52 protein-coding genes and 1 pseudogene (2 of these 53 cut by a window edge) are annotated in these 56107 nt (G+C 64.1%); 23 read left to right on the top strand and 30 right to left on the bottom strand.

Annotated features, from left to right (window positions below):
• From AC0L3S_RS05015 to AC0L3S_RS04965, 11 genes are all read right to left on the bottom strand, one after another.
• On the bottom strand, window positions 1–1061 hold the 5' portion of the coding sequence (locus AC0L3S_RS05015; RefSeq protein ID WP_473278297.1) for a polyamine ABC transporter substrate-binding protein. 46 nt of this gene lie to the left of the window's left edge; the window shows 1061 of its 1107 coding nt (coding positions 1–1061); the start codon lies at window positions 1059–1061; its stop codon lies beyond the left edge, outside the window.
• A 4-nt stretch (window positions 1062–1065) separates the two neighbouring features.
• Entirely contained in the window at window positions 1066–2244 is a 1179-nt protein-coding gene (locus tag AC0L3S_RS05010; protein WP_473257695.1) for an aminotransferase, read from the bottom strand.
• A gap of 8 nt (window positions 2245–2252) precedes the next feature.
• Window positions 2253–2579, bottom strand: a complete 327-nt coding sequence (locus AC0L3S_RS05005) for a rhodanese-like domain-containing protein (protein WP_473257697.1) — start codon at window positions 2577–2579, stop codon at window positions 2253–2255.
• Window positions 2580–2750: 171 nt separating this feature from the next.
• Window positions 2751–4679 (bottom strand): potassium transporter Kup, encoded by a 1929-nt coding sequence (locus AC0L3S_RS05000; RefSeq protein WP_473278296.1) that lies wholly within the window; start codon window positions 4677–4679, stop codon window positions 2751–2753.
• 140 nt (window positions 4680–4819) lie between these two features.
• Window positions 4820–6718 carry a potassium transporter Kup gene (locus AC0L3S_RS04995; RefSeq protein WP_007608836.1) on the bottom strand — a complete coding sequence of 633 codons (1899 nt, stop codon included), beginning with the start codon at window positions 6716–6718 and terminating at the stop codon, window positions 4820–4822.
• Window positions 6719–6991: 273 nt separating this feature from the next.
• A complete protein-coding gene (locus tag AC0L3S_RS04990; RefSeq protein ID WP_007592497.1) occupies window positions 6992–7822 on the bottom strand; it encodes an OmpA/MotB family protein in 831 nt (276 codons plus the stop codon).
• 23 nt (window positions 7823–7845) lie between these two features.
• On the bottom strand, window positions 7846–8619 hold the full coding sequence (locus tag AC0L3S_RS04985) for a motility protein A (RefSeq protein WP_007592499.1): 774 nt from the start codon (window positions 8617–8619) through the stop codon (window positions 7846–7848).
• Window positions 8620–8973: 354 nt separating this feature from the next.
• Window positions 8974–9693: an RraA family protein gene (locus tag AC0L3S_RS04980; protein ID WP_473257703.1), complete on the bottom strand. Its 720-nt coding sequence runs from the start codon at window positions 9691–9693 to the stop codon at window positions 8974–8976.
• A gap of 151 nt (window positions 9694–9844) precedes the next feature.
• Window positions 9845–10726, bottom strand: a complete 882-nt coding sequence (locus tag AC0L3S_RS04975; RefSeq protein ID WP_473257705.1) for a CDP-alcohol phosphatidyltransferase family protein — start codon at window positions 10724–10726, stop codon at window positions 9845–9847.
• Window positions 10727–10812: 86 nt separating this feature from the next.
• A complete protein-coding gene (locus tag AC0L3S_RS04970; protein WP_473278372.1) occupies window positions 10813–11517 on the bottom strand; it encodes a phosphatidylserine decarboxylase in 705 nt (234 codons plus the stop codon).
• Window positions 11518–11594: 77 nt separating this feature from the next.
• On the bottom strand, window positions 11595–13550 hold the full coding sequence (locus AC0L3S_RS04965) for an ABCB family ABC transporter ATP-binding protein/permease (RefSeq protein ID WP_473278295.1): 1956 nt from the start codon (window positions 13548–13550) through the stop codon (window positions 11595–11597).
• A 202-nt stretch (window positions 13551–13752) separates the two neighbouring features.
• Between AC0L3S_RS04965 and AC0L3S_RS04960 the strand changes: the two genes are divergently transcribed.
• Window positions 13753–14358 (top strand): LOG family protein, encoded by a 606-nt coding sequence (locus AC0L3S_RS04960; protein ID WP_018459347.1) that lies wholly within the window; start codon window positions 13753–13755, stop codon window positions 14356–14358.
• Here AC0L3S_RS04960 and AC0L3S_RS04955 read toward each other — a convergent pair.
• From AC0L3S_RS04955 to cysS, 4 genes are all read right to left on the bottom strand, one after another.
• The gene (locus AC0L3S_RS04955) at window positions 14355–14732 is read right to left on the bottom strand and encodes a VOC family protein (RefSeq protein WP_473278294.1); all 378 of its coding nucleotides are present in this window, start codon (window positions 14730–14732) and stop codon (window positions 14355–14357) included. The genes AC0L3S_RS04960 and AC0L3S_RS04955 overlap by 4 nt on opposite strands.
• A gap of 140 nt (window positions 14733–14872) precedes the next feature.
• On the bottom strand, window positions 14873–16471 hold the full coding sequence (gene cimA, locus AC0L3S_RS04950; RefSeq protein ID WP_473257715.1) for a citramalate synthase: 1599 nt from the start codon (window positions 16469–16471) through the stop codon (window positions 14873–14875).
• A complete protein-coding gene (locus AC0L3S_RS04945) occupies window positions 16468–16977 on the bottom strand; it encodes a GNAT family N-acetyltransferase (protein WP_473257718.1) in 510 nt (169 codons plus the stop codon). The genes cimA and AC0L3S_RS04945 overlap by 4 nt, the downstream gene beginning before the upstream one ends.
• Before the next feature lie 115 nt (window positions 16978–17092).
• Window positions 17093–18475, bottom strand: coding sequence for a cysteine--tRNA ligase (gene cysS / locus AC0L3S_RS04940; protein WP_473278293.1), 1383 nt, complete (start codon window positions 18473–18475; stop codon window positions 17093–17095).
• 293 nt (window positions 18476–18768) lie between these two features.
• Between cysS and AC0L3S_RS04935 the strand changes: the two genes are divergently transcribed.
• Both AC0L3S_RS04935 and AC0L3S_RS04930 read left to right on the top strand, forming a co-directional pair.
• Window positions 18769–19074: a hypothetical protein gene (locus AC0L3S_RS04935; RefSeq protein ID WP_473278292.1), complete on the top strand. Its 306-nt coding sequence runs from the start codon at window positions 18769–18771 to the stop codon at window positions 19072–19074.
• 130 nt (window positions 19075–19204) lie between these two features.
• Window positions 19205–20395 carry a DUF2865 domain-containing protein gene (locus AC0L3S_RS04930; protein ID WP_473278291.1) on the top strand — a complete coding sequence of 397 codons (1191 nt, stop codon included), beginning with the start codon at window positions 19205–19207 and terminating at the stop codon, window positions 20393–20395.
• Between the two features lie 167 nt (window positions 20396–20562).
• Here the strand turns inward: AC0L3S_RS04930 and AC0L3S_RS04925 are convergent, their stop codons facing one another.
• The 3 genes from AC0L3S_RS04925 to AC0L3S_RS04915 form a co-directional block, all read right to left on the bottom strand.
• Window positions 20563–22320 (bottom strand): NAD+ synthase, encoded by a 1758-nt coding sequence (locus tag AC0L3S_RS04925; protein WP_473278290.1) that lies wholly within the window; start codon window positions 22318–22320, stop codon window positions 20563–20565.
• 92 nt (window positions 22321–22412) lie between these two features.
• Window positions 22413–22766, bottom strand: a complete 354-nt coding sequence (locus AC0L3S_RS04920) for a diacylglycerol kinase (RefSeq protein WP_473257728.1) — start codon at window positions 22764–22766, stop codon at window positions 22413–22415.
• Between the two features lie 4 nt (window positions 22767–22770).
• Window positions 22771–24159 carry a class II 3-deoxy-7-phosphoheptulonate synthase gene (locus AC0L3S_RS04915; protein WP_354204316.1) on the bottom strand — a complete coding sequence of 463 codons (1389 nt, stop codon included), beginning with the start codon at window positions 24157–24159 and terminating at the stop codon, window positions 22771–22773.
• Window positions 24160–24340: 181 nt separating this feature from the next.
• On the opposite strand from AC0L3S_RS04915, the gene AC0L3S_RS04910 reads away from it, so the two are divergent.
• The 3 genes from AC0L3S_RS04910 to AC0L3S_RS04900 all read left to right on the top strand — a co-directional run bounded on the left by AC0L3S_RS04910 (window position 24341) and on the right by AC0L3S_RS04900 (window position 27841).
• Window positions 24341–25237, top strand: a complete 897-nt coding sequence (locus AC0L3S_RS04910) for an alpha/beta hydrolase family protein (protein WP_473278289.1) — start codon at window positions 24341–24343, stop codon at window positions 25235–25237.
• 136 nt (window positions 25238–25373) lie between these two features.
• Window positions 25374–27182: an adenylate/guanylate cyclase domain-containing protein gene (locus AC0L3S_RS04905; RefSeq protein ID WP_473278288.1), complete on the top strand. Its 1809-nt coding sequence runs from the start codon at window positions 25374–25376 to the stop codon at window positions 27180–27182.
• A gap of 230 nt (window positions 27183–27412) precedes the next feature.
• Window positions 27413–27841: an SgcJ/EcaC family oxidoreductase gene (locus AC0L3S_RS04900; RefSeq protein WP_473278287.1), complete on the top strand. Its 429-nt coding sequence runs from the start codon at window positions 27413–27415 to the stop codon at window positions 27839–27841.
• 115 nt (window positions 27842–27956) lie between these two features.
• Here AC0L3S_RS04900 and AC0L3S_RS04895 read toward each other — a convergent pair whose 3' ends face one another.
• Window positions 27957–28220, bottom strand: coding sequence for a hypothetical protein (locus AC0L3S_RS04895; RefSeq protein WP_473257734.1), 264 nt, complete (start codon window positions 28218–28220; stop codon window positions 27957–27959).
• A gap of 186 nt (window positions 28221–28406) precedes the next feature.
• Window positions 28407–29891 (bottom strand): aldehyde dehydrogenase family protein, encoded by a 1485-nt coding sequence (locus AC0L3S_RS04890; RefSeq protein ID WP_473278286.1) that lies wholly within the window; start codon window positions 29889–29891, stop codon window positions 28407–28409.
• A gap of 112 nt (window positions 29892–30003) precedes the next feature.
• On the opposite strand from AC0L3S_RS04890, the gene AC0L3S_RS04885 reads away from it, so the two are divergent.
• Window positions 30004–31086 carry a substrate-binding domain-containing protein gene (locus tag AC0L3S_RS04885; RefSeq protein WP_473278285.1) on the top strand — a complete coding sequence of 361 codons (1083 nt, stop codon included), beginning with the start codon at window positions 30004–30006 and terminating at the stop codon, window positions 31084–31086.
• A gap of 33 nt (window positions 31087–31119) precedes the next feature.
• Here the strand turns inward: AC0L3S_RS04885 and AC0L3S_RS04880 are convergent, their stop codons facing one another.
• On the bottom strand, window positions 31120–31695 hold the full coding sequence (locus tag AC0L3S_RS04880) for a hypothetical protein (RefSeq protein ID WP_473278284.1): 576 nt from the start codon (window positions 31693–31695) through the stop codon (window positions 31120–31122).
• Window positions 31696–31852: 157 nt separating this feature from the next.
• On the opposite strand from AC0L3S_RS04880, the gene AC0L3S_RS04875 reads away from it, so the two are divergent.
• Window positions 31853–32791 carry a LysR family transcriptional regulator gene (locus AC0L3S_RS04875; RefSeq protein WP_473278283.1) on the top strand — a complete coding sequence of 313 codons (939 nt, stop codon included), beginning with the start codon at window positions 31853–31855 and terminating at the stop codon, window positions 32789–32791.
• 95 nt (window positions 32792–32886) lie between these two features.
• Window positions 32887–33834, top strand: a complete 948-nt coding sequence (locus tag AC0L3S_RS04870; protein ID WP_473278282.1) for a helix-turn-helix domain-containing protein — start codon at window positions 32887–32889, stop codon at window positions 33832–33834.
• A gap of 39 nt (window positions 33835–33873) precedes the next feature.
• Here the strand turns inward: AC0L3S_RS04870 and AC0L3S_RS04865 are convergent, their stop codons facing one another.
• The 4 genes and pseudogenes from AC0L3S_RS04865 to AC0L3S_RS04850 form a co-directional block, all read right to left on the bottom strand.
• On the bottom strand, window positions 33874–34458 hold the full coding sequence (locus AC0L3S_RS04865) for a TIGR00645 family protein (RefSeq protein ID WP_473257748.1): 585 nt from the start codon (window positions 34456–34458) through the stop codon (window positions 33874–33876).
• A 33-nt stretch (window positions 34459–34491) separates the two neighbouring features.
• Window positions 34492–35127, bottom strand: coding sequence for a TerC family protein (locus tag AC0L3S_RS04860; RefSeq protein ID WP_473278281.1), 636 nt, complete (start codon window positions 35125–35127; stop codon window positions 34492–34494).
• Window positions 35124–35486 carry a hypothetical protein gene (locus AC0L3S_RS04855; RefSeq protein WP_007608791.1) on the bottom strand — a complete coding sequence of 121 codons (363 nt, stop codon included), beginning with the start codon at window positions 35484–35486 and terminating at the stop codon, window positions 35124–35126. The genes AC0L3S_RS04860 and AC0L3S_RS04855 overlap by 4 nt, the downstream gene beginning before the upstream one ends.
• A 2-nt stretch (window positions 35487–35488) precedes the next feature.
• Window positions 35489–35961: pseudogene (locus tag AC0L3S_RS04850) on the bottom strand (TerB family tellurite resistance protein).
• A 550-nt stretch (window positions 35962–36511) separates the two neighbouring features.
• On the opposite strand from AC0L3S_RS04850, the gene AC0L3S_RS04845 reads away from it, so the two are divergent.
• From AC0L3S_RS04845 to AC0L3S_RS04810, 8 genes are all read left to right on the top strand, one after another.
• The gene (locus AC0L3S_RS04845) at window positions 36512–38269 is read left to right on the top strand and encodes an MOSC domain-containing protein (protein WP_473278280.1); all 1758 of its coding nucleotides are present in this window, start codon (window positions 36512–36514) and stop codon (window positions 38267–38269) included.
• A gap of 15 nt (window positions 38270–38284) precedes the next feature.
• Window positions 38285–38881, top strand: a complete 597-nt coding sequence (locus AC0L3S_RS04840) for a redoxin domain-containing protein (protein WP_473278279.1) — start codon at window positions 38285–38287, stop codon at window positions 38879–38881.
• A 50-nt stretch (window positions 38882–38931) separates the two neighbouring features.
• On the top strand, window positions 38932–40398 hold the full coding sequence (gene pdxR / locus AC0L3S_RS04835; protein WP_473278278.1) for a MocR-like pyridoxine biosynthesis transcription factor PdxR: 1467 nt from the start codon (window positions 38932–38934) through the stop codon (window positions 40396–40398).
• A 74-nt stretch (window positions 40399–40472) separates the two neighbouring features.
• On the top strand, window positions 40473–41099 hold the full coding sequence (locus tag AC0L3S_RS04830; RefSeq protein ID WP_473278277.1) for an FMN-binding negative transcriptional regulator: 627 nt from the start codon (window positions 40473–40475) through the stop codon (window positions 41097–41099).
• A gap of 92 nt (window positions 41100–41191) precedes the next feature.
• A complete protein-coding gene (locus AC0L3S_RS04825) occupies window positions 41192–42019 on the top strand; it encodes a class II glutamine amidotransferase (RefSeq protein WP_473257775.1) in 828 nt (275 codons plus the stop codon).
• Between the two features lie 21 nt (window positions 42020–42040).
• A complete protein-coding gene (locus AC0L3S_RS04820; protein WP_473278276.1) occupies window positions 42041–43264 on the top strand; it encodes a carboxylate-amine ligase in 1224 nt (407 codons plus the stop codon).
• A gap of 63 nt (window positions 43265–43327) precedes the next feature.
• Complete coding sequence (locus tag AC0L3S_RS04815) at window positions 43328–43513, top strand: hypothetical protein (RefSeq protein ID WP_473278275.1); 186 nt, start codon at window positions 43328–43330, stop codon at window positions 43511–43513.
• A gap of 328 nt (window positions 43514–43841) precedes the next feature.
• Window positions 43842–44981: a hypothetical protein gene (locus AC0L3S_RS04810; RefSeq protein ID WP_473278274.1), complete on the top strand. Its 1140-nt coding sequence runs from the start codon at window positions 43842–43844 to the stop codon at window positions 44979–44981.
• 6 nt (window positions 44982–44987) lie between these two features.
• On the opposite strand, the gene gor is transcribed toward AC0L3S_RS04810, so the two are convergent.
• From gor to rpiA, 3 genes are read right to left on the bottom strand one after another with little or no spacing between them, the layout of a single operon-like run.
• Window positions 44988–46376, bottom strand: coding sequence for a glutathione-disulfide reductase (gene gor / locus AC0L3S_RS04805; RefSeq protein WP_473278273.1), 1389 nt, complete (start codon window positions 46374–46376; stop codon window positions 44988–44990).
• Window positions 46377–46431: 55 nt separating this feature from the next.
• On the bottom strand, window positions 46432–46950 hold the full coding sequence (locus AC0L3S_RS04800) for a DUF2059 domain-containing protein (RefSeq protein WP_473257789.1): 519 nt from the start codon (window positions 46948–46950) through the stop codon (window positions 46432–46434).
• 2 nt (window positions 46951–46952) lie between these two features.
• Window positions 46953–47666, bottom strand: coding sequence for a ribose-5-phosphate isomerase RpiA (rpiA, locus tag AC0L3S_RS04795; protein ID WP_473257792.1), 714 nt, complete (start codon window positions 47664–47666; stop codon window positions 46953–46955).
• Window positions 47667–47838: 172 nt separating this feature from the next.
• Between rpiA and AC0L3S_RS04790 the strand changes: the two genes are divergently transcribed.
• The 5 genes from AC0L3S_RS04790 to AC0L3S_RS04770 all read left to right on the top strand — a co-directional run bounded on the left by AC0L3S_RS04790 (window position 47839) and on the right by AC0L3S_RS04770 (window position 52743).
• A complete protein-coding gene (locus AC0L3S_RS04790) occupies window positions 47839–48528 on the top strand; it encodes an HAD-IA family hydrolase (RefSeq protein ID WP_473278272.1) in 690 nt (229 codons plus the stop codon).
• Window positions 48529–48665: 137 nt separating this feature from the next.
• Window positions 48666–49166, top strand: a complete 501-nt coding sequence (locus tag AC0L3S_RS04785) for a hypothetical protein (RefSeq protein ID WP_473278271.1) — start codon at window positions 48666–48668, stop codon at window positions 49164–49166.
• A gap of 108 nt (window positions 49167–49274) precedes the next feature.
• Window positions 49275–50309 carry a GTP 3',8-cyclase MoaA gene (gene moaA, locus AC0L3S_RS04780; RefSeq protein WP_473257800.1) on the top strand — a complete coding sequence of 345 codons (1035 nt, stop codon included), beginning with the start codon at window positions 49275–49277 and terminating at the stop codon, window positions 50307–50309.
• Between the two features lie 169 nt (window positions 50310–50478).
• A complete protein-coding gene (locus AC0L3S_RS04775; protein WP_473257803.1) occupies window positions 50479–51060 on the top strand; it encodes a TRAP transporter small permease subunit in 582 nt (193 codons plus the stop codon).
• Window positions 51061–51087: 27 nt separating this feature from the next.
• Complete coding sequence (locus tag AC0L3S_RS04770; RefSeq protein WP_473257806.1) at window positions 51088–52743, top strand: TRAP transporter large permease; 1656 nt, start codon at window positions 51088–51090, stop codon at window positions 52741–52743.
• A 79-nt stretch (window positions 52744–52822) separates the two neighbouring features.
• Here the strand turns inward: AC0L3S_RS04770 and AC0L3S_RS04765 are convergent, their stop codons facing one another.
• On the bottom strand, window positions 52823–53911 hold the full coding sequence (locus tag AC0L3S_RS04765; RefSeq protein ID WP_473278270.1) for a TRAP transporter substrate-binding protein: 1089 nt from the start codon (window positions 53909–53911) through the stop codon (window positions 52823–52825).
• A gap of 278 nt (window positions 53912–54189) precedes the next feature.
• Between AC0L3S_RS04765 and AC0L3S_RS04760 the strand changes: the two genes are divergently transcribed.
• The gene (locus AC0L3S_RS04760; protein ID WP_473278269.1) at window positions 54190–55491 is read left to right on the top strand and encodes a M20/M25/M40 family metallo-hydrolase; all 1302 of its coding nucleotides are present in this window, start codon (window positions 54190–54192) and stop codon (window positions 55489–55491) included.
• A 70-nt stretch (window positions 55492–55561) separates the two neighbouring features.
• Here AC0L3S_RS04760 and AC0L3S_RS04755 read toward each other — a convergent pair whose 3' ends face one another.
• Window positions 55562–56107 carry the end of a sensor histidine kinase gene (locus AC0L3S_RS04755; RefSeq protein ID WP_473278268.1) on the bottom strand. The gene runs 864 nt beyond the window's last position, so only the last 546 of its 1410 coding nucleotides appear in the window; the start codon falls outside the window, past its right edge; its stop codon occupies window positions 55562–55564.

Below are 56107 nucleotides of genomic sequence, written 5' to 3'. Positions count from 1 at the left end.
TGGGTCGCCGGCTCGCGCGCCGTGATGACGAACAGGTTTGCGAGCGTTGCCTCGTCCGGATAGATATTCTTGTCGTTCAGGATCTTCGGATCGACCAGCTTCTGGCTGGCGAAATTGCCGTTGGCGTAGGACAGGAAGTCCGTATTCCTGGCGGCCACGTCCGGACGGTAGAGATAGTTGATCAGCTCGTAGGCTTCCCTAACGTTCCTGGCGTCCGCGGGGATTGCGAGATTGTCGAAGAACATCTGCGCGCCCTCCTTCGGGATGGCGAAGCCGATCTCGATGCCGCTTTTGGCTTCGGAAGCGCGGGCGCGGGCCTGCATGATGTCGCCGGACCAGCCGACCACGAAGCAGATCTCGCCGGTCGCGAGCGCGCTTAGATATTCGGACGAATGAAACTTGCGCACGGAGGGCCGCACCTTGGCGACGACGTCGGCGGCCTTCTCGAGGTCGGCCTGCTTGGTCGAGTTCGGATCGAGCCCGAGATAATTCAACGCCGCCGGAAAGATGTCGTCGGCGGAATCCAGCATGTGGACGCCGCAGTCCTTGAATTTCGCGAGGTTCTCCGGCTTGAACACGATGTCCCAGCTCTCGATCTTCGCATCTGCTCCGAGAATCTGCTTCAGCTTGGCGACGTTGTAGCCGATGCCCGTCGTGCCCCACATGTAATTGGCGGCGTAGACATTGCCGGGGTCGTAGATCGCGAGACGTTCGGTCACCACCGGCCAGGCATTGGCCAGGTTCGGCAGCTTCGACTTGTCGAGCTTCTGGAAGATGTTGGCCTTGATCTGGCGCTGGAGGAAATAGGCGGTGGGCACCACGACGTCATAGCCGGACTTGCCGGCCATCAGGCGCGTCTCTAGCGTCTCGTTGGCGTCAAAGGTGTCGTAGACCACCTTGATGCCGGTCTCCCTGGTGAAGGCCTCGAGGACGTCGGGCGCCACGTAGTTCGACCAATTGTAGAAGTTGACGACCCGCTCCTCGGCCCCGGCGGGGGCGGAGAGCAACGTCAGCGCGGCGGCGATCGCGAGGCCAAAACCAAAGCGGCTGACGTTGATCATCTCCCTACCTCTTGCGCCCGCGCACCGCGTCCGACAGCCGCTCCAGCGCGGTGTCGAGCGTCTCGTCCTTCTTGGCAAAGCAGAAGCGCACCACCGAGGTCACCGGGTCCTGCTCGTAGAAGGCCGACACCGGAATTGCCGCGACCTTGTAGTCCTTCACGATCCGCCAGCAGAATTCGGTGTCGCTCTCGTTCAGCCCGAGCGGGGACAGGTCGACGGTGAGGAAGTAGGTGCCCTGTGACTTCAGCACCGGGAAGCCGAGGCTCTCCAGCCCCTTGGCGAGGCGGTCCCTGCTCCGCGCCAGGTCCTTGCGCATCGACAGGAAGTAATCGTCGGGCTTGCCGAGGCCATACGCGACGGCGGCCTGGAGGTTCGGCGCGGTGGTGAAGGTCAGGAACTGGTGCACCTTGGCGGCAACGCGCAGCAACGGCGGCGCGGCGCAGACGAAGCCGATCTTCCAGCCGGTCAACGAGAAGATCTTGCCGGCAGAGCCGACCTTGATCGTGCGGTCCCGCATGCCGGGGATGGTGATCAGCGGGATGTGCTTGTGCTCGTCGAAAGTGACGTGCTCCCAGACCTCGTCGCAGATCGCGATGACGTCGAACTCCTGGCAGTAGCGCGCCAGCAGCTCGAGGTCCTCGCGCGGAAACACCACCGCAGACGGATTCAGGGGATTGTTGAAGAGCACCGCCTTGGTCTTTGAATTGAAGACGCTTTTCAGCATGTCCTCATTCAGCCGCCAGTGCGGCGGCTCGAGCCGGACCAGGCGCGGAATGCCGCCGGCCTGCCGGATGATCGGCAGATAGGAATCGTAAACCGGCTGGAAGCACACCACCTCGTCGCCGGGCTGGACAACGGCGAGGATGGCCGAGGTCAGGGCCTCGGTGCCGCCGGAGGTCACCATCACCTCGCTCATCGGATCGAGCTCGAGGCCATGCCAGTGGCCGTAATGGGTCGCGATCGCTTGGCGTAGTTCCGGCAGGCCCATCATTGACGGGTACTGATTGTAGCCGTTCAGTGAGGCCTCGGCCGCAGCGCGGCGGATGTCCTCAGGCCCGGGATCGTCGGGAAAGCCCTGCCCGAGATTGATGGCGGCATTGTCGCGCGCGGCCTGCGACATTGCCTCGAAGATGGTGACGGGAAGGTCCGCGAAGACCTTGTTGAGGGACGAGCTCTTGGACATCGGCGGGGTCAGCCGCCGACCTTGCTGGGAAGACCCGCCGCCTTCCAGCCGAGCATGCCGCCCGCCAGATGCTTGTCGTAAGGCAGGCCCACGGCCTGCGCCGCCAGCGAGGCCGTCACCGAACGCTTGCCCGAGCGGCAGGCGAACACGACCTCCTTACCCTCGGGATCGGGGATCGCTTTGGGATCGAAGGTCGAGAGCGGCACGACCACACCGTAGGGATAGGCCTCGGCCTCGACCTCGTTCGGCTCGCGCACGTCGACGAGGAGATAGCGCCCTTCCGCGACACCCTTGGAGACCTCGTCCGGGGTCAGATCCTGTACTTGATTTGCCACATCATCCTCCAACGTCGCGGGCCGCTGCCGGGGCGATCCCGGCGGGCGGCAACCTCGCCTCTCGGCCGGTGAAAATCAAGCGCTACAAAGGCTTGAGCTGCCTTGCGCAAGTTAAAGCTAAATCGCAGCGACTTGAAGCGCGACCTTCAGATGGAGGATCAGATCGTCACTTCAGATGGTGACCTGGGTGCCGACCTCGACGACGCGGCCGGAGGGGATCTGGAAATAGTCGGTGGCGTCGTTGGCGGAACGGCTGAGCGAGATGAACAGCCGGTCCTGCCAGCGTGGCATGCCGGAATGGGCGGCCGGTTTCAGCGCCCTCCGCGACAGGAAGAACGAGGTGGACATGATGTCGAACTGCCAGCCGAGCTTGCGGGCGATCGCCAGTGCCTTCGGCACGTTGGGCGATTCCATGAAGCCGAACTTCAGCGTCACCTTGGAGAAGGTCGGCGAGATCTGCTCCAGCTTCACCCGCTCGGCCGGATCGATGCGCGGGGTCTGTGCGGTCTCGATGGTCAGAATGACGTTCTTCTCGTGCAGCACCTTGTAGTGCTTCAGACTATGCATCAGCGCGGTCGGCGCGCTGAGGGGGTCGCTGGTCAGGAACACAGCGGTGCCGGGCACGCGTTGCGGCGGCCGCTTCTCCAGCATCGCCACGAGGTCGGCAAGCGGGAATTCGAGCTTGCGCGACTTCTCGAAGAGCAGCCGGCTGCCGCGCCGCCACGTGTACATCAGGATGATCATGAGCGCGCCGAGTGCCAGCGGCACCCAACCGCCCTCGAACACCTTGAGCAGATTGGCGGCGAGGAAGGTGAGGTCGAGGAACAGGAACGGCGCGATCAGGGCGGCAGCCGTGAACGGCGACCACCGCCAGACCTTCCAGATCACCACGAAGCCCATCAACGCCGTGACCACCATGGTCCCGGTAACGGAGATGCCGTAGGCCGAGGCCAGCGCGCTGGAGGAGCGGAACAAAAGCACCAGCAGGACCACCGCGACCAGCAGGAGCTGGTTGATGCGCGGGATGAAGATCTGGCCCGAATGGGCTTCAGACGTATGGCGAATTTCAAAGCGCGGCAACAGGCCGAGCTGGATCGCCTGACGCGTCAGCGAATAGGCACCGGTGATGACCGCCTGGCTCGCGATAACCGTTGCGGCGGTCGCCAGCACGACCATGCAGCCGCGGAAAAAACCTTGCGGAAAGAGCTGGAAGAACGGGCTCACGATCGCGCCGGGGTCGCCGAGCACGAGGGCACCCTGCCCCAGATAGTTCAATGCCAGCGACGGCACCACGATGAACAGCCAGGCGGTCTGGATCGGCCGCTTGCCGAAATGGCCGAGGTCGGCATAGAGCGCCTCGGCACCGGTGACCGCCAGGAACACAGCGCCGAGCGTCACGAAGCCGATGATGCCGTGGTGGATCATGAAGGACACGGCGTAGAGCGGATTCAGCGCGAACAGCACCTGCGGCTGCTGGATGATCGGATGGATCGCCGCGATCGCGATCACCGCGAACCAGACGCACATGATCGGGCCGAAGAAGGCGGCGACGCGCGCGGTGCCGCGGGACTGCACGGCAAACAGACCGACCAGGATGATCACGGTCAGCGGTACGATGTAGGGCTCGAAGTGCAGCGTGATGTCCTTCATGCCTTCGATCGCCGACAGCACCGAGAGCGCCGGCGTGATCACGGCGTCGCCGTAGAACAGGGCGCCGGAAATGATGCCGAGCATGACGATGGTTGTTCCGCGGGTGCCGACTGCGCGCTGGGCCAGCGCCATCAGCGCCAGCGTGCCGCCCTCGCCGTTGTTGTCCGCGCGGAGCAGGATCACGACGTATTTGAGCGTCACCACGACGATGAGCGCCCACAGGATCAGGGAGAGCACGCCGAGCACCGCCGCCGGCGTCGGCAACCCCTCCGCGCCAGAAGCCGCCATCACCGCCTCGCGGAACGCGTAGAGCGGACTGGTGCCGATGTCACCGTAGACGACGCCAATGCTGCCGAGCGTCAGCGCACCGAAGCCGGCGGTGGTGTGGGCATCGCCATGCCCATTGGCCGCCGCCGTTTCCGGGGCGGAAATCGCTACGTCACTTGTCATGGGAGAGCCTGATGGCCTCTAAAAATGCTTCGCTGCACAACGGCGAGGAGCGCGCGGCTTATAGGCCTGCGCTGCCGGCATAGCCTAGCCCGATTTCGGGCCTTAGACATGCAATTTTGCATGCCTCTGCCGATCGCCGTTTAGATGGTGACTTGGGTTCCGACTTCAACCACGCGTCCGGTGGGAATCTGGAAATAGTCGGTAGCGTCGTTGGCGGACCGGCTCAGCGCGATGAACAAATGGTCCTGCCAAAGCGGCATGCCGGACTGCGCCGACGCCTTCAGCGAACGCCGCGACACGAAGAACGAGGTCGACATGATGTCGAACTGCCAGCCCTGCTTGCGCGCGATCGCGAGCGCCTTGGGCACGTTCGGCTGCTCCATGTAGCCGAAGCGCAGGCGGACCTTGAAGAACTTGTCGCTGATCTTCTCCATCCGGAAACGCTCCGACAGGTCGACCCGCGGCGTGTGCGCGGTCTCGATGGTCAGGACCACGTTGTGCTCGTGCAGCACCTTATTGTGCTTGAGATTGTGCAGTAGCGCGGTCGGCACGAAGGAGGGATCGCTGGTCAGGAACACCGCGGTGCCCTTGACGATGTGCGGCGGCCGCTTCTCCAGGCTCCGGATCAGATCGTCCAGCGGCACCTCGATACGTCGCGTTTTCTGGATCAGGATCCCGGACCCTCGCCGCCAGGTCCAGATTGTCCCGGCCATGATCACGCCGAACAGCAGCGGCACCCAGGCGCCTTCCAGCAGCTTCAGAAGGTTCGCGCTGAAGAAGCTGATGTCGACCACGACGAAGGGCAGGATCACGGCTGCGGCCGTCGCGGCGCGCCAGTTCCACAATTTCCAGATCACGATGAAGCCCATGATGCCGTCGGCAACCATGGTGGTGGAAACCGCAATGCCGTAGGCCGAAGCCAGATTGCTGGGGGTGTGGAACAACAGCACCAGCAGCATCACACCGATCAGGAGCAGCCGGTTGACACGCGGCAGATAGATCTGGCCGGCATGAGTTTCCGAGGTGAAGCGCACCTCGAAGCGCGGCAGGAGACCGAGCTGCACAGCCTGATAGACCAGAGAATAGGCCCCTGTGATCACCGCCTGGCTCGCGATCACGGTCGCGGCGGTCGCAAGCCCGACCAGTGGCAGCACGAAATGCTCGGGCACCATGCGATAGAAAGAGTGCTCGATCGCGCTGGGATCTGACAGCACCAGCGCGCCCTGCCCGAAATAGTTGATCAGGAGCGAGGGCAGCACGAAGAACATCCAGGCCGACTGGATCGGCTTGCGGCCGAAATGGCCCAGATCTGCGTAGAGCGCCTCACCGCCGGTCACCGCGAGGAACACCGCGCCCAGCGTCACCAGGCCGATGGTGCCGTGCGACAGCAGGAATTGCAGCGCGTAATAGGGATTGATCGCTGCCAGCACCGACGGATCGTCGGCGATGTGAATGGCGCCCAGCACGGCAAGAACGGTGAACCAGACGACCATCACCGGCCCGAAGGCCGAGGCGACCAGCGCCGTCCCCTTGCTCTGGACCGCGAACAGCAGCGCCAGGATGAGAACGGTCAGGGGAACGACATAGTGCTCGAAGGCGGGGGTCGCGAGCTTCAGACCCTCGACCGCCGACAGCACCGAGATCGCCGGCGTGATCATGGAATCGCCGATGAACATGGAGGCGCCGACGACGCCGAGCGCCATCAGGAACCAGCTCCGCCGCCCGAGCGCGCGCTGGCCGAGCGCCATGAGGGAAAGCGTGCCGCCCTCCCCGTTGTTGTCGGCGCGCAGCAGCAGCAGCACGTATTTGGCGGTGACGACGATCAGCAGCGCCCAGAGGATCAGCGAGAGCACGCCGAGCACCATGACCCGCGAGACCGGCTGGCCATGGGCCGCGCCCCTGACCGCCTCGTGGAATGCGTAGAGCGGCGACGTGCCGATGTCGCCGAAGACAACGCCGATGCTCCCGAGCGTCAGGCCCCAGAAACCCGAGGTGACCGGCCCGTCCGGAGCTTCGGTCGATGTGATGCTCGCCGTCATATGAAACTGGAACGCTTCTGCCCGAGAATTGATCCGGCGCCTTTTGACGGTTCCGGCGCGCCTGTCAATTGGCACATCACCATAGCAGGCGCCGGGGCGGATGCTGTGACGGCGCAGCAACGGTCGTTGCCCACGCGACGACATGCCTCAGGTGAGATGGTGGTACAAGAGCCCTGAGCCTTTCCGTTCCCTAATGAAGGGGAATTGGCTCAATATCCTTGTTTTGTCGCGCTTTCTCCGCGCGAAACAGGGTCCGCTTCCCTCCAATGCGCCCTACGGCTTCAGATTCGGCGGCAGCGGCGGATCTTCGCGCATCAGGGTGATGGTCACCCGCCGGTTGGCCGCGAGCGAGGGATCGTCCGGAAACAGCGGCTGGGTATCCGCCTTGCCGGCGACGGCAAAGACATGGGCGGCCGGCAGGCCCTCGCGTTCGAGAATCTGACGCACGGCATTGGCGCGGTCGGCCGACAGGTCGAAGGCGCCGTAGTCGCTGCGGGTCGGCACGAACCCAGCCGCGGTGTGGCCGGCGATGGAGACGCGCAGCGGCGTCGCCTTGAGCGGGACAGCGAGCTTCTCGATCAGGCGCCGGGTGCGGTCATAGGGCACTTTGGAGCCGTCGGCGAACATCGAGCGGCCGTCCTGGTCCACGATCTCGAGGTTGAGGCCCTGCTTGGTCTCCTCAAACATGATGTGCTTGGACATCTCGGTCAGTTCCGGCATGTCCTGCAGCGCCTGGCGCAGCGACGCCGCCGCCAGTGCAAAATTGCGGTCGACCTTGATCTTCGCGCCCGACGTGCGGTCACGATCCTCCTGGTCCGGCGTCGGCGTGTTGGAGGAATCCTCCGGCTGAATGTGATCGACGTTCTTCAGCCGTGGGCGGGTCGGCAGGCCGTCAGACTCGACAATGCCGGAATAGCGCGCTTCGGTCTGAACACCGAAGGCGTCGCGCATGGAGCCTGCGACGACCTTCAGCTTGTTGGCATCCTGGGTCGAGAACGCGACAAGCATCACGAAGAAGCTCATCATCAGGCCCATCAGGTCGGCGAAGGTCACGAACCAGCCGTGACCGCCTCCGTGTGAATCGCCGCGCTTCTTCTTGGCCATGTCTCAAATCCCGACGCGCGGCCTCAGGCCGGCACCGGCTCGCCTTCGGCGTGGCGGTGCTTCTCGGGCAGATAGGCCAGCAGCATTTCGCGGACCAGCGTCGGGCTCTTGGAGTCGCGGATCATCAGGATGCCGTCGATGATCAATGTGCGGTTGGTCTCTTCGTCCAGGAGCTTGCCATGCAGCTTGTCGGCGATCGGGATACAGAACAGGTTGGCGACCAGCGCGCCGTAGAGAGTCGCGAGCAGCGCGGTCGCCATGAACGGGCCGAGCTTTGACGGGTCGGTCATGTTTGCGAACATCTGCACCATGCCGATCAGCGTGCCGACCATGCCGAAGGCCGGCGCGCAGTCGCCGATCGCGCGGTAGATCTTGCTGCCTTCGTCCAGATGCATCAGGAAATTGTCGCGGTCGCGCTCGAGATTGTCGCGAATGAAATCGAGGTCGTAGCCGTCGGCGACGTAGCGGATGCCTTTGGCGAGGAACGGCTCGTCGGTCTCGACCTTTTCCAAACCCACCGGCCCCTGCTTGCGGGCGATCTCGGCGATGCGGGCGAGCTCGTCGACCAGATCGTGCGCCGACAGACGGCTCATCGTGAAGGCAAACTTGGCGCCGAGCGGCAGGCCGTGGATCAGCGTCGAGAGCGGAAAGCGGATCATGGTCGCAGCGGTCGAGCCGCCGAAGATGATGATCATCGCATGCTCGGAAATGAACATGTGGAGATCGCCGCCCAGCAGCATCATCGTCGCGATGACGACAATGCCCGCCACGAGCCCGATGCTCGTCATGATATCCATGGGAGACTCCAACGCGAACGCAACAACGGCCGTCCTGGCCGATGGCGCGGCCCAACCCCGAACCGCATCGGAACCCTAGTGAGCCGCGATTAAAGACGCGTAAAGGTTAAGTCGAGCCGGCGCGCCGGGCGGCCGCAGCGCGCTGAAAGGCGCCGGCTTTTGCCGACCGCCGACACTGATTTCAACAATTTGCTAACCATACGGCGGCGCGCACCGATCACTCAAGGCCGCGCGCGCGAAGTCTTCGGATGCGCTGCCGCGGTGCTCGGTGAGCCGGATCAGGCCGCCCTATTCCTGACGGAACAGAGCAGCCTGCGAGCAGCGTCGCAGCCGTAGATCGTTCCGGTCCGGCCGTTAGTGGATCTCCGCAGAGCGCTTCAGCGCAGCCTTCAACTTCTCCAGCGAGAAGTCCGGGCTGCGGGCGATCTCGAGGATCGGCGTCTCGCGGCGGCCGCAGAGCTCGGCAGCCTCAGGCAGCTTTGCGGCAATATCGTGCGGAATCACGATGGCGCCGTGCAGATCGGCGTGGATCAAATCGTCCGACTTCACGGTCATGCCGGCGACGCGCACCTCGCCGCCAAAGCTCTCGGCATGCACCCATGCATGCGACGGGCCGATCGAGCCGGCCAGCGCCTGGAAACCCGGTGCCCATTGCGGGATGTCGCGGATCGAACCGTCGGTGATGACGCCGAGGCAGCCGAGCGCCTTGTGCACGTTGCTCTGCACCTCGCCCCAGAACGCTCCGTAGCCGACGTCGGGACCGTCGATGTCCTGGATCACCGAGATGCGCGGACCGTGGCCTGTACCGACATATTCGTAATAGTCGATGCGGCGCTTGGACTGCTCTTCCGGCGGTAGCGAATTTTTCAGCACCGAGCGGATCGCGACGGTGCGGGCATAGCCGACGATCGGCGGCAGATCGGGAAATGGGCAGACCAGCGGCTTGGTGGTGTAGCCGATCAGCCGGCGCTCGGGCGCCACGATCTCCATGGCATTGCAGATCGTCGGCGTGTCGTAGCGGCCCAGCGCTTCGAGGACGGAAGCAGGCAGCGGCCCGGTCGCGTTATTCGTCACGGCGTTCTCTCCCAGATTGGCGGCCGCTGTTGCTCGGTGCCGCCGTCATCAGGCGATATAGCCGAGATCGGGCCTCAACCCAACTCAGGGCGCCTCATGGCAGATATCCAAGTCTCGCTGCTCGGGGTTTTGCCGCTCAGGGCCTTGCCGTTCAGTGCAGCCGGTCGGGCCGGTCATCGTCCCGCGGCGGCTCCGACAGGTTTGTCAGCGTCGGTGCCGACGGCGGCGACGAGACCTCGCCTCCCGCCGGCGCCGTGGCTTCCATCGTGCGCGCCTGGTCGCGATAGGATTTGTAGCCGAGCGGCAATGCGAGCAGATACAGCACCGTGCCGATCGACAGCACGTGCCAGGGATAGGCGATCAGCAGCGCGATGAAGACGATCACCGCGACGAACGCAGGCAGCACCAGTTCGGGCGGCACGCGCATGCGCTTGGTCTTGCCTGAGAACACCGGCAGGCGCGACACCATCAGGAAGGCGATCAGCAGCGTATACGCAGCCGTCACCGCCGCAGGCAGCCGGCCGAGATCGAGGAACGCGACATAGATCGGCAGCAGCACCGTGATCGCGCCGGCCGGCGCCGGCACGCCGGTGAAGAAATTGGCGGCGAAGGCCGGCTTGTTGGGATCGTCCATCGTGGCATTGAAGCGCGCCAGGCGGAGGCCACCGGAGATCGCAAACACCATGGCGGCGATCCAGCCGGCATTGCCGAGCTCGTGCAGCTGCCAGAAATACAGCATCAGGCCGGGCGCCACGCCGAAATTGACGAAGTCGGCGAGGCTGTCGAGCTCGGCGCCGAACTTGGACTGCCCCTTGATCATGCGCGCGATGCGGCCGTCGATGCCGTCGAGCGCCGCCGCGAATACGATGGCGTAGACAGCGAGCGACATCCGCCCTTCGATCGAGAGCCGGATCGAGGTCAGGCCGGCGCAGATCGCCAGCAGCGTGATGACGTTGGGCACCAGCATGCGCACCGGGATCGGGCGGAACCGCCGGCGGCGCACGTCAGGATCTTTGAAGTCATAGGGCGTCATGGCTCGTCCTCACCTTGGGGCGAGATATAGCAAGCCGCGTTCCCCTCCGCCATTGCGGCGGAAGACCCCTCGGGCCGACTTATTGGTTAATTGGAGCGGTAGGCGCGGCTCGGGTCGTCTCCGGCGAGATCGGCCAGAATCGTCTCGCCGGCGATCGCGGTCTGCCCTTCCGAGACCAACGCCCTGGTGCCCAGCGGCAAATAGACGTCGAGCCGCGAGCCGAAGCGGATCAGACCGAAGCGCTCACCGGCGCCGATTGCCTGCCCCTCTTTGACGAAGCAGACGATGCGCTTGGCGACGAGCCCTGCGATCTGGACCACGCCGATCCGCGCCGTCGGCGTCGTGATCGCCAGCGAGTTGCGCTCATTGTCCTCGCTCGCCTTGTCCAGCTCGGCATTGATGAAGAGGCCGGGCCGGTAGGCGATACGGTCCACCCGGCCTGCGATCGGGCTGCGGTTCACATGGCAGTTGAACACGCTCATGAACACCGAGATGCGCGGCAGCGGCCGATCGCCGAGCCCGAGTTCGGCGGGCGGCAGCGCCATGGTGATCATCGAGACGCGGCCGTCGGCTGGCGACACCACGAGCCCCTCGCGCACCGGGGTCACGCGCACCGGATCGCGGAAGAACAGCGCGCACCACACGGTCAGGATGGTGCCGATCCACCCCAACGGCGACCAAAGCCAGAACAGGATCAGGCTTGCCAGCGCAAAGCCTCCGATGAAGGGATAACCCTCCTTGTGGATCGGCGGGATCTGACGCTGGATCGAATCGAGAATGGACATCGTTATCTGCCGCTCAGGGTTGATGGCGCAGGTCGTCCCGCGCGGTGGTGTTGTTTAGGCCAGAGTTGGGACCGGAGACAAGGTCACTCCGCCGCCGCAGGCGCCGTCAGGACATCGGCAACCGGCGGCGGCTCCCGGTTGGGCGCCTCGCCGGAATCGGCCATCCTGGCCAGTTTCTCGCGCGCCGCCTCGGCCTCGCGCTGCCTGTTCCACATGCTGGCGTAAAGGCCCCCCTCCGCGAGCAGTTTTGCGTGGGTGCCGCGCTCGGCGATGCGGCCCTGGTCCAGCACGATGATCTCGTCGGCGCCGACGATGGTCGAGAGCCGATGGGCGATCACCAGCGAAGTGCGGTTCTTCGCCACGCGCTCGAGCGCGCCCTGGATCTCGTGCTCGGTGTGGGTGTCCAGCGCGGAAGTCGCCTCGTCCAGCACCAGGATCGGCGGCGCCTTCAACACGGTGCGCGCGATCGCGACTCGTTGTTTTTCGCCACCGGACAGTTTCAGGCCACGCTCGCCGACCTGGGTCTCGTAGCCTTTCGGCGCCATGCGGATGAAACGATCGATCTGCGCCAGCTGCGCCGCCTGCTCGACCTCGGCATCGCTGGCGTCCCAACGGCCGTAGCGGATGTTGTAGCGGATGGTGTCGTTGAACAGCACGGTGTCCTGCGGCACCATACCGATGGACGCGCGCAAGCTCGCCTGCGTGACTTCGCGAATATCCTGGCCGTCGATCAGGATCTTGCCGCCGGAGATGTCGTAGAGCCGAAACAAAAGCCGCGAGATGGTCGACTTGCCCGCACCTGACGGGCCGACGATCGCGACCGTCTTGCCGGCCGGCACCTCGAAGCTGATGCCCTTGAGGATCGGGCGCGCAGGCTCATAGGCAAAGCGCACGTCCTCGAAACGCACATTGCCCGCGGAGACCACCAGCGGCTTCGCGCCCGGCGCGTCCTTGATCTCGGCCTCGCGCCCCAGCACGTTGAACATCTTCTCGATGTCGATGATCGCCTGCTTGATCTCGCGATAGACCATGCCCATGAAGTTCAAGGGCTGGTAGAGCTGGATCATCATGGCGTTGACCAGCACGAAATCGCCGACCGTATTGGTGCCGTTGCGCACGCCGATCGCGCACATCAGCATGGTCGCGGTCAGCCCCAGCGTGAAAATCACGGCCTGCCCGGTGTTGAGCACGGCAAGCGAAGTGTAAGCCTGGACGCTCGACTCCTCGTAACGCGCGACCGATCGGTCGTAGCGCTGCGACTCGCGGGTCTCGGCGCTGAAATATTTGACGGTCTCGTAGTTGAGCAGCGAGTCGATCGCCTTGGTGTTCGCCTCGGTGTCGGCATCGTTCATCTTGCGGCGGATGCCGATCCGCCACTCGGTCGCGATGTAGGTGTAGTACATGTAGACCGCGACAGTGACGAGGGTCGCGAGCACATAGCGCCAATCGAACTGCCACAGCAGCACCGCCATCAGCAGCGAGACTTCGACGATGGTCGGGATCAGCTGCAGGATCACCATGCGTACGATGACCTCGATGCCCTCGCGGCCGCGCTCGAGCACGCGCGTCAGGCCGCCGGTCTTGCGCTCCAGGTGGAAACGCAGCGACAGCTCGTGCATATGGATGAAGGTGATGGTGGCGAGCTTGCGCACCGCATGCATGGCAACGCGCGCGAAAATGCCGTCGCGCCATTGCGTCAGCACTGCCATCACGATGCGCATCACGCCGTAGCTGGCGGTCAGCAGCAGCGGCGAGGCGATCACCCAGAGGTGCCAATTGTCGGCCTGGACCGGCGCGGTGTTGGCGCCGGTCAGCGCGTCGGTCGCCCATTTGAAGCTGAAAGGAACCGTCAGCGTGATCAGCTTGGCGGCGAGCAGCAACACCATCGACCAGACCACGCGCATCTTCAGGTCGAAACGGTCGCCCGGCCAGATATAGGGCCACAGGTGTGCCAGCGTGCCCATCAGCGTGGCCCGCTCCAGCGGCCCCCCGGCGGGATCAGGAACGTTGGGGCCGGCGGGCGATTGAGCTTGGTCCATCAAGAAGCCTGAAAAGCCCGTCGGATGCGGGCTGTGTTGCCATTAAGGATTTTCGTTTGTCATATAGAGCCTTACAGATGCCCATGCACCCCGCCAGATGGCGAATCTTCGATTGTTCGTCGTCGTTTACCGGTAGATTTCCGGAAGTCCCGAATCACCGATTGGGCTTGACGCCTCTTCGCTGCAATGCATCATGGCTCCAATGAGCACGATCAAAACCGTCTGTGTCTATTGCGGCTCCGGCCCAGGAACCAATCCCCGTTTCACCGAAGGCGCCAAGGCGTTCGGCAAGGCGCTCGCCGAGAACAACATCCGCCTCGTCTATGGCGGCGGCTCGCTCGGCCTGATGGGCTCGGTTGCCACCTCCGTGCTCGACCACGGCGGCACCGTCACCGGCATCATCCCCGACTTCCTGCGGATGCGCGAAAACGCGCTGACGCGCGTGCAGGAGATGATCGTCACCCCCGACATGCACGAGCGCAAGCGCTTGATGTTCGAACGCTCCGACGCCTTCGTGGCGCTCCCGGGCGGCGTCGGCACGCTGGAAGAGCTGGTCGAGCAATTGACCTGGAAGCAGCTGGGACGTCACGCCAAGCCGGTGCTGCTTGCCAACATCGACAATTTCTGGGAGCCGCTGTTCTCGCTACTGTCGCACATGCGCCAGACCGAGTTCATCCGCGCCGGGCTTTCGGTCGACATCCTCAAGGCCGATCGGATCGAAGAGATTTTGCCGAAGCTGAAATCGGCTGCGGCGCAGATCGAAGACGCGGAAAAGCAGCTCGCCCCGGAAATGGCGCGCAAGCTTTAGTCCGCAGGAAACGTCACCGCCTCGATCCGGTTGCCATCGGGGTCGACGACGAAGGCTGCGTAATAACGCACGCGATCGTGCGGGCGGATAGCCGGCGCGCCGTCGGACGCGCCGCCGGCGGACAGCGCTGCCGCGTGAAATGCATCGACCTCGGCGGTCGTCCTGGCCCGCAGGCAGATATGCACGCCGCTCTCCGGCGGCACGCGCGGCATGCCCTCGCGCAGATTGATCCAGAATTCGGGATAGGCCTTGCCAAAGCCGATCGTCCGCGGTCGCGCGACGACGCGCGTGAGCCCGAGGGCCCCGAGCGTTGTTTCGTAAAATGTCGCCGAGCGTTCGAGATCGCTGACGCCGACGGAGATGTGATCGATCATGCCTTGGTCCCTCCTCACCCCCAGCTGTCATCGCCCGGCTTGACCGGGCGATCCAGTATTCCGAGACGCCAGAGAGCTACGGAGAAGCCACGGTGTACTGGATACCCCGCTTTCGCGGGGTATGACAGCCATTGTGGGTCCTAAGCCGGCGCGCCCGACTTCACCAGCTTGTAGATCACCGAATCCATCAATGCCTGAAACGAGGCGTCGATGATGTTGGGGGACACCCCGACCGTGGTCCAGCTGTCGCCGTTCTCGTCCTCGCTCTCGATCAGGACGCGCGTGACCGCGCCGGTGCCGCCGTTGAGGATACGCACGCGATAGTCGATCAGCGTCAGGCCTTCGATATATTTCTGGTACTTGCCGAGATCCTTGCGCAACGCGACGTCGAGCGCGTTGACGGGACCGTTGCCTTCGGCCGCCGAAATCAGATGCTCGCCGGCAACGTCGACCTTGACCACCGCCAGCGCCACGGTGACGCGCTCGCCATGCGAATTGTAGCGCTGCTCGACATTGACGTCGAACTGCTCCACCTCGAAATAATGCGGCACCTTGCCGAGCGTGCGCCGCGCCAGCAGCTCGAACGAGGCGTTGGCGGATTCATAGGCGTAGCCCTGGGCTTCGCGCTCCTTCAACTCCTCGACCAGCCGCGACAGCTTCGGATCGCTCTTCTCATAAGCGATGCCGGCGCGGTCGAGCTCGGCGATGACGTTGGAGCGGCCGGCCTGGTCGGACACCAGCACCTTGCGGTGATTGCCGACCAGCTCCGGCAAGACATGCTCGTAGGTCTGCGGATCCTTCAGCACGGCGGAGGCATGGATGCCGGTCTTGGTGACGAAGGCGCTCTCGCCGACATAGGCTGCATGCCGGTTCGGTACGCGGTTGAGCATGTCATCGAGCGTGCGCGACACCTTGACCAGCGTTGCGAGCTTCTCCGCCGTGACGCCGATCTCGAAGGCGTCGGCAAACTCGGCCTTCAGCTTCAAGGTCGGGATCAGCGAGCACAAATTGGCGTTGCCGCAGCGCTCGCCGAGGCCGTTCAGCGTGCCCTGGATCTGCCGCACCCCGGCGCGTACCGCGGCGAGCGAATTCGCCACCGCCTGCTCGGTATCGTTATGGGCGTGGATGCCGAGATGATCGCCGGGGATGTGCTTGGTCACCTCAGTGACGATGGCCTCCACCTCGTTCGGCATGGTGCCGCCGTTGGTGTCGCACAGCACCACCCAGCGCGCGCCGGCTTCATAGGCGGCTTTCGCGCAGGCGAGCGCGAAACTGGAATCCTCCTTGTAACCGTCGAAGAAATGTTCGCAATCGAGCATCACCTCGCGGCCGGCGGCCTTTGCTGCTGCGACGCTGTCGCGGATCGAGGCGAGGTTCTCCTCCTTCGTCGTCTCCAGCGCGACGCGCACTTGGTAAGCCGAAGCTTTTGCGACGAAGCAAATCGCGTCGGCTTTGGCTTCCAGCAGCCCGGCCACGCCCGGATCGTTGGAGACCGAGCGCCCCGCCCGCCGCGTCATGCCGAACGCAGTGAAGCGCGCATGCGAAAACTTCGGCTTGGTGCCGAAGAACTCGGTGTCGGTCGGATTGGCGCCGGGATAGCCGCCCTCGACATAGTCGATGCCGAGTTCATCGAGCATCGCCGCGATGATTTGCTTGTCGGTCAGCGTGAAGTCGACCCCATTGGTCTGCGCGCCGTCGCGCAGCGTGGTGTCGAACAGATAGAGACGCTCCTTGCTCATTGCAGCGCTCCCGACGCAGGGCCGCTGCCGAGCGTCTTTTGCATGGTGGTGTTGGCCAGCCACTCGTCGTTGACGGTGATGCTGTTGCGCTGCATGGCGACATAGCCGCGCTTGGCAAAAAAGCCCTGCGCGTTGTCGCTGGCATCGACCGTCAGCTTGTCGGCGCCGCGGCCGCCCGCAAGCTTTTCCAGCGCATCGACCAGCATGGTCGCCAGGCCCTGCCCGGCCACGGCCGGATGCACATAGAGCATGCGGACATGATCCTTGCCGCGGAGCGAGGCAAAGCCCACCGGTGATCCCTCCAGCGTTGCGATCAGCGTCAGGTCGGAGGCGAGCCCCTTGCCGAATTCTTCGTCCTCGGCTGCGGCCATCCAGGCCTGCTGCTGCGCTTCGCTATAGTCCTCGCCGGTCAGCTCTTCGATGCTGGCCGTGAAGATCGCGGCGAGAACCGGCACGTCCTCCGGCAGGAAGGGCCGCAAGCCAGGCTTTGGGAGTGCTTGTGCCATCGTCTTCACCACATCCCATAGAGTTTCAGCGCCAGCGCCACGGCGGCGCCGAGCAGCAGGATTTTCAGCGCGATGTAATAGAACCAGTGCCGCGGAAAAGGCGTGTCGGGCCGCTTCATCGTGCGACCTCCCACGTGGTCCCTTCTTTGGAATCCTTGATCGCGACGCCCATCGCGGCAAGCAGATCGCGGATACGATCGGAATCCGCAAAGTCCTTGCGCTCACGCGCCGCCGTCCGCTCCGAGATCAGGCGCTCGACTTCCTTGGCATCGACGCCGCTCGCCTGCTGCTTGCGTCCTTCCCACTGCGCGGCACTCTCGGAGAGAAAGCCGAGCAGACGCAACGAACCCGCGAGAGCACCAACGTCGCTGCCGCGCAGCCCATGCAGCGCCGCGATGGCGAGCGGCGTGTTGAGGTCGTCGAGCAGCGGCTCGACCACTGACGGGGCGGGCTGGCCGGATGCGACGTCAGCCGCGACCCGATACCAATCGTCGAGCGTCTTCGCGCTCTCCTCCAGCGACTTCATCGTCCAGTCGATCGGCGAGCGGTAATGCGTCTTGAGCATATTCAGGCGCAGCACTTCGCCCGGCCAGTCCGCCAGCAGCTCGTGGATCGTGACGAAGTTGCCGAGCGATTTCGACATCTTCTCACTTTCGACCTGCAGGAAGCCGTTATGCATCCAGTAGTTCGCCATGCGCTCCCGATGGAAGGCGCAGCAGGTCTGCGCGACCTCGTTCTCGTGATGCGGAAACACGAGATCGATGCCGCCGCCATGGATGTCGAAGTGCTCGCCGAGATGCCTCCAGGCCATGGCCGAGCACTCGATGTGCCAGCCCGGCCGCCCCTGCGCGGCGACGCCGGCCGGTGACGGCCATGACGGCTCGCCGGGCTTGGACGGCTTCCACAGCACGAAGTCGGTGTTACCCTTCTTGTAGGGCGCGACATCGACGCGGGCGCCGGCGACCATCTCGTCCAGCGAACGGTTGGACAGCGCGCCATAGCGCGGCAGCCCGGAATCGGCCGCGTTCATCGCCTGCGGCGAGAACAGCACGTGACCCTCGGCAACATAGGCAAAGCCGCCGGCAACCAGCCGCTCGATGATCTCGCGCATCTCGCGGATATGTTCGGTGGCGCGCGGCTCGACGCTCGGCCGCAGCGCACCGAGGGCGTCGACATCGGCGTGAAATTGTTTGCCAGTCTGCTCCGTGACTTTCCGGATCGCCTCGTTCAGCGGCAGGCCGGGGAAATCACGCGCGGCGCGGTCGTTGATCTTGTCGTCGACGTCGGTGATGTTGCGGACATATTTGACGTGCGCCTCACCATAGATATGGCGCAGCAGCCGAAACAGCACGTCGAACACGATCACGGGCCGGGCGTTGCCGATATGGGCGAAGTCATAGACCGTCGGTCCGCAGACATACATGCGGACGTTCTTCGCATCGAGCGGCACGAAGGTGCGCTTTTCCCGGCTCAGCGTATCGTAAAGGCGCAATTCCATATGGATACCCGTCGGCTGTTGGCCGGGCGTCCAGTGCTCTCAATGGTTTTGAGAAAAGACGGCTCCAGCCAGCGAATCGCTAGCTCGTAATCTCGCGGCAAATGGCGCAAATGACGAGGAGACCGTTCATGAGGGAACATATGGGCTATGAGGCGGCCCTGCGTCAAGAGAGCCGCGAAAATGCCGTTTTATCTCCGGAATGCGCAGCCGCCACGCACAGATGGTTCATCTCCTTAACCATTTGAGTCCATTCTGGAACTGGCAGTTCCTTTGTTTTTTGCCCCGGTGTTTTCATGCGATCATTGCTCGCGCTCATTTCCTGCGCCTCCATCCTTGCGGCTTCCAACGCTCTCGCCGAGACCCGCGTCTTCATCATCCCTAACCAGGCCGATGGCTACGGCGTCGATCAGTGTCTGGCCAAGAGCGACAAATGCGGCGCGCAGGTCGCCCGCACCTACTGCCAGTCACGCGATTTTGCCCAGGCTTCGGCCTATCGCCGGGTCGATCCCGACGAAATTACCGGCTCTGTCCCCAAATCCGGCGCAAACTGCTCCCATGGCCATTGCGATGAATATGTCGCAATCACCTGCCAGCGCTGAATTCGCTCGGAACTGGCGTACCTTAGGCCCAATCGCTGGCCTCTGAAACGACGTGACGATGCCGCAGGAAGCGGCTATGGGAGGGCGCGCTTCGGCCCCCCACATCACGCGTGGCCGTGACCTCGCTAGAATGGCGGATATGCCTGAATTTTTGTCTCTATCCCGTGCTCGCTCGATCCTTGCCTGCGCCGTGCTCTTGAGCACGGTCGCGCTCGCCAATGGTGCTTCCGCACAGGCCGGACCGCCGGGACCGCCGCCTCAACCCGGCCAGAACGGGCTCGGACCCAACCCGATGTGTGCGCGCCTGGAAGGCCAGCTCGCCGGTCTCGATCGTGGCGGCGGCGGTGATCCCGCGCGCGAAGACCAGATCCGCCGCTATCAGGAATCCCAGAGCAAGCAGCAGGCCGAGCTCGACCGCGTCACCATGCAGGCCAAGCGCATGGGTTGCGATTCCTCCGGCTTCTTCTCGTTGTTCAGCGGCCAGTCGGCGCAATGCGGTCCGGTCAACACCCAGATCCAACAGATGCGCGCCAATCTGGACCAGATCACCGGCAATCTCGAACGCCTGCGCGGCGGCGGTCCCGGCGGCTTCAGTCCCGAGCGTGACAACCAGCGCCGCTCGGTGCTGGCAGCGCTGGCCCAGAACAATTGCGGCCCGCAATATGCCAACGCCGCGCAGTCGCAAGGCGGCGGCAACTTCCTGAGCAATCTGTTCGGCGGCAACAACCCCAACAATCCGCAAGGCGTGCCGCCGTCCGATCTCGGCCCGCAATCAGGCACCTATCGCACCGTGTGCGTGCGCACCTGCGACGGCGCGTATTTCCCGGTTTCGTTTGCGACCGTGCCGGCGCGCTTCCCCGACGACGAGAAGACCTGCAAGGCGCTGTGCCCGGCCGCCGAAGCCGTGCTCTACACCCATCGCAATCCCGGCGAGGACATGAACTCCGCGGTCTCCACCAGCGGCCAGCCCTACACGGCACTGCCGACCGCGTTCAAATTCCGCAGCGAGTTCAATCCATCCTGCTCCTGCAAGGCGGCGGGCCAGACCTGGGCCGACGCGCTCAAATCCGCCGACGACAAGGCCTCGGCCGAGCAGCAGGGTGACATCATCGTCACCGAGGAGAGCGCCAAGAAGATGCAGCAGCGGCAGCTCACCAAGGGCACGCCTGCGAATGCCAAGAAGGGCGCAGCGCCGGCGCCGACGACGGCTGGCGCGCCGGCAGCAACGCCGCCGGCGGAAACCGGCACCACTGCGACCTCATCCGAGAACAAGCCGATCCGTTCGGTCGGCCCGAGCTTCCTGCCGCAACAGCAGAAGTAGGCGGCCACAAATTCAACTGTCATGCCCGCGAAGGCGGGCATCCAGTACTCCGCGGCGGCAGTTTGGGTTTCGACAACGTCCGCCGCGGCGTACTGGATCATCCGCCTTCGCGGATGATGACAGCGTCGTACGTGACGAACCGTCCATCCCACGACGTTCGGCCAGCCTCACCCCTCGAACGCGTCGATCGAGGCTTTGCTCCCACGCGACACCAGCGTCTCATCCGGGGCGGCGAGCTGCTCGCCTTTGTCGCGAAAGCGGTTGGTGATGGGATAGCGGCGGTCGCGGCCGAAATTCCTGGCCGTGACCTTGACGCCGGGCGCGGCCTGGCGGCGCTTGTATTCGGCGACGTTGAGGAGATGATCGATGCGGGTGACCATCTCGCGGTCGAAGCCAGCGGCGATGATCGTGTCGAGCGGCTCTTCGCGCTCGATGAGACGCTCCAGGATGGCATCGAGCACGTCGTAAGCCGGCAACGAATCCTGGTCGGTCTGGTTCTCGCGCAGCTCCGCGGTCGGCGGGCGCGTGATGATGTCGGGCGGGATCACCTCGCCCGCAGGCCCGAGCGCGCCATCCGGCTTCCAGCTGTTGCGCAAGCTTGCCAGCCGAAACACCTGCGTCTTGTAGATGTCCTTGATCGGATTGAAGCCGCCGTTCATGTCGCCGTAGAGCGTGGCATAGCCGACCGACATTTCCGACTTGTTGCCGGTTGTCACCACCATCAGGCCGGTCTTGTTGGAGATCGCCATCAGCAGCGTGCCGCGGGTGCGGGCCTGGAGATTTTCCTCGGTGACATCGGGCGGCAGATTCTTGAAGACGCCGGACAGGATGGTCTCGAATCCGGTCACCGCTTCGGCGATCGGCAGCACCTCGTAGCGGATGCCGAGATGGCCGGCGAGCTCGCCGGCGTCCGCAATCGAGCTTGCCGCAGTGTAGCGATAAGGCAGCATCACGCCGTGCACCTGATCCGCACCCAGCGCATCGACCGCGATCGCTGCGCAGAGGGCAGAGTCGATACCGCCGGAAATGCCGAGCAGCACACCGGGAAAGCCATTCTTGGCGACGTAGTCGCGCAAGCCCAGCACGCAGGCCGCGTAGTCGGCGTGGTCGTCCTCAGGCTGCGCGGCGATCGGACCGGTGCAACGCCAATCGTCGCCGCTTCTCGTAAAGCGCAGTGTGGTGATGCTCTCCGCGAAAGCCGGCAATTGCGCTGCGAGCGAAAGGTCGCCGTTGAGCGCGAAGGAAGCACCGTCGAACACCAGCTCGTCCTGGCCGCAAACCTGGTTGAGATAGACCAGCGGCAGACCGCTCTCGGTGACGCGCGCGACCGCGACCGACAAACGTACGTCAGCCTTGTTGCGGGCGTAAGGAGATCCGTTCGGCACGAGGACGATCTCGGCGCCGGTCTCGGCCAGCGTCTCGACCACGTTCTCGTAGTCCTCGGACTCCTCCAGCCAGATGTCCTCGCAGATCGGCACACCGATGCGCACGCCGCGCACGGTGACGGGGCCGGCCGCGGGGCCCCGCGAAAATAGCCGCTTCTCGTCGAACACGCCGTAATTCGGCAGATTGCATTTGAAGCGCAAGCCAGCAATACGGCCGCCATCGAGCAGCGCGCAGGCATTGTAGAGCCTGCCCTCCTCGACCCATGGCGTGCCGATCAGCATGGCCGGCCCGCCATCGGCGGTCTCGCGCGCCAGCGCTTCGATCGCAGCGCGGCAGGCGGCCTGAAAAGCAGGCTTCTGCACCAGATCTTCCGGCGGATAACCGGCGATGAACAATTCCGGAAACAGCACGAGATCGGCGCCGTCGGCGGCTGCCCGCACGCGCGCCGCGCGCGCTTTCGCGGCATTGCCGTCGATGTCGCCCATGGTCGGATTGAGCTGGGCGAGCGTGACCGCGAATGCGTTGAGACGTTCGGTCATGGCGCTCCGATCAGAGCATGATCCGGAAAAGTGTGAAGCGGCTTTCCGAAAAGATCATGCTCAAAAAAACAGTCTAGAGCGCGATGCGCGCTCTAGAGGAATCCCAATCGCTCGATGATGGCGATGATCCAGAACGCGCCAGCCATCAGGAGCGCAACACCGACCGCGGCCGAGCCCATGTCCTTGACCCGCCCGATCTGCTTGTCGTGATCCATGGTCAGCCGGTCGGCAAGCTTCTCGATTGAAGTATTGAGGAGCTCGACCACCAGGACGAACGCGACCGCGCAGATCAGCTCGACCGCGCGCATCGCCGTCGCGCCGACGAACCAGGCAACGGGCAGCGACAAGAGGAGCGCAACGATCTCCTCGCGGACGGCCTGCTCCGAGCGGAACGCAAAGGCCAGACCGTTACGGGAATTGATCGTGGCCTTCCAGATCCGCAGCAAGGTCTCAGAGCCCCGCTGCGGCCGGCATCGGCCTGACCTTGCCGGCGCGTTCCTGCTTGAGCAGTTCCGCGACCAGGAAAGCCATGTCGATGGATTGCTCGGCGTTGAGCCGGGGATCACAGACCGTGTGATAGCGGTCGTTGAGATCCTCGTCGGTGATCGCGCGGGCGCCGCCGAGGCACTCGGTGACGTCCTGGCCGGTCATCTCCAGATGCACACCGCCGGCATGGGTGCCTTCCGCGGCGTGGATCGCGAAGAACGACTTCACCTCGGACAGGATGCGGTCGAAGGGCCGCGTCTTGTAACCCGACGTCGAGGTGATGGTGTTGCCGTGCATGGGATCGCACGACCAGACCACCACTTTGCCCTCGCGCTTCACGGCGCGGATCATGTTCGGCAGGTGCTCGCCGATCTTGTCGGAGCCGAAGCGGCCGATCAGCGTCAGCCGGCCCGGCTCGTTGTCGGGATTGAGCACGTCGATCAGCTTCAGCAGCTCGTCGGGCTTGAGCGATGGGCCGCATTTGAGCCCGATCGGATTCTTGATGCCGCGGAAATATTCGATATGGCCGTGGTCGAGTTGGCGGGTGCGGTCGCCGATCCAGATCATGTGACCCGAGGTCGCGTACCAGTCGCCGGTGGTGGAATCGACGCGGGTCATGGCCTGCTCGTAGCCGAGCAGCAGGGCCTCGTGGCTGGTGTAGAAATCGGTGGCGCGCAGCTCGGGATGGGCCTCGAGATCGAGGCCGCAGGCGCGCATGAAATTGAGCGCATCGGAGATGCGGTCGGCCAATTCCTTGTAGCGGCGGGACTGCGGGCTGTCCTTGAGGAAGCCGAGCATCCACTGATGCACGCTGCCGAGATTGGCGTAGCCGCCGGTGGCGAACGCACGCAGCAGGTTCAGCGTCGCTGCCGACTGGCGATAGGCCATCAGCTGGCGCTGCGGATCAGGGACGCGCGCTTGCTTGGTGAAGGCGATGTCGTTGACGATGTCGCCGCGATAGCTCGGCAGCTCGACGCCGTCGATCTTCTCGGTCGACGAGGAGCGGGGTTTTGCGAACTGGCCGGCGACGCGCCCGACCTTCACCACCGGGACGGCGCCGGCATAGGTCAGCACCACCGCCATCTGGAGCAGCACGCGAAAGAAGTCGCGGATGTTGTTGGCGCCGTGCTCGGCAAAGCTCTCGGCGCAGTCGCCGCCCTGCAGCAGGAAGGCCTCTCCGGCCGCGACCCGCGCTAAGGCCTTCTTCAGATTGCGCGCCTCGCCCGCGAACACCAGCGGCGGAAAGGTTGCAAGCTGCGCCTCGACGTCGGCCAGGGCCTTGGCGTCGGGATAATCGGGCACCTGTAGCACCGGCTTGCTGCGCCAGGACTCGGGCGTCCACCGCTCGGACATCGCAATCTCTCCGTGAAGCAAAAAGCACAACCTGATCTGTGGGTTGCGAGGGTCGCCTTATACACAGGCTGGCCACCGGCCGCCAGTTGTAAATCCGTTTGGCACTGCAAAGCCTTGCGGGGAAAGCCAAATTCGCATTTGCTGGGAAACGGCGAGGAAACTGGCAGGATACCTTCTGCCCATGGACGTGGCACGGGACGACGTTTTCATCGACGAGATCAGCTTCCCGGCGACCGACGGGTATGCGCTGGCCGGCACGCTATTCCTGCCGCGCGGCACCAAACGTCATGCCGTGTTGGTCAATTCGGCGACTGCCGTCCCGCGAAAAATCTATCGCGGCTTTGCCTCCTATCTCGCCCATCGCGGCTGCGCGGTCCTGACCTACGATTATCGGGGCATCGGCGACTCCCGGCTGCCGGCGATGGTCGGCTACAACCAGCCGAAATCGCTGGTCGGCTTCAAGGCCTCAATGTCGGACTGGGCCGCGCTCGACGTCACCGCCGCAGTGCACTGGATGCGCGATCGCTACAATACCCTGCCCTTGGCCTATGTCGGGCATTCCTTCGGCGGCCAGGCGCTCGGGCTGATCGCGAACAACACGGACATTTCGCGCGCCGCGTTCGTGGCCTCGCAGGCGGCGACCTGGCGGCTGATGACGTCGCCGGAAAAATACCGCGTCTTCGCCTTCATGAATTTTGTCGGCGTGCCGCTCGTCCACGCGCTCGGTTACGCCCCGGGCTGGGCCGGCATCGGCGAGGATCTGCCCAAGGGCGTCTTCCTGCAATGGGCCGAGTGGGTCTCGAGCCCCCGTTATCTCTTCGATTCAAAGCTGCCGGCGCTGGAGAATTTCGCCAAGTTCAAGGGCGAGCTGCGCACACTCTGCTTCTCCGACGATCCCTGGGCGACGCGGCCCGCGGTCGAGCTGCTTGCGAGCGGATTCACCGCAATCAAGCCGGAGGTGCTCAACGTGAAGCCGTCCGACGTCGGCGCCAAGGCGATCGGCCATTTCGGCTTCTTCCGCCCCGACCACCGTGACACGCTGTGGCGTGGCGTCGCGGAATGGATCCAGGGGGAATGAGAATAGAGCACGAAAGGCGTGGACCGACACATACTGCTTCCACGGGTAAAGCAGACCTGCGCACAATGATCCGGCATTTCGTCTTGTGACCCCGGACAAACGTCGGCGCTAGCCGAAAGCAGCTCTGCGTGCTTTGATGCGCCGGGCCAAATATCACATTTTAGAGGCCATTTTGTTAGAGGCCATTTTGACCGGCGAACGTGTGGAACGACGACTTGTAGCGGTATTGGCTGCGGATGTCGCCGGTTACAGCCGTCTCATGGGCGCTGACGAGGAAGGCACGCTGGCGCGGCTGAAGGCAGCTCGAAAGATCGTTGTCGATCCCACGATTGCTGCGCATCGTGGCCGCATCGTCAAGACCACCGGCGACGGCATGCTGGTCGAGTTTGCGAGTGCGGTGGACGCGGCGCGCAGTGCGGTCGAAGTCCAGCGCGGAATGGCGGCGCAGAACGCCGACGTCTCCCCGGCAATGAGGATCGACTTTCGGATCGGCATCCACATCGGCGATATTATCATTGATGATAACGACATCTTCGGCGATGGCGTCAACATCGCCGCGCGCCTTGAAGGGATAGCCGACCCCGGCGGCATCTGTATCTCCGACGATGCTCGTCGGCAGATTCGCGGCAAGATAGACGTCGCCTACGACGATATGGGTCTGCAAGCACTCAACAATATCGCCGAACCGATGCATGCATGGCGCCTCCTTGTCGATGCGAATTCCTCGGCAGCTACAAAGCCAGGACAAGCGCCTGAAATTGCGCGACCGCTGGCGCTTCCGGACAAGCCATCCATCGCGGTGCTGCCGTTCCAGAACATGAGTTCCGACCCGGACCAAGAGTTCTTCGCCGACGGAATCGCGGAGGATGTCATCACGGCATTGTCGCGATATTCCTCACTGTTCGTCATCGCCCGCAATTCGTCGTTTTCCTTCAAGGGACGTGCGGCAGACGTGAAACAAGTCGGGCGCGAATTGGGCGTTCGCTATGTGCTTGAGGGCGGCCTGCGAAAATCCGGCAACCGCGTCAGAGTCACCGCGCAGCTTGTCGAAGCAGAGACAGGCAATCATGTCTGGGCAGAACGCTACGACCGCGATATTGCGGACATCTTCTCCGTACAGGATGACATCGCGCAATCCACGACCATCGCCATCGCGCCGGTCATTGCCGGCGCCGAGCAACAGCGGGCAATGCGGAAGACACCCGCAAGTCTCGATGCCTGGGGTGCCTACCAGCGTGGGATGTGGCATCTGGGCAAGGCGAGCACCGAGGATGATGCAGTTGCCGGAGAATTCTTTCGGCGGGCCATAGATCTCGATCCAATGTTCGCGCCCGGATATATCGGGCTCTCCACCGTGCTCAGTCGGTCGAAAGGAACACAAGTCGAAGAAGAAGAATTTGCGCGACGCGCTGTCGCTCTGGACCGCGGCAACGCAGACGCTCATTCACGCCTGGCGCTGGCGCTCAACGCTCGGGGCGATCACGGCGGAGCGCGTGCGCAGGCCGAGCGTGCGCTGGAACTCTGCCCGAATCTGGCACCGGCTCACGGAGCGCTGGGCGTCATTCTCGCGTATTCCGGCTGTCCGAAAGTGGGGCTCGCCGCCCTCGAGACGTGTATTCGGCTGGACCCTCGCGACCCATCGCTGGTGAATCGCTTGAACCAGGTCGCATTGGCTCACTATTTTTGCCGGGACTACACCGCCACAGTCGGGGCGGCGGAGCGCGCGATCCGAACATTCCCCGACTTCCCTTCCCCCTACCGCTGGCTTGCCGCAGCTCTCGGTCAACTCGGTCGAACTGCTGAAGCCGACGATGCGCTGCAGAAAGCAATCGCAATTTCACCAGCATCCTTCGAGTTTCAGGTCCGTCAGCGGCCACCGTGGTTTCGGCCGGAAGATCACGCCCTCATGCTGGACGGCCTTCGTAAAGCCGGTTTGGAGGATTGAGGAAGCAGTTGACCGATTTCCATTCACGGCCCGTCGTATCGGTGATGTGGTGCGGAGTCCGGCGTAAGCGGGACGTCACTGGCCTGGGAGCGAACCGCCGCGATTGACCCATCTCCGACATTGGCAGTAACATGCAAATATTGCCCGATGAATGAACTACAACTTCTGACAGAGGTGCACGCGGCGGAATCGTAGCCCCGTGCCGTTACCGAATATTTTGGAGCATCTATATGCAGAGGCTATTGGCAACTTTCCTGATTATCGTTGGTTTTTCTTTGCCGCAACTTGCGAAGGCCGGACCAAACGAAGACGCCGCTGCGGTCAGAACGCAGTGGGAGCAGGTCTACAATTCGGGCGATGCAGACAAGTTCGTTGCTCTCTATACCAGCGATGCAACGCTTTTCGGGTCGGTTGCCCAACTCTTCTCAGGGCCATCGGGCGTGCGTGCCTACTTTAGTAAGCTCCCTCCTGGCATCCAGGTAAAGATGGGAGACCAACAAGCCGTCGCTGTGGTGCCAGACGTCCTACTTAGCTCGGGCTTTGCGAATTTTATTCTCAAGGACGGCACCGTGGTCCCCTACCGTTTGACGCTCGCGATGGTGAAGGTAGACGGCCGATGGTTGATTGCTCAGCATCACGGCTCGCCCGCCCCAAAATGAGCTAGGGGCGAGACCAGTCTGTTGCTGATGCGGACGCGCTCGCTGACAGCTCCAGCCTCGAAATCTCGCCGTCCCCGGCCTTCTGCCGGGGCAGTCGGAACGATGAGTGTGCGCCCTAGCGAATGATCGTCGTCAGCGACGAGTAGCGCTTGTTCAGCTTGACTTCGCCCGGCGCGAATTGCGCAAACGCCTCGCTGACGCGGACGGCCGGCGGCGTATCGCCGGCGAAACGAAACTCCATCGGCCGCGGCGCGTAGAAGCTGGCGCTGTAATAGGCTTCGTCGAAGCGCGCCTCGCCGATCCCGAACATTGCGTCGCACGCGAACAGAAGTGCGTAGACTCCCGCGACCGCGACGACGACCTCCCTGAGAACTGACATGCTGATGCCCCACCCTGTTGCAGGCAGGATGCACGCCGGTTCCAAAGCCGGGGTTTAAGGCCGCACAGTTCTTGTCCGCAGGGTTTGCCGCAGCTGAGCAGAATGCAGACAATTTTATCGATCTCGAAAAAAGAGCCCGCCGACCGGGTGATCTGGCGGGCTCCAGGTTTGGTCGCTCGGGAGGTATCAGACGACCAAATTCATCCAGACAGCCTTGGGCTCGGTGAAATTGTCGAGCGCGGCGGTGCCGTGCTCGCGGCCGAGGCCGGAGTCGCGCTCGCCGCCCCAGGGCAGACGCACGTCGGTATAGCCATAGGTGTTCATCCAGACCGTGCCCGCGCGCGCCCGCTTGGCGAAGCGCTGCAGCTTGCCGATGTCGCGGCTCCAGACGCCAGCGGCGAGGCTGTAAGCCGTGCCGTTGGCAATCCGCAAAGCATCGGCTTCATCCTTGAACTTGATGACGCTGACGACGGGGCCAAAGATCTCCTCCTGTGAGATCCGCATCTCGTGCGCGACATTCGCGAACACCGCCGGGCTGATGAAGTAGCCGCGATCGCCCACCTTCTCGCCACCGGTGACGAGGGTCGCGCCCTCCTTCCGGCCAATGTCGACATAATCGAGGACCGACTTCATCTGCTTCTCGGATATGACGGGGCCGAGCGTCGTCTTACGGTCGAGCGGGTCGCCGATCCTGAGCGACTTTGCACGTGCCGCCAGTCGTTCGACGACCTCGTCATAGGCCTTCTCCTGCACGAGCACGCGAGAGCCGGCCGAGCAGACCTGGCCGGCATTGAAGAAGATGCCGGAAGCCGCAGCTTTCGATGCGGCTTCGAGATCGGCATCGTCGAAAATGACGTTGGCCGACTTGCCGCCCAGCTCCAGCGAGACGCGCTTGAAGTTGCTAGCGGCGCCCTTCATGATTCCCCGCCCGACACCGGGAGACCCGGTGAAGGTGACCTTGTCCACGTCAGGGTGATTGACCAGTGCGTCGCCGACGACCCGGCCGGGGCCAGTGACGACGTTGAAGACGCCCGCCGGCAGGCCGGCTTCGAGCGCGAGCTCGGCGATGCGCAGCGCCGACAGCGAGGTCAGCTCGGCCGGCTTCATCACGATGGCGCAGCCGCAGGCCAGCGCCGGCGCGAGCTTCCACATCCCGATCATCAGCGGGAAATTCCACGGCACGATCGCGGCGACCACGCCGACCGGCTCGCGCACGGTGTAGGTCAGGGCATCATCGCGCACGGGCACGACGTCGCCGCTGATCTTGTCGGCCCAACCGGCGTAGTAAATCAGCGTGTCGACGGCGGCCGGAAAATCCTGCCGCGATGTCGCGGCGATCGGCTTGCCCGCATCGATCGACTCGAGCTCGATGATCTCCTCTGCGTGAGCCTTGAGCAGGTCAGCCCAGCGCAGCAGGATCTGGCCGCGCTCGGACGCCCGCATCGTGCGCCATGGGCCTTCGAAAGCCCGGCGCGCGGCGGCGACCGCATGCTCCACATCGGCCTCGTTGCCTTCGGCGACGACGGCGATGACCTGCCCAGTGGCCGGGCTGAGCGACTTGAAGGTGCGCCCGGAGCTTGCGGGGACGCGGCGGCCGTCGATCAGCAGATGCTGTGGCCGGGACATGAACTCGGTGGCCGGCGAGTGTGCAAAGTCATATGCAACAGACATCATATTTCTCCAGTTCTGGTATGCCAGACTAGGCGCACAGAGACGGGAGTAAATATGATACGAATTGCGAGTGGACGGCCAGCATATGAAGTACAATTCATAAGGAAGACCAATGCTTCAGATCGAGATCGAGGCCGTATGGCGGTTTCGGCGCGAGGGCAATCCGCGCACCGCCATCATCATGCTCGGTGTCCTCAACGAGATCAGGAGAACGGGGAAGATCACCAGCGCGGCCAAGGACGCGCACCTCTCCTATCGCCATGTCTGGAATCTGATCGAGCAATGGTCGGAGTTCTTAGGCACGCCGCTCGTGGAAACGCAGCGCGGCAAAGGTTCGAAACTCACGCCCTTCGGCGAGCGGCTGGTGTGGGCGGGCGAGCGCATGCAGGCTCGGCTGGGACCTCAGCTCGAGAATCTGGCGCAGGAACTGGCGAGCGAGATCAAACCGTTCCTCGAGCAGCGCCCGTCGGTGATCCGCGTGCATGCCAGCCACGGCTTTGCGGTCGCAAAACTGCGCGAATTCCTCGACCGCGAGCCGGGCATCGGCGTCGATCTGCGCTATGTCAGCAACCAGCATTCGCTGGTCTCGCTGGCGCAGGGCGCCTGCGATCTCTCCGGCCTGCACCTACCGCACGGCGCCCTGCGCGCCCAGGGCATCAAGGCTGCGCGCGAATGGCTCGATCCGCGCGAGGATCGAATTATCAGCTTCGTCACACGCGAAATGGGATTGATGGTCGCGCGCGGCAATCCGCTGCGCATCGCTTCGCTTGATGATCTCACCGGACCAAAAGTCCGTTTCGTCAACCGCGACCACGATTCCGGCACGCGGCTTCTGTTCGACCAACTGCTCGCGGCAAGCGGAATTGACGAGAGCCGCATCAACGGCGCGCAGCAGATCGAATTCACCCACGCCGCGGTCGCGGCTTATGTCGCGAGCGGCATGGCGGACGCGAGTTTTGGCGTCGAGGCGGCTGCGCGCCATTTCGGCCTCGATTTCATCCGGCTCCTGACCGAGGATTATTTCTTCGTCTGCAAGCGCGCGTTCCTGGACACCGGGCCGATGCAGCGCATCCTGGAGATCATCCGCAGCGCCGATTTTCGCGCGGTCGTCGCCACCCTGCCGGGTTATGTGCCGTCGGACACCGGCACCGTCACCGGCGTGAAAGCGTTTCTGGAGATGCACGCCGTGCGATGATACCGAAGGATGCCGTCGCCTTGTCCGCGCCGGTCAGATCGGCGGCTCGTCCTTCAGCGCCGACATAACCTGCTCGCCCTGCGCGGTCAGGCGATACGTCACCAGCGGACGGCTCGACGGCGGCTTTCGCGCGAGCTCGACGATGTAGCCGCGCACCATCAGCGCTTCGAAGCTGCCGTAGTAGCCGAACATGCTGAGCTGGTTCTGCCTGAGCAGTTTGAACTCGCGCAAGAGACGTATCTCGTTGCCCGACAGCAGCGACCGGCGCACGCGCTGAACGAACCGCGCGCGCTGCTCGAACCAAGCCTGGTCCGGCAGTTCGTGCGAGGCCGGTGCCGGGGTCCGTTCGCAGGGGCGTGCGTCCTGCGCGATCTCGACCGTCACCTGCGGCCGGCACGGCATGCTGCTGCTGACAACCGCGTCCTTCGCCACGTCGAGCAACGCGAGCGGCCAGCGCCGCTTGTTGTCCACCATGACAGGCGGTGGCACGACGCTGTCGCGCACCAGCTGCTCGAAGCGTCCGGCGGTCACGCCGACATAGGCCGCCGCGCGACGGCGATCGACCAGACGCCTATCCGGCGCGACCTCGCAAACAATGTTCTCGTCCACCCTGGATCCCCTGGCGCCTCGTTGCGCATGGCATGACGGTCCGCGGGACCGGCCGAGCCGGGCGGGAACCTAGGTGGGAGGAACGCGCTCGAAAAGCACAGAATTTCGTGCATGTTGATGCCGTTTCAGCAACAGCTATAGTCCGGCCGGGGGTCCCATGCGCTTTCACTCACCGGCCATCCAGTACTTCCACGCCGTACGCCGCACCGGTTCGATTCGGGCCGCGGCGCGTTTGCTGAACGTTGCCTCGTCGGCCGTAAGCCGCCAGATTCTCAAGCTTGAACAAGAGGTTGGGTCACCTTTGTTCGAGCGCAATGCGCGCGGCCTGACGCTGACGACGGTCGGCGAGATGTTGGCCCGGCACGTCATGAACGTGCTCCAGGACCTCGACCGCTTCCGCTCGGACGTCGCGTCCCTGTCGGGGACGTGGCACGGCACCGTCAGCATTGCCTGCATCGAGTCGCTCACGGAGTCGGTGCTGCCGGACCTGATCGCCTCCCATCGTGGCCGCGCCCGGCGCGTCAGCTTCACCACCGAGGTGAAGGGATCGTCGGATGTGCTGGAGGCCCTGAGCCGCGGCGAGGCCGACATCGGCATCGCCATGGCGCTGCGCCATCCGCCGGACCTGCGCCAGGTCGCCCTGAAACGATTTCGCCTCGGCGCGGTCGTCGCGCGCGAGCATCCGCTGGCGCGCGGCAAGACGGTCACGCTAACCCAATGTCTCGCCTTTCCCGTCATCCACGCGCTGCCGGAGCTGTCGATCTATCATCTGCTCCAGCCGCTGATCGCGCAGCTCTCCGAGACGCCGGAGCCTGCCATCCAGGCCAACTCGATCGACCTGATGCGCGAGCTCGCCGCGCGCGGCGTCGGCGTCGCCTTCCAGACCCAGCTCGGTATCAGCAGGCTGTCGCGCGATAGCCAGCTCGTCTTCCTGCCGCTCGACAACGCCGGGAGTCCGGTGTGGTCAGATCTCGGCATCTACGTTCGCGCCGAGCGCACCCTGCCCGCCCACACGGAATCCTTCCTCCAGGAGCTGGTGCGCGAACTGGGCGAGCGCGAGCGGCAGGAAAACGCGGCCTACCCGCAAGTTGCGTGATCAAGCGTCGCAGTAGTTTCCCGGGATAGGGCCGATGGACGACCATCTGATACCATTTGTATTTTGCGGCTCATCCCTCACGCCAGGATCCCGAAATGCCGCTATGTCGGCTGAAGCCTTCGCGAGTCCTCGGCATCGAGCGCTTCTCGGATTTCGCCGAGTTTCGCGCCAACGAGGTGCTCGGCCTCGGCATCAGCACGCCGCTCCGCCCGCGCGAATTCTCGCTATCTCGCGCCATCCTGCCGCTCCAGGATGGGCTGTTCGTGCTCCAGCGCTCCTTTGCACGGCGGTTTGAGGCCGAGATCGGCACGGACAATGGTGTCGGCCTCGTTGTCCCACTCACGTTTCACTCCACCTCCAACGGCCGCGAGGTCGACAATTCGACCATTGCCATCATGCGCGGCAAAGCCCCCGTCGACGCGATCGAGCATCATCCCAACACTTACCTGATGCTGCGCTTCAACTCGGACATGCGTCATCGCGGCTGGACGGATTTCGACACGGGCCTCGCATATGTTCGCGCACAGGACCATCCGATGGTGCGATTGCGCGCCGCTATCCTGGAGATGTTCTCACTCGCCTCGGCGTGCAACGATCCCCGCCAATTCGAGGCGCTCAACCGACCCATCCAGGAGACGCTGCTCGCCTGCCTCGACGACGCCATAGCGCCGGCCGGCGGGCTGACCGCGCGACGCGGATCGTTCGCCAAGCACCGCAAGCTGATCGCGCGCCTCGACGAAATGGTGATGTGGTCCGGCAGCAAGGCAATCTACAGTGACGACCTGGCCTCTGCGCTCGGCGTATCCGTGCGTACGCTCCAGACCGCCGCGCACGCGGTGCACGGCGTCAGCCTGCACCACTATCTACGCCTCAAGCGGCTGTGGTCCGCCCGCATCCAGCTCATGGTCGGAGGCGGCGGCATGAGCGTCAAGGCCGCAGCGCTCGGCAACGGCTTCTGGCATCTTGGTGAGTTCTCGCGCGGCTACAGATTGGCGTTCGGCGAGGCACCCTCCGAGACGCTGGCGCAGAGCCGACGTCCCTGAGCGCAGCCTTCGGCGTTTGAGCGGCCGCGTCTGTCACGCTCAGCCGTGGCCGGCTCCCTTGCGCTGGCCCCCCTCGCTGAGGCGGTCGACCCAGGCGATGCCGATCGCGGAGATGATGAAGGTCAGATGGATCAGCACCTGCCACATCACGCCGCTCTCGGTGAAATTGCTGCGCGTCGTGCCGAGATTGCCCGCCTCGATGAAGGTCCTGAGCAGCGAGATCGAGGAGATGCCGATGATCGCCATCGCAAGCTTGATCTTGAGCACGCTGGCGTTGACGTGGCTGAGCCATTCCGGCTCGTCCGGATGACCGCTGAGGTTCAGGCGCGAGACGAAGGTCTCGTAACCGCCGACGATCACCATCACCAGCAGGTTCGAGATCATCACGACGTCGATCAGCCCGAGCACGACCAGCATGATCTGCTGCTCGCTGGCGTCGAACGAGTGCACGACCAGGTGCCAGAGCTCCTTCAGGAACAAGAGCACATAGACAGCCTGCGCGACGATCAGGCCGACATAAAGCGGGACCTGCAGCCAACGCGAGCCAAAGATGAGTTGGGCAAACGGGCCGATTTGCGGTGCCCGCACGGAAACCGCCGAAGGTGCTTTGGATTCGGACGTCATTGATCACTCCGGATGATGGACAGGCGCGTTGCCTCAGAGACTCGCGATCACAGGCGCGAGCTCGAGCGATCCGCGATAGATCATCTCGAAGGCGACGTAAACGATGATGGCGAGGCCGACATAGCCGATCCAGCGCTGCTTCTGGAGCACGCGGCCGAGCAAATCGGCGGCGACGCCCATCAGCGCGACCGACAACAGCAGGCCGAAGGCGAGGATGTAGGGATGCTCGCGCGCGGCGCCCGCGACCGCGAGCACGTTGTCGAGCGACATTGAGACGTCGGCGGCGACGATCTGCACCGCCGCCTGTCTGAAAGTCTTTTGGGAGGCAGGCGCAGCGCTGCTGCTGCCATGGCTGAACGCGAGCTCGTTCGCGTGCGCGGACTGCTCGCGCAGCTCCCGCCACATCTTCCAGCAGACCCAGAGCAGCAGCACGCCGCCGGCGAGCAAGAGGCCGATCACCTGCAGAAGCTGGGTCGCGACGCCGGCAAAGACGATGCGCAAGGCGGTGGCGGCGATGATGCCGACGACGATGGCGCGCCGGCGCTGCTCGGCCGGCAGGCCGGCTGCGGCAAGGCCGATGACGACGGCGTTGTCGCCTGCGAGCACGAGGTCGATCAGGACGACCTGAAACAGCGCAGTCAGCGCTTCGGTGGTGATGAATTCAGTCATGATTGGTCATTTTTCGGTGCGGACGGATCGAGCCATTGCGGCTTCTTCCGCTCGACCCAATCCAGAACCTTGCCGCGCGAGGATCGCAGCGCGGGCACGTCTTCAGCGAGCAAAGCGAGGCCGAGCGGGAGCATCCAGACGCCGAGCACCGGCAGGAACGAGAGTACGCCACCGACAATCAGCAGCGCGCCCGAAGGGATTCTCACCCAGCGGCTGGACGGCTTGAGCAGATAGGTGACGGTGTCGCCCATGCGCGGCGGCAGGCGACGGACAAGCTTGTCGAGGCGCGGGTCGCCGCCGGCCATCTGGCCGGCAGCGCCCGCAGTCCCTGTCTTATCCTCGTCCGAAACTACGCTCATGCTTACTCCTCGGCGGCGATGCGCTGTTCGGCGCGCACTGCATCCGGCGTCACCTGCTTTGCGCGGGGCAGCACCAGCGTCAGCAGGCGCAACAGGTTGATCGCCTGCACTTCGTGGGGATGCACGTCCTCGTCCGCGGCCGCGACGCGCTCCGACAGCTCCATCAAATGAGCCGCAGCGGCAGGTCCGAAACCGGACGCAAATTCTCGATCACCACATTGGCGAAATCCGGTTCCTCGAGTCGTTCGGCAAGCTCGTCGAACATCGCGTAGAGCCGGTCGTCCGAGATGTGCGGTGCCAGCTTGCGATCCCGGATGAAACGGACCACCTCGTCGCGTTCGACCGACGAAACTTGCCGGTCGGCGACGGCAACCAGCGCGCCGACGATCACCAGCGCCACCGCCGCCTGCTCGTTCAGGCTCGACGGCTCGGTGATCTCGATTTCGATCGGATTTGAATGCTTGGCGTCGGACATCGTTGCTCCCTTATCTTGCGAAATACCGCACGGAGCTGCGATGGGGACGATTGGGTCGGAGAGACTCTCAAGAAGGCCCGACGATCGGCCGATCCATCGCATTCGCGCGGGACAGGTCATCCGACATCACGAGGTTTGCCGACAGCGTCGGCGTCCTCGCCAGAGGGGCCCGGATTCTTGTTCCTTCCACACATAAAGATGGGACTGTCGGAATCAAGGCGACGCGACTGCGACCAGCCGCCGCATCGGGTTCCGTGTTGCAAGATTGGCTCACGCAGCGGTCCACGTGTCCCGGACGCGCTGCAACGTGCAACGCTGCTGCGCTGAGCCGGGACCCGAAAAGCTGCGCGTCACGGCGCTGTGGGCCCCGGCTCTGCAGCGCACCGCCAAGGGGCGCTGCGCTGCGTCCGGGGCACGAAAGCGTCGCTGGCGCCAAGGCCTCTCGCAACGTCTAACAACGGCTAACGAGCCAGCAGTCCGATTTGGGCGCAGATTAGTCTGGAGGCGCCCCGTTGCATTCTGAGGTGCGCTCATGGTCAGGAAAACTGTGATGACACGTCTGCTTTCGGTCAATGTCGGCCTGCCGCGCGACATCGCCTGGCAGGGCCGGACCGTCCACACCGGCATCTGGAAGGCGCAGGTCACGGGCCCGCGCAGGGTGCGCCGGCTCAACATCGATGGCGACGGCCAGGGCGATATGGCCGGTCATGGCGGCGAACATCGTGCCGTATTCGTCTATCAGGACGAATCCTATCGGTACTGGCAGGAGCATCTGGGTCGATCGAACCTCGTTCATGGCCAGTTCGGCGAGAACTTTACGGTCGAGGGCCTCGCCGACACCAGCGTGTGCATCGGAGACCGCTACAGGATCGGCTCCGCGGTGTTCGAAGTGACCCAGCCGCGCGTCACCTGCTACCGGCTCGGCATTCGCATGGACGAGCCGGACATGGCTGCGCTGCTCGTCAGGCACGGCCGGCCCGGATTCTATTTTCGTGTGATCGAGGAAGGCGACGTCGAGGCCGGTGACGAGATCACACAGATCGCCGCGGGACCCGAGCGCATGAGCGTGTTCGAGATCAATGCGCTGCTTTACCTGCCGCCGCATCCGCGCGAACGCCTGGAGCGCGCGCTGCGGATTCCCGCGCTGAGCCGCGGGTGGCACCGTTCATTCGAGGCGCTGCTCGAGCAGCAGAAGGATAACAAGGCCGCGGGAAACGCCGGGCTTGGGCCGGCGGCGAGCCCTCCTCCGGCCTGGCGCGGGTTCCGCTCCTTTCGCGTGGCGCGCAAGATCGCGGAAAGCGGCAACGTGACGTCGCTGATCCTCGAACCCGTCGACGGACATCCGGTGGCGGTCGCTCTGCCCGGTCAGTTCGTCGTCATCAGGCTCGAACCTTCCACTGCGCGGGCAATGACGCGCAGCTATTCGCTCTCGAGCGGCGCCGATGCCGCGTCCTATCGCATCAGCATCAAGCGCGAAGCGCACGGCGCCGCCAGCCGTTACATTGCCGACGAGCTGGTGGACGGCGCTGCCGTGCAGCTCGGTGCGCCCCGCGGCAGTTTCACGCTACGACGGGGGTCCCGGCCCGTCGTCCTGCTGAGCGCCGGTATCGGCGTCACCCCGGTGCTCGCGATGCTCCACGCGCTCGCCGCGGAAGCGACGACTCGCGACGTCTGGTGGCTGCACGGCACCCGCAACGGCCGCGAACATGCGTTCGCCGCCGAGGCGCGCGAGTTGCTAGGTGGGCTCTCTCGTCACCATAGCCATATCTGCTACAGCGCGCCTGACCCGGACGATCGTCTCAACGTGGAGTTCGATACAGTCGGACATCTCGACGCACGCCTGCTCCAGACTCTGAGCGTGCCGCGTGACGGCGATTTCTATCTGTGCGGACCGGCAGCTTTCATGAGCGATCTGAAAGCTGGCCTCACCACGTTGGGTATCGCACCGGATCGCGTCCACACCGAATTGTTCGGCGCCGGACCATCCTTGACGCCCGGCATAGCGCCCTCCCCCCAGAAGCGAGCGCACTCGCCGGTCGGCGCACCCGGCCCCGGCCCGATGGTTTCGTTCGCCCGCAGTGGCCTCAACGTGTGCTGGGCACCGGCCTACGCCAGCCTGCTGGAATTGGCCGAGGCGTGCGACGTCCCCGTGCGCTGGTCGTGCCGGACCGGCGTCTGCCACAATTGCGAGAGCGGATTGATCGCGGGGACGGTCGACTATGCGCCGGATCCGCTCGATCCGCCGGCGGACGGCAATGTCCTGATCTGCTGCGCGCGGCCGCGAAACGATGTGGTGATTGATCTGTGAAACTGGGAGAGCGTAATGCGACCTGACATCATGCCGGGAGTAACCTTCCCGGATTACGAACTCAGCGACCACACCGGCAAGCATCGAAAGCTCTCCGAGCTGCAGGGGGGTGACCCCATGGTGCTCGTGCTCGGCCGCGGCGGATTCTGTCCGAAGGATCGCCGCCAGGCCGAAGGCTTGCTGCAGCTCCATCGCGAGATGGAGGTGGGCTATTGCCGGATGGTCACGATCACGACCGACAACATCACCCAGACCAGCGAATATCGCAGCGGCGTCGGAGCGCACTGGCCGTTCCTCTCGGATTCGCGGCGCCTCGTTCAGAAGGATCTCGACATCGCCGAATACACCGATCCCGTCCACAATCCGATGATTCCGCACGTGATCGTGCTCGAGCCCGGTCTCGTGGTTCACAAGATCTACAACGGCTACTGGTTCTTCGGCCGTCCAACCGTCGAAGAACTCCGCCAGGACCTCAGGGCAGTCGGCATGAAGTGCCGGCCGGATTGGGACATTACGGCGCCCGGCCTCAGGGCCCTGTGGGACCAGGGCCGCAAGGAGCATTTTCATCCCTACGGCAAGGCTTACGTCGAAACTCTCGGCGAACGGGATTAGAACCACATTCCGACATCGCCCGCTCGGGCGAATGCCGGCTTGGAATGTGGATGATCCAGATGAAGACCAAACCCGCTCCCCGTGCCGACCGCATGGGCGCGCGCCAGATCTACGAAGCCCTGCGGGATCAGATCATGGCGCGGGTGTTCGGGATCGACGGCTTGCTGCCGTCCTCCCGCGCCCTGGCCGGCGAGATGGGCGTGGCACGCTCGACCGTCACGATCGCCTACGAACAGCTCGCCGCCGAAGGCTTCATCGAGACACGCCATGGCGCGCGACCGCGTGTGGGTCGCGCCGTCGTCGAACGGGGACACACGCGCGTACTGTCGCGCCCGCCGGCGCGGAAGGTGCGGCTGTCGGCCTTCGGGGACCGGTTGCTTCAAGACCCGCCGCGCTGGACCGAGCCGCCGCGCGGGCTTGTCGCGAACTTCCGCTATGGCGAGCTCGCGCCGTCGGATTTCCCGGTAGTGGCCTGGAAGAAGGCCGTGACTGCCGCGATGGCCCGCAAGCCCGAGCGGCTGGCCTATGACGATCCCTGCGGCGCGCTGCGGCTGCGGACCGCGCTCCAAGGCTATCTCTGGCGGTCGCGCAGCGTCCGCTGCGAGGTCGATCAGATCGTTGTCGTCAACGGCTCGCAGCAGGGCCTCGACATCTGCGCGCGCCTGCTGCTCGATGCCGGCGACCGCTTCGTGATGGAGGATCCCGGCTACCAGATGGCGCGGCATACTTTCGCGGCGACGGGCGCGGAGACGATCCCGATTCCCGTCGACGCGGATGGACTGGAGACAGCGCGGCTCGATGGCGTCGAAGCCCGCCTCGCCTATGTCACGCCCTCGCACCAATATCCGCTCGGCGGCGTCATGCCGATCGGACGCCGGCACCAATTGCTCGCCTGGGCCAGGGCAAACGACGCCTACGTGATCGAGGACGATTACGACAGCGAGTATCGCTACGATACCAAGCCGATTCCGCCCCTGCACGCGCTGGAAGGCGGCGGCAACGTGATCTATCTCGGCACCGTCTCCAAGACGCTCTCCCCGACCTTGCGGATCGGCTATCTGGTGGTGCCCGCCGCCCTGCGATCCCTGTTCGCCGCCGCCAAGCAGATCATGGACCGGCACACGCCGCTGATCGAACAGGACGCACTCGCGTCGATGCTGGAAAGCGGCGCCTATGACGGCCACATCAGACGCGTGCGCCGGCGCAACGCCGAACGCCAGCGCACGCTGCTCGACGCGCTTCGCCGCCGGTTCGGGGATCGCGTCCGGATCGAGGGCACGGCCGCCGGCCTGCACATCGTGGCGTGGTTCGACAACCTGCCGCAGAAGCGAGAGGACGCATTGATCAAGGCAGCCCAGGCAAAGGGCGTCGGCATCTATCCCGTCTCGGCACTGTTCGTCGGACTTCGCCGACCGCGGAAGACAATCGGCCTCGTCATGGGCTATTCGGCACTGGAGGTGTCACAGATCGAGCGCGGCTGCAGGCTTCTCGCACAGGCCGTCGCCGAACTGGACTGATCAAATAGACGATAACTGGCAGTTTCTTACAGACCAGATTTCGGCTATCTCCAGATCAACACCGGAGATAGACCATGTACATCCCTCCCGCCTTCAAGGACGATATCGAGAGCATCCGGGCGACCATTCGCGGCGCCCGCCTCGCCAGTCTGGTCACGGCCACCACCGAAGGCCCGGTCGCCACACCGCTGCCGCTCTTTCTCGATGAGAGCGAAGGCGAGCATGGCGTGCTGTACGGACATGTGGCGAAAGCCAATCCGCAATGGAAACTGCCGCCGATCGGAGATGCGCTGGCAATCTTCAGCGGTCCCGACGCCTATGTGACGCCGTCGTGGTACGCGACCAAGCAGGAGACCGAAAAGGTCGTGCCGACCTGGAACTACGTCGCGGTGCATGCCTATGGCCCGGTCGAATTCTTCCAGGACCCCGAGCGTCTGCTCGAGGCCGTGACGCGGCTCACGAACAGGCATGAAGGATCGCGTGCCAAGCCCTGGGCCGTCACGGATGCCCCTGCGGATTTCATCGCCGCGCAGTTGCGTGGAATCGTTGGCGTACGCATTCCCGTCGTGCGGTTCGAAGGCAAGCGCAAGATGAGTCAGAACCGTCCCGAGGCTGACCGTGTCGGCGTCGCGCAAGGTCTCGCAGCGAGCGAGAACGCAGGTGATCGCGAGGTTGCGCCATTGATTCCGGTTCCGGTGTAGTGACCACTAGGTTCCCGGCACTCGCTGTCGGGAACCATCGTCCTGTCAGGCTCGTTGATACATCTCAGCAAGCATCTCCTGACAGGATTCCCATGTGCCGCTGGATCGCATACCGGGGCGAGACCACGTCTTTCGAACCCTACGTCACCGAGCCCGAGCATTCGCTGATCGCGCAAAGCATCCGCTCGCTCCAGTCGACCGCCGGCTCGAATGGCGACGGCTTTGGTCTCGGCTGGTACGGCGAGCATCCGGAGCCTGGTCTTTATCGTGAAACACGCCCGGCCTGGTCGGACGAAAATCTCCGCTATCTCTGCCGGCATCTGCGCTCGCATCTGTTCTTCGCCCATGTGCGTGCCGCCACCGGCACGGCGGTGACGCGGCAGAACTGTCATCCCTTTGCCTGCGGCCACTGGATGTTCATGCACAACGGTTTCGTCGGCAGCTGGAATCGCCTGCGGCGCAAGGTCGAGGCGCTGATCCCCGACGCCTACTATCCTTCGCGGACAGGCACGACCGATTCGGAAGCCGTGTTTCTCGCCATGATGGGCGCGGGGCTCGATGCCGATCCGCTCGGCGCAACGCATCGCGTGCTGCGAGCCCTCGTCGGCCTCGTCAACGAAGGCGAGCTTCGCGAGCGGCTACGCTTCACCAGCGCCATCGCCAACGGGCGGGATCTCTATGCGTTCAGGGTTGCGGTCAACGATGCCGCCAACACGCTGTATTTCCGCGAGGCTGGCGGCCAGGTCATCGTCGTGTCCGAGCCGTTCGACAAGGAAACGGACTGGACGGAAGTGCCCGCGAATCACGCGCTGGTCGCACGTGCGTCCGAAAGCGCGAAGATTGTTCCGTTCGACCTTGCAATTTCCGGTGGGGCCGATGCGGAACCCGCCCCTGTCAGAAGGATTATCGCCCGCGGGTAAATACCTTGGTCGGGTGGCACGATGACATTGGCGTCAGACGTCTTGAAACTGCTGCGACTCGATTCCTCCGACAGGCAGCACCTCGTCATTCGCTCGGCCGGCGGACGCGGCAAGGCCGCGGAATATTCGTTCGGTATCGAGGAGGAATACTTTCTCGCCGATCGCCGCAGCCTGGAGGTCGCGATCCAGACCCCCAATGAGCTATTCGAATCTGCGAATTGGTCGACAGGCGGCCAGGCCATGCGGGAGATGTTGCAGTCGCAACTCGAGGTCGCCACCAACGTTCATGTCGACGTCGCCGACGCGCGCGAAGAACTTCGCTTCCTGCGTCGCGAAGTCGCAAACGTCGCGGCACAATACGGCTTCGTGATCATGGCCTGCGGCACGCATCCGACCGCGGTCTGGCGCATGTCGCAGCCGAGCCCGAAACCGCGCTACGAGGAGATGATCGAGGATCTGCGCAGCATCGGCCACCGCAACCTGATGTGCGGTATGCACGTGCACGTCCAGTTGCCCGACCCCGAGAAGCGCATAGCGGTGATGCGAGCGATGCTGCCGCATCTGCCCTTGTTCATCGCCCTGTCGGCCTCCTCCCCATTCTGGAATTCACACAAGACCGGACTGAAGGGCTATCGGCTCGCCGCCTATTCCGAGCTGCCGCGCACCGGCCTGCCCGAATTGTTCGAGAGCCGGCAGGACTACGACGGATATGTCGGCGCGTTGCAGCGCTCCGGCGTGATCCCTGATGAAAGCCACATCTGGTGGGCCATGCGCCCCTCCATGAAGCACCCCACCCTCGAGCTGCGTGCGCCCGATACCTGCACCTTCGTCGACGATGCCGTTGCCATTGCCTCGCTCTATCGCTGCCTGACGCGCTATCTCTACCTGCGACCTCATCTCTCGAAAGAGGTCACCGCGGTCGAACGCGCGATTGCGGTGGAGAACAAATGGCGCGCCCAGCGCTACGGCACCGATTGCATCTTTGCCTCCAAGGACGGGCCGGTCGAGATCTCCGAGCTGCTCTCCCGCGTGATCAAGGACATCGCCGAAGACGCCGCGGCGCTGAACTGCGCGGCCGAGGTCGAACACTGCCGCACCATCGTCGAGCGTGGCAGCTCGGCGGAATTTCAGCTTCGCGCTTTCCGCGACAATGCGGAAGAGATCGCCGCCGTGTCGCGCTGGATCGCAGACGCGACGATCGCGGGCACGAGCGCCCCGGCGACAGGCGTCGCTGCGCCCTCATAGCGCCCGCGCAAGCTTCGGGAGCAACAATGTCGCTCCTGAATTCGGAAGGTCGCGGAGAGAACCATGAATCGCGTCAAATGTTGCGCCGGCTGCGGCCATGGCCTCATTCCGATGCTCTCGGCCAAAGGGCGCGCAGAGCTCAGCTGCCTGTGGTGCGAGCTCATCGAGGCGCGTGCAGTGGACATGGCGAAGTGGGCCGACAGCCCGTACGGCAATCCCGAGCGGACCGTCCGTCGATCTTTCGACTGAACGGTGAGACACCGCCGACTTCCCTGATCGGCGCGGCTGCACGTCCGCGCCAGAATGCCGACAAATTAGACAAGACACCTCTCGTCGCCAGGCTTGCAGATTGGGCGAACATGGCCATGCAGGCTGGCGAAGCGTGTCATCTAACCTCAGGTGCAACCTCGATTTTTCTTCGCGTGGCGGCTCATCGCAAAGCCTTGCGTGCCGCCCGGCGCCTCGACTGGCCCAGAATTCGCAAGGCAGCATCAGGCCTGATCCCCTGCTCTCCCGATTGGAGCAGCAAGATGCGTGTGCCGAGAGACCGGGTGAGCGGCCCAGATCGGAGAATGCCATGAACGTGCATGCCGCCGGCGATCTCAAAATCACCGGCCTCACCCGCCCGGACGGCGCCCCCCTTCGCCTCAACGACCGGGATTTCGTGGCGATCGACCGCGACCGGAATGCGAAGTTCGAGGCGACGTACCGGCCGCAAGCCCTCTACAATCGCGCCAACGAAGGCTTTCACGCCAACAACGAAACCTTCCTGCTGCACGAGGTCGCGACCAATCTGCCGATCTATCTGCCCGACACCGGTCCGACAGATTTCCATCTTCATTTGCCCCCAGGTGGCTTTCAGCTCGTGCTGGTCACCTCGGGCGCGTTCACCTTCGACTATGACGGCCGCTTCTACAATGTCGGCCCCGGCGCGGTGATGCTGCAAAGCGCGATCGTGCACCGCCAGCTATTCTACACCTGGTCGGGACTGTCGACCGAAGAGAATTTGAAGACACCACAAACGGTGGCGCCGGATCCAATTTCCATGGGCTATTCCGGCAAATTCCTCGAAGCCTTCATCACCGATCCGACGACCTTTCCTAACCCGACCATTGTCGGTCCGGACCAGATCAACGAAGACGAGACGCCACGGGTGGCATGGAGCCATTCTCTGCATGATCGACCTGCGGACGCAAGCTTTTGGCTCCAGGACCCGCTGGCGCTCGATGCGCTGTTCAAGCCGCTCACCGACAGCCCGGTCAAATCATCCATGCCGGTCTATGTGCGCGACATCGGCATCGAAGTGCCGAGCGGGCATCTCGTCGCCGGCCACATCATCGCAACCGACCCGCGCGGCCAATCGCTCCTGCCCAAGAGCACGTCGGCAGCGGCGGACACCACATGTTTCGGCAAGGGCGAGGTTGTGATCTACCGCGTCATCCGCGGCACGGCCGAATTCAGGAACAGGACTGGTGAGACCTTTGAGCTCACGGCCGGCGACGTGGTGACGGCAGGCAAGAATGCCACGACCCTCGTCGGTATCGGTGAGAACACGCAGGTCCTTCGGCTCGGCCTTCTCAAAGGCATGAACGACCTCCGCAGCTGGACGCCGACCCAACGCGACGAGATCGACGGCCTCGCCGGTCAGATCATCACACAGAAGGACATCCGTCCCCTGCGCACCGAGGGCAAGCCGGTCGGGTATCTCTACGACTGAGCGGAGTTACTCCGCCGCCTGGCGGACGTGGCGGGCGGTCGGGGTGCGCATAGTGACGAGCTCTTCGGCCGCCGTCGGATGCAGCGCAATCGTCGCATCGAAATCGGCCTTGGTCGCCTTCATCTTCACCGCAATCGCGACCGCCTGGGTGATCTCGGCCGCGGCATCGCCGACGATGTGACAGCCGAGCACGCGGTCGGTTGAACCATCGACGACGAGCTTCATCAGCACGCGGGTATCGCGGCCCGACATCGTCGCCTTGATGGGCCGGAACGTGGTCTTGTAGATGTCGACATGGCTGAATTGCGCGCGGGCCTCGGTCTCGGTGAGGCCGACGGTGCCGACCTCCGGCTGCGAGAACACGGCGGTCGGGATGTTGGCGTGATCCACCTGAACCTCGCGCTTGCCGAACACGGTGTCGGCGAACGCATGGCCCTCGCGGATCGCGACCGGCGTCAGGTTGAAGCGATGGGTGACGTCGCCGATCGCATAGATGCTGTCGACCGAGCTCTTCGAGAAATGGTCGACGGCGATGCCGCCGTTCCTGGGGTTGATGGCGACGCCGGCCTTCTCCAGGCCGAGATTGGCCACCGCCGGATGGCGGCCGATCGCGAACATCACCTGGTCGGAGGCGAGGCTCGACCCGTTCGACAGATGCGTGGTGAATTCCTCGCCGTGCCGATCCACCTTCGCCACCGTGCAGCCGGTGAGAATGGTGATGCCCTGCTTCTCCATCTCGGCGCGGACGTGGCCGCGAACATCCTCGTCAAACCCGCGAAGAATGTTGTCGCCGCGATAGATGACTGTGACGTCGGAGCCGAAGCCGGCGAAGATGCCGGCGAACTCCAGCGCGATGTAGCCGCCGCCCTGGATCACGATCCGCTTCGGCAGCTTGGTCAGGTGAAACGCCTCGTTGGAGGAGATCACGTGCTCGATGCCGGGAATCGGAGAGCCGTGATTGGGCGCGCCGCCGGTGGCGATCAAAATGTATTTTGCGGTGATCTTCCTGTCGTTCTCGAGCAGGCGGACGGTGTGCTTGTCCTCGATCACCGCGCGGCTCTTGACGATCTGCGCGCCCGACTTCTCGACATTGGCGGTGTAAGCCGCCTCGAGACGCGCGATCTCCTTGTCCTTGTTGGCGATCAGCGTCGGCCAGTCGAAGGTCGCAGGCGGAACGGTCCAGCCAAAACCGGCGGCGTCCTCGATCTCATGGCGGAAATGCGAGCCGATGACGAACAGCTTCTTCGGCACGCAGCCGCGGATCACACAGGTCCCGCCCATGCGGTACTCTTCCGCGATCATCACGCGGGCACCGTAACCGGCCGCGATGCGGGCGGCACGCACGCCGCCCGAACCGCCACCGATGACAAAGAGGTCGACGTCGAATTCAGCCATTGTCCACTCCGACCTCTCTCACAACATGATCCGGATTCTGATCAGATAGGAACTGTCAGATCTCCTTGCCACGCTTGCGCATCTCGGCGCGGAAGTTGCCCATCACCGTCTCGGAGAAGTTCTGGGCCCAGGAGTTCATGAAGGCCATGCTCAGGCCGATCGCGCGCGGCTCGGCCTCGATCAGTTTCTTGCCTAGTGGCGACTTGTAGAAGGTGACGAGATCCTTCAGCTCCTGCTCGGTGAACTCGCTGGCATAGACCTGCGCCATGCCATCACCGATCTCGCTCTCGCGGCCCTTGAGCTGCTGGGCGACGATCTGGGCGACCTCGGTGAGATCCTTCTGATAGTTGAGGTTCTGCTGGATCAGCGCGATCTTGGTCTTATCGACCAGACCGGGCACGGCGTTGGCGTACATCGCACTGGCGTTCTTGATCGCCAGGATCTCCTTGGCCGCCGCGATGGCGGCCGGCGACGATTTCGGCGCCGCGGCCTGCTGGGCCCCGGCCGGGACGACCGAGAGGGCCAGTCCCACAGCGAGAGTCGCGACCGGCAACAATTTCAAAACGCTCTTCATTCCTAGTCTCCTTTCGGCTTTCGCCGTTCAATCACGCGAATTCCCTCGCCACCCGCCAAAACAGCCGAGCTGGCCAAGCCGATGAACAAACCATGCTCGACCACGCCGGGGATCGCGCTCAACGCCGTGGCGAGGCGAGCGGGATCCTCAATTTTTTCGAGCTGGGCATCGACGATCCAGTGGCCGCCATCGGTGACGAAAACGTGGCCGTCCTTGCCGTTGCGGACCGCCATCGGCCCGGAAACGCCGCATTCCGTGAACGCCTTCTCGATCGCGCGTCGCGTTGCGCCAAGCCCGAACGGGATGACTTCGACCGGCAGCGGAAAGCGGCCGAGTGTCGGCACCCATTTGGTGTCGTCGGCAATCACGATCATGCGATCCGAGGCAGCCGCGACGATCTTCTCGCGCAACAGCGCGCCGCCGCCGCCCTTGATCAGATTGAGTTCGGGGTCGATCTCGTCGGCGCCGTCGACGGTGATGTCGAGATGGTCGATCTCGTCCAGCGTGGTCAGCGGCACGCCGCAGCGGATTGCATCGAGGCGCGTCGCCTCGGAGGTCGGCACGCCGATCACTTTCAGCCCGGCGCGGACCCGCTCGCCGAGCAGCTCGACGAAATGTTTTGCGGTCGAGCCGGTGCCGAGCCCGAGCTGCATGCCGTCACGGACCTCCTCGAGGGCGCGCGCCGCAGCCTGCCGCTTCAACTGGTCCATGTTCACGTTTGCGCCGTCCCTGAATGACGAGTGTGCCGGTAGGCTTGCGGCGGCCTGTGTAGCCTCGTTTTCCCTCGGAGAACAGGGTCTGGGGGAACAGGCCTCCGAGCCCACCTTATAAGGTGATCTTATGGCTTCGGCCCTTGCGCGGGCGGAGCCGGGCCGGTAGCGCTGGACCATGATCCCCTCCCACACCATCGTCTTCGATCTCGACGGCACGCTTGTGGATACGGCGCCCGACCTGATCACCGCCCTCAATTACGTGCTCGACCGCGAAGGCCTGCCGCCCGTGCCGATGGCCTCGGCCCGCAACATGATCGGCGCCGGCGCCCGCAAGCTGATCGAGCGGGGGCTGGAGGCCGAGGGCCGCAGCGTCACGGTTGCCGACATGGACCGGATGACGGCCGATTTCATCGCCTATTACGCCGACAATATCGCGGTCGAATCCCGGCCCTTCGAGGGGCTGGAGGCCGCGCTCGACCATTTTGCGGCCCAGGGCCATCGCCTCGCGGTCTGCACCAACAAGCTGGAATGGTTGTCGAAGCGCCTGCTGGACCAGCTTGACCTGAGCCGGCGCTTCGCCGCGATCTGCGGCGCCGACACTTTTGGCGTCCAGAAGCCCGATCCGACCATTTTCCGCGAAACGGTGGCGCGGGCCGGTGGCGAGGTCAAGGCCAGTATGATGGTCGGCGACGCCGGACCCGATGTCGGCGTGGCCCGGCGCGCCGGAGTTCCCGTGATCGGGGTCAGCTTCGGCTATACGGACGTGCCGATCGCCGAGCTGAAGCCGGACCGGCTGATCCATCACATGCGCGACCTGCCGGCTGCCGCCAGCAGCCTGATGATTGCGCAGGAAGCTCTCAAGTAGCTGACAGAGCCTAGTTATTCCGCGGAATCCCGCGTTAACCATCTGCTAACTATGCACCGCCCGCCGATTGCTTGCTTGGAACGACGCTCCTAAGTTCGCCCGGGGATGTGGCGGTTCGTCGCACGAGGTGAATGGTCATGCGTCGTGTCATCGCGATTGCGTTAGCTGGGGTAAGCCTCCTGGGAGCAACGAGCCTTGCCGGCTGCTCCTCGATGTCTTCGGTTTCCTGGGACATGTTCAAATCGGCCCCGCCGATGGTCCAGGTCCGGCTCGAATCCAATCCTCCGGGTGCTGACGCCACGACCTCGCTCGGTGGAGGCTGCAAGACCCCCTGCTCCGTGTCGGTTCCCGTCCCCGACATCCCCTTCACGGTCGCTTTCGCGCTGCCGAAACACCAGCCTGTCAGCGTGCCGGTGAACGTCATCAGGAATCCCGGGGACTTCACCACGCCCGCCTCGATCACCACCGACCCAAACCCGGTTTTCGCGGAGCTCCAGCCGGCCGTTCCGCCAAAACCGGTCCGCAAGCCGCACCGGCCGAAGAAACCGAAACCGGCGGCGCCCGCCGCTGCCCCGGCGGCTGCTGCCGCACCGACCCCGGGCTCGCCGTTCCCCGATCCGAACACGGGCAAGCGCTGACCTCTACGAACGCCCCAATTGTCTCTGACGCTTCCGATGCTTAGATTGCGTCCAGGGCGCCGCTGAAGCAAAGCTGCTCCGGTCGCCGCAAGTGACAAGGCATTTGGTATGAACGGACTTTCCGCGAGCCCCCGCGCCGCGCTGTCGAGCGCGATGACCGATCCGTTCGGACGGACCATCTCGTATTTGCGCGTCTCCGTCACCGACCGCTGCGACCTGCGCTGCTTCTACTGCATGTCGGAAGACATGACGTTCCTGCCCAAGGCAGACCTGCTGACGCTGGAGGAACTCGACCGGCTCTGCTCGGCCTTCATTGCCAAGGGCGTGAAGAAGCTGCGGCTCACGGGCGGCGAACCGCTGGTCCGCCGCAACGTGATGACATTGGTGCGCTCGCTGTCGCGGCATCTCGAGAGCGGCGCGTTGAGCGAGCTGACGCTGACCACCAACGGCACCCAGCTTGCGAAACACGCGAGCGAACTCGCCGATTGCGGCGTCCGCCGCATCAACGTTTCGCTCGACACGCTCGATCCGCAGAAGTTTCGCGAGATCACCCGCTGGGGCGAGATCGACAAGGTGCTGGAAGGTATCGAGGCCGCGCGTACTGCGGGCCTCGCGGTCAAGATCAACGCCGTTGCGCTGAAGAACCTCAACGAGGACGAACTTCCCGACCTGATGCGCTGGGCCCACGGCAAGGGCATGGGGCTGACGCTGATCGAGGTCATGCCGATGGGCGAGATCGGATCGGGACGAATCGACCAGTACCTGCCGCTGTCGCTGGTGCGCGCGCGCCTGGCCCAGCAGTTCACGCTGACCGATCTGGCCGAGAGCACCGGGGGGCCGGCGCGCTATGTCAGCGTCGCCGAGACCGGCGGCAAGCTCGGCTTCATCACCCCGATGACCCATAATTTCTGCGAATCCTGCAATCGCGTGCGCGTCACCTGCACGGGAACGCTGCACACCTGCCTCGGCCACGAGGATGCCTCCGATTTGCGCAAACCTTTGCGTGCATCCGATGACGATTCGCTGCTTGCGGATGCGATCGACCGCGCCATTGGGCTGAAGCCCAAGGGCCACGATTTCATCATCGACCGCCGCCACGACCGCCCCAGCGTCTCTAGGCACATGAGCGTCACCGGCGGCTAGCATCGGCTGCCCGGCCGCGGCTTATTCCCCTTAACTATCAACAAACTTCCGATTGACTGGCGGCAAACTCGCTGGTTTGGTGCGGCTGCCTCATGCCTGCGCGGCGAGACAAGCCAACGCGCCACTCGGCGCAGTCAAGACGGCCGGGGCAAATCGGGGAGGACCAATCTTGCAAGCGCTCCTGAAGCTGAGCAATGGAATTGACGCGTTCACACGTTGGACCGGCAAACGTCTGGCGTGGCTGATTCTGCTCGCCGTCGTCATCTCGGCGCTGAATGCGATCATTCGGAAGACGTTGGACACGTCCTCCAACTCCTGGCTCGAGCTGCAATGGGTGCTTTTCAGCATCGTGTTCCTGCTGTGCGCGTCCTGGACGCTGCTCGATAACGAGCACATCCGGATCGACATCTTCAACAGCATGATGCCGAAGCGGGCTCGCAACATCATCGACATCATCGGGCACATCTTCTTCCTGATCCCGCTGACCATTGTCATGATCGTGACCGGGATACCGTTCTTCCTGCGCTCGCTTCAGATCAACGAGCAATCCGGCAATGCGGGCGGCCTGCCGCAATGGCCGGCAAAAGCGCTGATCATGATCGGCTTCACCCTCCTGCTGGTTCAAGGCATCTCCGAGCTGATCAAGCGAATCGCCATCATGCGCGGAATGATCCCGGATCCTCACGAGTCGCAGGTCTCCGCACTGGAGGCCGAGGTCGAGCACCTCGTCGAAGCGATCGAAAAGAAGTAGCCGCTGGCGACGGTTTAGGGGGAAGTCATGACCGCGTTTATTATCGCCAATCTGGCGCCCATCATGTTCGCGACGCTCGTCGTCGTGCTGCTGCTCGGCTATCCGGCGGCCTTTTCGCTCGGCGCCGTCGGCCTGTTCTTCGCCATCATCGGCGTCGAGCTCGGGCAATTCCACCCGGACTTTCTGCAGGCCCTGCCCGAGCGCGTCTACGGCGTGATGAACAACGACACGCTGCTCGCCATTCCCTTCTTTACCTTCATGGGACTGGTGCTCGAGCGCTCCGGCATGGCCGAGGATCTGCTCGACACCATCGGCCAGTTGTTCGGCACCATCCGCGGCGGCCTCGCCTACGCGGTGGTGTTCGTCGGCGCCCTGCTTGCGGCGACGACCGGCGTCGTGGCGGCCTCGGTGATCTCGATGGGCCTGATCTCGCTGCCGATCATGCTGCGTTACGGCTACGACCGCCGCGTGGCGACCGGCATCATCGCGGCCTCCGGCACGCTGGCGCAGATCATTCCACCGTCGCTCGTCCTGATCGTGATGGCCGACCAGCTCGGCAAGTCGGTCGGCGACATGTACGAGGGCGCTTTCATTCCGGGCTTGGTGCTCGCCGGCCTCTATGCGACTTACGCGTTCCTCGTGACCATGATTTTCCCGAAGGCCGCCCCGGGCCTGCCGAAGGAAGCCATCGGTTTCCGCGAGGAGAGCGGCGACCGCGGCCTGAAGTCCCTCGGCGTGCTGTTCCTGGCGAGCTGCGTGTTCGGCTGGTTCATGATGCGGAATTCGGAGACACACGGCGCCGACTTCGTCGTGCTCAGCATGTTCTTCGGCATCCTCTTCGCGTTCTTCGTCGCCATCGCGAACTGGGTCCTCGACAAGCTGACGGGCTTCCGTTTCCTTTCGAAGATGGCGCAACAGACCACCTTCGTCATGGTGCCGCCGCTGTTCCTGATCTTCCTGGTGCTGGGCACGATCTTCATCGGTGTCGCGACGCCCACTGAAGGCGGCGCCATGGGTGCAGCCGGCGCCCTCATTCTCGGAGCCGCGAAGCGGCGCCTGACCTGGGACCTCGTTCGTCAAGCCACCGAATCGACGGCGAAGCTGTCCGCCTTCGTCGTCTTCATCCTGGTCGGCGCGCGCGTGTTCTCGCTCACCTTCTACGGCGTCAGCGGCCACGTCTGGGTCGAGCACCTGCTGACCTCGCTGCCCGGCGGCCAGGTCGGCTTCCTGATCTTCGTCAACGCCTTCGTGTTCGTGCTGGCGTTCTTCCTCGACTTCTTCGAACTGGCCTTCATCGTGATCCCGCTGCTCGGGCCCGCGGCGGAGCATCTCGGCATCGATCTGATCTGGTTCGGCGTCATCCTCGGCGTCAACATGCAGACGTCGTTCATGCATCCGCCGTTCGGATTTGCGCTGTTCTATTTGCGCTCGGTGGCGCCGAAGGAGCGCTATACCGATCGCGTCACGGGCAAGCGCATGGAGCCGGTCACGACGGGACAGATCTATTGGGGCGCGGTGCCGTTCGTCGTCATCCAGATGATCATGGTGCTGCTGGTGATCATGTTCCCGTCGATGGTGATGCACTACAAGGGCGTGCAATCCACCGTCGATCCCAACAGCATCAAGATCGACATTCCCCAGATCGATCTGCCGCCGCTCGATTTCGGCCAGCCGAAGCAATAGCGCCGGCCGGCCCCGCAAAAAAGAAACCCGGAGCTTTCGCTCCGGGTTTTTTCGTTTGGGCGGATCGTGCGCTCTGCGATCAGCTCTGCGAGTTGCGCGCCATGAAGTTGTCATAGCCGACTTCGGCGACCTGGAACCACTGATATCCGTTGTTCGAGAACGCGGTCAGCGATTCGTAGACCTTCTTGAAATCCGCGTTGGTGGCGGAGACTTCGGTGTGCAGCTCCTTTGCCGCCTTGAAGCAGGCTTGCATGACCTCCGGCGAGAACGGATGCAGCTTGGCGCCGGCCGCGAGCAGGCGCCGCAACGCCGGCGGATTGGACTGGTCGTACTTCGCCATCATCCAGTTGTTGGCGTAGTGCCCCGCCTGCTCGAGGATGCTCTGATAGTGCTTCGGCAGCGCGTTCCACTTGTCCTGGTTGACGAAGGCGAGAAGCATGGGCCCGCCTTCCCACCAGCCCGGGAAGTAATAATGCGGCGCGACTTTCACGAAGCCGAGCTTCTCGTCGTCATAGGGCCCGACCCATTCCGCCGCGTCGATGGTGCCCTTCTCCAGCGCCGGATAGATGTCGCCGCCGGCGATCTGCTGCGGCACCGCGCCGAGTTTGGCCATCACTTTTCCGGCGAAGCCGCCGATGCGGAATTTCAACCCGCTGAAGTCCTGAGGCGTCTTGACCTCCTTGCGGAACCAGCCACCCATCTGACAGCCGGTGTTGCCGGCAAGCAGCGAGACGACGTTGTACTTCTTGTAGAACTCGTTGAGAATCTCCCTGCCGCCGCCCAGCATGTACCAGGCCTGGTTGATGCGCATGTTCGGTCCGAACGGTACAGCCGAGCCGAAGGTGAAGGTCGGGTCCTTGCCGAAGTAATAGTAGGACGCGGTGTGGCCGATTTCGCAGGTGCCGTTCTGCACGGCATCGAGCACCTGAAGGCCCGGCACGATCTCGCCGCCGGCAAATGTCTGAATCTGGAATTTGTTGTCGGTCGCTTCGGCGACTATCTTGGCCATCATCTCGGCGCCGCCATAGAGCGTATCGAGTGATTTCGGCCAGCTCGTCGGCATACGCCATTTGATCTCGGGCGTCGTCTGCGCGATCGCTGGAGCGGCGAGCGTGGCGACACCCGCCGCACCAAGCCCGGTGACCTTGATGAAATCTCGTCTTTTCATGATTTCCTACCCTGATGGATTGTGATGATGGGCCTTCTTGCCGAGGCTTGGAGGCCAGCATGGAACAAGTGTCATCCGATTTCCATCCCTCACGATGTGAGGGACGAAAATGCTCAGCTCCCGCGCCATCCGATCCTACGACTTTAGGCTTAGGCGGCCGGCCGCCCTGGCCCTTCCCATCACGTCGCCTCGGCAGGGCATGACGGGTGCCCCGGACGCGTGACAAGCGCCGGAAACACGGGCATACCGCGCCATCCCCCAACCCAAGGCCGCCGCGCATGCCTCGATCGCACCCTGCTCCATCGCTCGTTGGTCCCTTGATCGCGTCGCTCTGGCTGGCCTGTGCGGCAATGACGGCGCATGCCGAGCCCAGCGCGAATGTCATGGCCGACGTCCATGCGCTGGCGCAAAAGGAGCAGCAGCCGCTGCTCGACACGCTGCGCGATCTCGTCAGCATCGAATCCGGCAGCAAGGATGTCGAAGGCCTGAACCAGATCGCCGAGCGCGTTGCCGGCCAGCTCAAGCAGCTCGGCGGCACGGTGGAGATCCTGCAACCCGCCGACGTCTATCGCCTCGACGACACGCCCGAGAAGATCGGCCCGGCCGTACACGCCGTATTCAAGGGCACAGGCAGCAAGAAGATCATGCTGATCGCCCACATGGACACCGTGTACCTGAAGGGCATGCTGAAGGATCAACCGTTCCGCATCGACGGCGACAAGGCCTACGGCCTCGGCATTGCCGACGACAAGCAGGGCGTCGCGCTCATTCTCCATACCGTGGCGGTGCTGCAGAAGCTGAGCTTCCGGGATTACGGCACGCTCACGGTGCTCACCAATGGCGACGAGGAGATCTCGTCACCCGGCTGGCGCAGCACCATCACCAGGTTCGCCGCAGATCAGGACGTGGTGTTCTCGTTTGAAGGCGGCGGCACCGACGGCACGCTGCGGCTGGCCACCAGCGGCATCGGCTCGGCCTACCTCACGGTGCAGGGCAAGTCGTCGCATGCGGGCTCCCGGCCCGAGGGCGGCGTCAATGCACTGTACGAACTCTCGCATCAGGTGCTGCAGATGAAGGACCTGTCCAAACCGGAGCAAGGCCTGAAACTGAACTGGACGGTCTCCAAGGCCGGCACCAACCGCAACGTCATCCCCGCGGAGGCCACGGCCCAGGCGGACGCGCGCGCGCTCAAGGTCGCCGATTTCGACGAGCTGGAGAAAGCGCTACAGGACAAGATCAAGAACCACCTGCTGCCCGACTCCAAGGTCGCGCTCAAATTCGAGGTGCGTCGCCCGCCGCTCGAGGCCAACGACGCCTCACGGCGCGTGGCGGCCTACGGCAAGACGATCTATGGGGAGCTTGGACTGCCTCTCAAGGTCGACGAGAAGGCGACCGGCGGCGGCACCGACGCCGCGTTTGCCGCGCTGAAGACCAGCGGAGCCGTGGTCGAAGGCATGGGCCTGTCGGGCTTCGGCGCGCATTCCAACGACGCCGAATATGTGCAGCTCAACAGCATCGTGCCGCGGCTTTATCTGACCACGCGCATGATCATGGATTTGTCCACCGGCAAGCTGAAATAAGCGCTCTCTTCCTTCTCCCCTCATATCCGCCGAAGCCTTGGCGAAGGCGGATGTGGGAGAAGGTGGCGCGTCAGTGCCGCACCACGTTCAATTCAACCTCGCCCGACTTCTCCGCCAGCCTGAACCGCAGCGTGAACTGCGCGCCGCCGCCCGGAAGATTCTCCACCGCAACCGTCGCCGCGTGATCATCCGCCACCGCGCGCACGATCGACAGCCCGAGGCCGGCGCCGTCGCTGCGCTGGCGGTCGGCGCGCCAGAAGCGCTGGAAGATCAATTCGCGCTGGGCTTCCGCAATTCCCGGTCCGCAATCGCGCACGCGCACCGCACCATCCTCGCTCACATCGACATCGACCGACGTGTCCTTTGCCGTGAACTTGATGGCGTTTTCGGCGAGGTTGAAGATCGCGCGCTGGAGCATCACGGAATTGCCGTGGATCAGCACCGGAGCCTCGGTGCCCTTCAGCGCGATATCCTTGTGCTGCGCGATCGCGAACGGCGCGATCGAACCGACCACCTCGGCGCAGACCGCACGCAAATCCGCGGTCTCGCCGGGATCGAGCACCAGCGTGTCGAGTTCGGCGATCTCCAGCAGCTGCGCGACGATGCGGCTCATGCC

This window comes from Bradyrhizobium sp. Ken01 (assembly GCF_055807355.1).
Note: the sequence above shows the minus strand (reverse complement) of the source record. Positions and strands in the feature narration are given on the sequence as shown.

What these genes read in the sequence shown, in the direction of transcription:
- AC0L3S_RS05010 (WP_473257695.1), bottom strand. Translation starts at nt 2,244, where the DNA reads ATGTCCAAGAGCTCGTCCCTCAACAAGGTCTTCGCGGACCTTCCCGTC.
- AC0L3S_RS05000 (WP_473278296.1), bottom strand. Translation starts at nt 4,679, where the DNA reads ATGACAAGTGACGTAGCGATTTCCGCCCCGGAAACGGCGGCGGCCAAT.
- AC0L3S_RS04995 (WP_007608836.1), bottom strand. Translation starts at nt 6,718, where the DNA reads ATGACGGCGAGCATCACATCGACCGAAGCTCCGGACGGGCCGGTCACC.
- AC0L3S_RS04990 (WP_007592497.1), bottom strand. Translation starts at nt 7,822, where the DNA reads ATGGCCAAGAAGAAGCGCGGCGATTCACACGGAGGCGGTCACGGCTGG.
- AC0L3S_RS04985 (WP_007592499.1), bottom strand. Translation starts at nt 8,619, where the DNA reads ATGGATATCATGACGAGCATCGGGCTCGTGGCGGGCATTGTCGTCATC.
- AC0L3S_RS04975 (WP_473257705.1), bottom strand. Translation starts at nt 10,726, where the DNA reads ATGACGCCCTATGACTTCAAAGATCCTGACGTGCGCCGCCGGCGGTTC.
- AC0L3S_RS04965 (WP_473278295.1), bottom strand. Translation starts at nt 13,550, where the DNA reads ATGGACCAAGCTCAATCGCCCGCCGGCCCCAACGTTCCTGATCCCGCC.
- AC0L3S_RS04960 (WP_018459347.1), top strand. Translation starts at nt 13,753, where the DNA reads ATGAGCACGATCAAAACCGTCTGTGTCTATTGCGGCTCCGGCCCAGGA.
- AC0L3S_RS04955 (WP_473278294.1), bottom strand. Translation starts at nt 14,732, where the DNA reads ATGATCGATCACATCTCCGTCGGCGTCAGCGATCTCGAACGCTCGGCG.
- cimA (WP_473257715.1), bottom strand. Translation starts at nt 16,471, where the DNA reads ATGAGCAAGGAGCGTCTCTATCTGTTCGACACCACGCTGCGCGACGGC.
- AC0L3S_RS04945 (WP_473257718.1), bottom strand. Translation starts at nt 16,977, where the DNA reads ATGGCACAAGCACTCCCAAAGCCTGGCTTGCGGCCCTTCCTGCCGGAG.
- cysS (WP_473278293.1), bottom strand. Translation starts at nt 18,475, where the DNA reads ATGGAATTGCGCCTTTACGATACGCTGAGCCGGGAAAAGCGCACCTTC.
- AC0L3S_RS04935 (WP_473278292.1), top strand. Translation starts at nt 18,769, where the DNA reads ATGCGATCATTGCTCGCGCTCATTTCCTGCGCCTCCATCCTTGCGGCT.
- AC0L3S_RS04930 (WP_473278291.1), top strand. Translation starts at nt 19,205, where the DNA reads ATGGCGGATATGCCTGAATTTTTGTCTCTATCCCGTGCTCGCTCGATC.
- AC0L3S_RS04925 (WP_473278290.1), bottom strand. Translation starts at nt 22,320, where the DNA reads ATGACCGAACGTCTCAACGCATTCGCGGTCACGCTCGCCCAGCTCAAT.
- AC0L3S_RS04915 (WP_354204316.1), bottom strand. Translation starts at nt 24,159, where the DNA reads ATGTCCGAGCGGTGGACGCCCGAGTCCTGGCGCAGCAAGCCGGTGCTA.
- AC0L3S_RS04910 (WP_473278289.1), top strand. Translation starts at nt 24,341, where the DNA reads ATGGACGTGGCACGGGACGACGTTTTCATCGACGAGATCAGCTTCCCG.
- AC0L3S_RS04905 (WP_473278288.1), top strand. Translation starts at nt 25,374, where the DNA reads ATGCGCCGGGCCAAATATCACATTTTAGAGGCCATTTTGTTAGAGGCC.
- AC0L3S_RS04900 (WP_473278287.1), top strand. Translation starts at nt 27,413, where the DNA reads ATGCAGAGGCTATTGGCAACTTTCCTGATTATCGTTGGTTTTTCTTTG.
- AC0L3S_RS04895 (WP_473257734.1), bottom strand. Translation starts at nt 28,220, where the DNA reads ATGTCAGTTCTCAGGGAGGTCGTCGTCGCGGTCGCGGGAGTCTACGCA.
- AC0L3S_RS04890 (WP_473278286.1), bottom strand. Translation starts at nt 29,891, where the DNA reads ATGTCTGTTGCATATGACTTTGCACACTCGCCGGCCACCGAGTTCATG.
- AC0L3S_RS04885 (WP_473278285.1), top strand. Translation starts at nt 30,004, where the DNA reads ATGCTTCAGATCGAGATCGAGGCCGTATGGCGGTTTCGGCGCGAGGGC.
- AC0L3S_RS04875 (WP_473278283.1), top strand. Translation starts at nt 31,853, where the DNA reads ATGCGCTTTCACTCACCGGCCATCCAGTACTTCCACGCCGTACGCCGC.
- AC0L3S_RS04870 (WP_473278282.1), top strand. Translation starts at nt 32,887, where the DNA reads ATGCCGCTATGTCGGCTGAAGCCTTCGCGAGTCCTCGGCATCGAGCGC.
- AC0L3S_RS04865 (WP_473257748.1), bottom strand. Translation starts at nt 34,458, where the DNA reads ATGACGTCCGAATCCAAAGCACCTTCGGCGGTTTCCGTGCGGGCACCG.
- AC0L3S_RS04860 (WP_473278281.1), bottom strand. Translation starts at nt 35,127, where the DNA reads ATGACTGAATTCATCACCACCGAAGCGCTGACTGCGCTGTTTCAGGTC.
- AC0L3S_RS04855 (WP_007608791.1), bottom strand. Translation starts at nt 35,486, where the DNA reads ATGAGCGTAGTTTCGGACGAGGATAAGACAGGGACTGCGGGCGCTGCC.
- AC0L3S_RS04845 (WP_473278280.1), top strand. Translation starts at nt 36,512, where the DNA reads ATGACACGTCTGCTTTCGGTCAATGTCGGCCTGCCGCGCGACATCGCC.
- AC0L3S_RS04840 (WP_473278279.1), top strand. Translation starts at nt 38,285, where the DNA reads ATGCGACCTGACATCATGCCGGGAGTAACCTTCCCGGATTACGAACTC.
- pdxR (WP_473278278.1), top strand. Translation starts at nt 38,932, where the DNA reads ATGATCCAGATGAAGACCAAACCCGCTCCCCGTGCCGACCGCATGGGC.
- AC0L3S_RS04830 (WP_473278277.1), top strand. Translation starts at nt 40,473, where the DNA reads ATGTACATCCCTCCCGCCTTCAAGGACGATATCGAGAGCATCCGGGCG.
- AC0L3S_RS04825 (WP_473257775.1), top strand. Translation starts at nt 41,192, where the DNA reads ATGTGCCGCTGGATCGCATACCGGGGCGAGACCACGTCTTTCGAACCC.
- AC0L3S_RS04820 (WP_473278276.1), top strand. Translation starts at nt 42,041, where the DNA reads ATGACATTGGCGTCAGACGTCTTGAAACTGCTGCGACTCGATTCCTCC.
- AC0L3S_RS04815 (WP_473278275.1), top strand. Translation starts at nt 43,328, where the DNA reads ATGAATCGCGTCAAATGTTGCGCCGGCTGCGGCCATGGCCTCATTCCG.
- AC0L3S_RS04810 (WP_473278274.1), top strand. Translation starts at nt 43,842, where the DNA reads ATGAACGTGCATGCCGCCGGCGATCTCAAAATCACCGGCCTCACCCGC.
- gor (WP_473278273.1), bottom strand. Translation starts at nt 46,376, where the DNA reads ATGGCTGAATTCGACGTCGACCTCTTTGTCATCGGTGGCGGTTCGGGC.
- AC0L3S_RS04800 (WP_473257789.1), bottom strand. Translation starts at nt 46,950, where the DNA reads ATGAAGAGCGTTTTGAAATTGTTGCCGGTCGCGACTCTCGCTGTGGGA.
- AC0L3S_RS04790 (WP_473278272.1), top strand. Translation starts at nt 47,839, where the DNA reads ATGATCCCCTCCCACACCATCGTCTTCGATCTCGACGGCACGCTTGTG.
- AC0L3S_RS04785 (WP_473278271.1), top strand. Translation starts at nt 48,666, where the DNA reads ATGCGTCGTGTCATCGCGATTGCGTTAGCTGGGGTAAGCCTCCTGGGA.
- moaA (WP_473257800.1), top strand. Translation starts at nt 49,275, where the DNA reads ATGAACGGACTTTCCGCGAGCCCCCGCGCCGCGCTGTCGAGCGCGATG.
- AC0L3S_RS04770 (WP_473257806.1), top strand. Translation starts at nt 51,088, where the DNA reads ATGACCGCGTTTATTATCGCCAATCTGGCGCCCATCATGTTCGCGACG.
- AC0L3S_RS04765 (WP_473278270.1), bottom strand. Translation starts at nt 53,911, where the DNA reads ATGAAAAGACGAGATTTCATCAAGGTCACCGGGCTTGGTGCGGCGGGT.
- AC0L3S_RS04760 (WP_473278269.1), top strand. Translation starts at nt 54,190, where the DNA reads ATGCCTCGATCGCACCCTGCTCCATCGCTCGTTGGTCCCTTGATCGCG.